Raw genomic sequence first — 57,671 nt, 5'->3', positions numbered from 1 at the left:
CTGGACGTGTCGCCGCCCGAGCTGACCGCGCACGCGGACGCGGAACGGCTGCACCAGGTGGTGGCCAATCTGGTCGACAACGCTGTCAAGCACAGCCCGCCGCACGGCCGGGTCACGGTGCTGGCCCGGCGGGGCGCCGGGCCGGAGTCCTTGGCGCTGGAGGTACTGGACGAGGGTCCGGGCATCCCGGAGTCCGAGCGGCACCGGGTCTTCGAGCGTTTCAACCGCGGCCAGGTGCCGTCCCCGCACGGCCCCGGCAGCGACGGCGGTACGGGTCTGGGCCTGGCGATCGCCCGCTGGGCGGTGGATCTGCACGGCGGACGGATCGGTGTGGCCGAATCCGCTCGCGGGTGTCGCATCCAGGTCACTCTTCCGGGGATCCCACAACCGCGAGGTTGACATAGGGTTCGAACCGGAAGGGCACGTTCTACGCGTTCTCTTCCATGGGTACGGTCCAAGGGGTCGTAGCCGCGGCCCCGCGTACCCGGAGCGAGGCGGAACCATGCTTGTTTCCCGCCATTTCCTGCGCCGAAACCCGCCTTCCGATGTGACTTGCGCGACGAAGGGCGGCCCGGCCTGCATGGAACGGCTGGGGAGGCGTAGCCTTGATTTCCGCTGTCCATCACCTTGTGAAGCGGAAGAGGGCGGTTGCCGCCGTGTCGTCTCAGTCCCCCAGTAACTCGAGCATCTCGACCGACCAAGCCGGCCCGGGTACCGACCCGGCCGCGGCTTTCGGCCCCAATGAGTGGCTCGTCGACGAGATCTACCAGCAGTACCTCCAGGATCCCAACTCGGTCGACCGTGCCTGGTGGGACTTCTTCGCCGACTACAAGCCGGGTACGTCCGGCACGGCGGACAAGCCCGTTCCCGGCGCCGCAGCCGCGGGGGCTGCGGTGACCCCGGCCGCCGCCGCACCGGCAGCCGCACCCCAGGCCACCCCGGCGCAGGTCCCGGCCCCGGCCACGAAGGCCCCCGCACCCGCGGCTCCGGCGCCCGCACAGGCCGCTCCCGCCGCCGCTGCTCCGGCAGCCCCGGCGAAGGCCGCGCCGGCCCCGGTCGCGAAGGCCGCCGAGACCCCGGCCAAGCCCGCGGCGGCACCGGCCGGCGAGGCCCCGGCCGGCCCCGAGTACGTGACGCTGCGCGGCCCGTCGGCCGCCGTCGCGAAGAACATGAACGCCTCGCTGGAGCTGCCGACGGCCACGTCCGTCCGCGCCGTTCCGGTGAAGCTGCTCTTCGACAACCGCATCGTCATCAACAACCACCTCAAGCGCGCCCGGGGCGGGAAGATCTCCTTCACGCACCTCATCGGGTACGCGATGGTGCAGGCCCTCAAGGCCATGCCGACGATGAACCACTCCTTCGCGCTGAAGGACGGCAAGCCGACCCTGGTCAAGCCGGAGCACGTCAACCTCGGTCTGGCCATCGACCTGGTGAAGCCGAACGGCGACCGTCAGCTGGTCGTCGCGGCCATCAAGAAGGCCGAGACGCTCAACTTCTTCGAGTTCTGGCAGGCGTACGAGGACATCGTCCGCCGCGCCCGCAACGGCAAGCTCGGCATGGACGACTTCACCGGCGTCACCGCCTCGCTGACCAACCCCGGCGGCATCGGCACCGTGCACTCGGTGCCCCGCCTGATGCCCGGACAGGGCCTCATCATGGGCGTCGGCGCGATGGACTACCCGGCCGAGTTCCAGGGCACCTCCCAGGACACCCTGAACAAGCTGGGCATCTCCAAGGTCATGACGCTGACCTCGACGTACGACCACCGGGTGATCCAGGGCGCCGCCTCCGGCGAGTTCCTGCGGATCGTCGCCCAACTCCTGCTCGGCGAGAACGAGTTCTACGACGAGATCTTCAAGTCGCTGCGCATCCCGTACGAGCCGGTCCGCTGGCTCACGGACATCGACGCCTCGCACGACAACGACGTGACCAAGGCCGCGCGGGTCTTCGAGCTGATCCACTCCTACCGGGTCCGCGGCCACGTCATGGCCGACACCGACCCGCTGGAGTACCGCCAGCGCAAGCACCCCGACCTGGACATCACCGAGCACGGCCTCACCCTGTGGGACCTGGAGCGGGACTTCGCGGTCGGCGGTTTCGCCGGCAAGTCGATGATGAAGCTCCGCGACATCCTCGGTGTGCTGCGCGAGTCGTACTGCCGCACCACCGGCATCGAGTTCATGCACATCCAGGACCCGAAGCAGCGCAAGTGGCTCCAGGACCGGGTGGAGCGCCCGCGCGCCCAGCAGCCCGAGCGCGAGGAGCAGCTGCGCATCCTGCGCCGCCTCAACGCCGCCGAGGCGTTCGAGACGTTCCTGCAGACCAAGTACGTCGGCCAGAAGCGGTTCTCGCTGGAGGGCGGCGAGTCCGTCATCCCGCTGCTCGACGCGGTCATCGACTCCGCGGCGGAGGCCCGCCTCGACGAGGTCGTCATCGGCATGGCCCACCGCGGCCGGCTGAACGTGCTGGCGAACATCGTCGGCAAGTCGTACGCGCAGATCTTCCGCGAGTTCGAGGGGAACCTCGACCCCCGGTCGATGCACGGCTCCGGCGACGTGAAGTACCACTTGGGTGCCGAGGGCACCTTCACCGGTCTGGACGGCGAGCAGATCAAGGTCTCGCTGGCCGCCAACCCCTCGCACCTGGAGGCGGTCGACCCGGTCCTGGAGGGCATCGCCCGCGCCAAGCAGGACATCATCAACAAGGGCGGCACGGACTTCACGGTCCTGCCGGTCGCGCTCCACGGCGACGCGGCCTTCGCGGGCCAGGGCGTCGTCGCCGAGACGCTCAACATGTCGCAGCTGCGCGGCTACCGCACCGGCGGCACCGTGCACGTGGTGATCAACAACCAGGTCGGCTTCACCGCCGCCCCGGAGTCCTCGCGCTCCTCGATGTACGCCACCGACGTGGCGCGCATGATCGAGGCGCCGATCATCCACGTCAACGGCGACGACCCCGAGGCCGTCGTCCGGGTCGCACGGCTGGCCTTCGAGTTCCGGCAGGCGTTCAACAAGGACGTCGTGATCGACCTCATCTGCTACCGCCGCCGCGGTCACAACGAGGGCGACAACCCGGAGTTCACCAACCCGCAGATGTACACCCTGATCGACAAGAAGCGCTCGGTGCGCAAGCTCTACACCGAGTCCCTCATCGGTCGCGGCGACATCACGCTGGAAGAGGCCGAGCAGGCGCTCCAGGACTTCCAGGGCCAGCTGGAGAAGGTCTTCGCGGAGGTCCGCGAGGCCACCTCGCTGCCGGCTCCGGCGCACACCCCCGAGGTCCAGCCCGAGTTCCCGGTCGCCGTGACCACCGCGGTCTCCCAGGAGGTCGTGAAGGTCATCGCGGAGTCGCAGGTCAACATCCCCGAGCGGATCACCGTCCACCCCCGTCTGATGCCGCAGATGCAGCGTCGCGCGGCCTCGGTGGAGAACGGCACGATCGACTGGGGCATGGGCGAGACCCTGGCCATCGGTTCGCTGCTGATGGAGGGCACCCCGGTCCGGCTCGCCGGCCAGGACACCCGCCGCGGCACCTTCGGCCAGCGCCACGCGGTCCTCGTCGACCAGGTGACCGGCGAGGACTACACCCCGCTGCTCTACCTCTCCGACGACCAGGCCCGTTACAACGTCTACGACTCGCTGCTCAGCGAGTACGCGGCGATGGGCTTCGAGTACGGCTACTCGCTGGCCCGTCCGGAGTCGCTGGTCATCTGGGAGGCCCAGTTCGGTGACTTCGTCAACGGCGCGCAGACCGTCGTCGACGAGTTCATCTCCTCGGCCGAGCAGAAGTGGGGTCAGACCTCCGGCGTCACGCTGCTGCTGCCGCACGGTTACGAGGGCCAGGGCCCGGACCACTCGTCCGCCCGCCCGGAGCGCTTCCTCACGCTGTGCGCGCAGAACAACATGACGGTCGCCATGCCGACCCTGCCGTCGAACTACTTCCACCTCCTGCGGTGGCAGGTGCACAACCCGCACCACAAGCCGCTGATCGTCTTCACCCCGAAGTCGATGCTCCGCCTCAAGGCGGCCGCGTCGAAGGTGGAGGAGTTCACCACCGGCGGCTTCCGCCCGGTGATCGGCGACGACTCGGTGAACGCGGACGACGTCCGCAAGGTCGTCTTCTGCGCCGGCAAGGTCTACTACGACCTGGAGGCCGAGCGCACGAAGCGTGGCGTCACGGACACCGCGATCATCCGTCTGGAGCGCCTGTACCCGCTGCCGGGTGCCGAGCTGCAGGCCGAGATCGCCAAGTACCCGAACGCCGAGAAGTACCTCTGGACCCAGGAGGAGCCGGCCAACCAGGGCGCCTGGCCGTTCATCGCCCTGAACCTGATCGACCACCTGGACCTGGCCGTCGGCGCCGACGTCCCGCACGATGAGCGTCTGCGCCGCATCTCGCGGCCGCACAGCTCGTCCCCGGCGGTGGGCTCCGCCAAGCGCCACCAGGCCGAGCAGGCCCAGCTGGTCGCCGAGGTCTTCGACGCCTGACCCGCTGCTGCACGAACCAGGGCCCGGTCCCGCGAACTGCTCGCGGGGCCGGGCCCTTCGGTGTGCGGCAGGCGCTGTACGGACGCCATCCGATCCGAGGCCGCCAGGCTCTCAGACGATCGGGGGCTCGAAGTCCCAGTACGGGCGGTTGCGCGAGCGGGCCGAGACCGTATGGACATGCTGGGCGCCGAGGGTGGCCGCCAGGTCGCCCAGCGCCTCGTTCTCGACCTTCTCGGCCCGCTGCCGCTCCCGGACGCCGCGCAGGTCCGCGGCGTGGGCGATCCGGGCGGAGAGGGTCAACGGGTGGGTCCGGCCGAGGGTCTCGGTGGCCCGGGTGATGACCGCGTCCGTCAGCGTGGCCGCGGATTCCGGGTCCCCCACCAGGTTGCGCAGCGCCGAGGCGTTGATGGCACACCCCAGGGTCCAGGGGTGATACTCACCTACGGCCTGCGTCAACGCGGCCAGGGCCCCTTCCAGCAGTGCGTGGGCGTGGTCGCGCTCGCCCACGTTGCGCAGGATCAGGGCGTGGTTGGCCCGCGTTCCCGCCACGAAGGGGTGGTCCTCGCCGAGCATGTTCACATAGCCGTCGACGACCTTCTCGCTTATGCCCCTGGCCTGGTCGATGTCCGCGTGCTCGCGGGCGAAGCAGCTCTGGCCGGCCGCGAACATCATGGTCAGCGGGGCGCCGTCGCCCAGCACCCGTTCGCATCGCTCCAGCACCCGGGTGAACAGGGCCGAGGCCGTGGCGCGCTCCCCCGAACGGTAGTGGCACAGCGCGAGGTTGTATTCGGCTCCCAGCGTCTGCGGATTGTCGTGGCCCATAACCAGCCGGTGCACCCGGACGCTCTGGTTCTGGAGCGACAGCGCGTCGCCGTAGCGGCCGAGCAGGCGCAGGTCGATGGCGTAGCTGGTCTGGGACGACAGGGTCCAGTTGTGACGTTGGCCCAGGAACTGCCGACGGGCTTCCAGAGTCCGCTGGTTGAGCTCCAGCGACTCCTCGTACCGGCCGAGCAGCCGCAGCGAAACGGCCAGGTTGTTCTGGGCGTTGAGCGTGCGTGAGTCCTGGTCGCCCAGCAGTTCACGGTAGGCGGCGAGGACCCAGCCCGACATCTCCAGCGCCTCGTCGTACCGGCCGAGGCCCCGCAGATCGGCGGCGAGGCCTCCGGCGGCACGCAGGTGCTCCAGATCCTGTACGCCGCGCTCGGTACGCAGATGGTCCACGGCGGCACGCTCGATCGCTTCCGTGCCGGCGTAGTCACCGACGGCCCGCAGCAGGTTGGCGTAGTGGTAGCTGAGGTCCCAGATCCTTGGGTGGTCCTCGCCGAGCAGCTCCCGCCAGGCCTTCATGGCGCGTTCGCCCAGCTTGATGCCGGCCCGGTACTCCCCGGAGAGGTACATGTAGCGCAGACAGTTGAGCACCAGGGTCTGCACCGCCGGGTCGGTGCTCCTGAGCACGTCGGCCCACTTCAGGTGCGGGGTGATCTCGGCGTAGGCGGGCCACAGCCGGGTGTCGGTGGGCCTGCCGGGATCCGCGGCCGCGAGAGCCCGGCGGACCACGTCGATGAACTCCCGGCGGTCCCGTTCCGTCATGTCGTGACCGACGATCTGGTGGACCATGCGGTGCATGTAGAGCGACTCGCCGGACGACGCCTCCTCGACGGCCGACTCGTGGGACTCCAGCCGGACCACGGAGTACTGGCGGAGCTGGCTGATCGCCTTGTTCCACAGCAGCGGGTCGTTCATCAGGCCGGAGACCTGTTCCGGCAGTTCACCGGCGGGCATCTCCTTCAGCAGCCGCACGGGGATGGAGCCGGGTGCGAAGAAACTGCACAGGCGGAGCAGGTCGACGGACTCGGGGACGGTGTCCTTGAGCTTGTTCAGCAGTATCGACCAGGCGGTCTGGAAGGCGAGCGGGAAGTCAGCGGAGACCTTGACGACGTCCTGGTCGATGCCGCCTTCGAGGAGTTCGATGTACTCCTCGACCGACAGGTCGGAGTCGTTCAGCCAGCCCGCGGTCTGGTCGAGGAGCAGCGGGAGGTCTTCGAGCGCGTCGGCGAGCCGGTCGGCCTCGGCCGGGGTCAGGCGCGGGGCGCGGCGCCGGATGAAGGCGACCGACTCGTCCCGGCTGTAGACGGGTACCTCGACGAGGTTGCTGTTGTGCTCGCCCCACTCCGGGTTGCGCGAGGTGATGAGGACGTGTCCGGGACCGGTCGGCACGAGGTCCCAGATGTGTTCGGGCTCGTCGGCACCGTCGAGGACGAGGAGCCAGTGGGAGTGCGGCTCGCCGCGGCGCAGCGCGTCCCGTACCGCGCGCAGCCGCTCGCCGTACTCGACGCCGGTGGACAGGCCCAGTTCGGGGGCGAGTTCGGCGAGCCTCTGGCGGTAGAGCGCACGCCGGTCGGCGGGCACCCACCAGACCACGTCGTACTCGGAACCGAAGCGGTAGACGTACTCCGCGGCGAGTTGGGTCTTGCCGACGCCGGACATGCCGTACAGGGTCACGACCCCGGCGCCGGTTCCGGCGTCCTGGAGGGCCTGGTACGCCTTGTTGAGCAGTTCCTCACGCCCGGTGAACCGGGTGTTGCGGCGCGGTACCCCGCCCCACACCTCGGGGGTGTCGGCCGGATAGCGGGGGCCCGGCCGGGTCTCGGCGGAGGCGGGCAGCGGGTCCGTGGGCAGGCCCAGGCGGGTCAGCAGCCGCCGCTCGGCCTCGTCGGCACCGACGTTGGTCAGGTCGGCCGCGCCGAGGACGGAGGTGGCCCCGGGCAACGCCGAGGTGGTGACGGAGACGGCGGCGAAGCGGTCGGGGTCAGGGGCGACGACCTCGCGCAGCGCCCTGTTCCACTCGTCGTGGCCACGGGGTCCGAGCTGGAAGTACCAGTCGCTGAGGATCACCAGGACCTGGCCTCGGGACAGGGTCAGGTCCCGCAGGGACTCCTCCAGCGGGATCTCCACCGGGGGGTCCCAGCGCTGCTGGACCACCGTCACGCCACGCCGTTCCAGACGGTCCGCGATCCACGCCGCCCAGGCGCGGTTGAAACCGGCGGAACTGATGGTGACGGTCTGCGCCCCGGTTGCTCCAACTTGCTTACGCGTTCCGGGCATTCAACCGTCTCCCTGCCTCGATGCGAGCCTTTTCAACATACACCGGAGCATGGTCGCTCCGACCGGTGTCGCGGGGCTGTTCACTGTGTTCGCGAGCCGTTCCTCTGCTGCCATATCACCCTGGTGGTGGCCACGTACGCCTGCGCCCGCGCGAGATGACCCGTCGGGGGCGGACAATCGTCCAGACGGTGGTAGAGCGTGATCATCTCGTTGACCAGCAACCGGCCTTCACGGGTCAGTGCCGCCGATCCCGCCAGCACGGGCAGCACGGCACCGACCTGCTCGCGGCAGCGGGCGTGCTCGGCCCACGCCAGGTCGCGGTGGGTGACACGCCGCGCGGCGAGCGCGAACCGCTGCCAGTAGTCGGCGAGCGCGAGGTGCGAATAGGCGCCCTGGAGAAGGCCGTCGAAGGGCCGCGAGTCCGAGCGCCAGGGCGCGAAGTGACGTGGTGTCGGGTCCTCGTGGTGCAGCGGTACGAGGGAGCCGAGGGCGGCCAGTTTCGTGTGCTGGAGTTCATGGACGAGGGTCGAGACGAAATAGGCGGGGGTGGCCGGTCTGCTGCTGAGGACGGCGCCGAACGCCTCGCGCCTGGTGCCGCTGCAGTGCGCCGCGCCCTCGCCGACGGGCCCGGAGCCGGGGGGCGGGCCGAGCGGCACCACGCAGCGCAGCAGGACGGCCGCTTCGGTGAGGCGGTGTGCGCCGCCGATGCGGAGCAGGGGCCCCACCCCGGACCAGGACTCGGCCCAGGCCTTGCGTTCGTGGTCGTCGATGTGGGTGGCGGCGCTCAGTCCGTGACGCCGGAGCCCGTCCCCGTCGGTGCGGTACGGATCGACGTCGTCCAGGGGCACGGGTCCGATGCCGCCGGGCACGGCGGGCAGGGCGGACACGGGCAGCCAGCGCGGGTCGGCCGAGGAGGTCGTTCCGTCCGGTTGCGCGTGTGCGGTCAGGGGTGGCCCGCCCGCGAACGCGCGCATCGTCAGGTCGCCGTCGGAGAAGGCGATGTCGACCGGGCCGGAGGCCGTCCGCAGGGCGCCCAGGGTGGGCAGGGACAGCAGTCCGCCGTGAGCGGCGAGGCGGGCCGTGAACGCGGTTCCCGCGCGGATCGCCGCCGCGGCGGCCAGAGCGCTCAAGTGGTCCAGGTCCGCGTGGAGTTCGGCTCGGGAACCGGCACCGGCGAGGCCGCGCAGGCAGCGCTGCGCCCAGGGGCCGGCGAGGGGGTGGAGCAGAACGGTGCGCACGGCGGCCCGGTCGGCGCGTTCCGCCGTCTCCAGCAGAGCCCAGTCCTGACGGAGCCGGTCGAGCAGCCGGGGCGGGCAGACGGTCGTGGGGGCCGCCCCGGCCGCGTCGAGCACGGCCCGCAGGAGGAGGAGCCGTCGGGTGTCCTGGTCGCGTACGAGCAGGCGGAGGGTGTCGGCCCCGCCCTCGGTGCGGCCGAGTTCATGGAGCGCGTGGTCCGGGAGTGGGGGGATCATCGGTGTTCTCCTGCGGTCGCTTCGGACAACCGGCCCGCGATGTGGCGTACCAGCCGTTCGAGATCGGCGCAGTAGACCGACGGGTTGGTGAAGCCATGGGCCGCGTGGTAGCGGTGTGCGTAGTGGCCGCCCCCGCAGACGTTCAGCAGTGGGCAGGCGCGGCAGGCGTCGGCGAGCGCGGCGGCGCCTGCCTGACGGGCGGCGACACCGGGGTGGCGCAGGGCGTCGTCGAAGGTGTGGCGGAAGATGTCGAGCCCGGTGGCGGCGGCCATGTCATAGGCGGACTTGAGGGAGTCCACCTGTTCGATCGTCCCGTCGGTCTCGACGACGACGGCGTTGACGGGGTCGAGGCCGAGCGATTCGGTGGCGGCGGGCAGACCCAGCAGCAGGGCGAGGCACTCCTCGAAGAGCCGCACCCGGGTCTCGCGCCGCCCGGCCCGCCACCAGCGGTCGAAGACGGCTGTGAGCCAGTCGCCGTACGGGGTCGGGCGGCCCGATCCCGGCCCTGCGGGCGTCCCCACGACGGGCAGTCCCGGTGGGGGGTTCGACCAGTTGCCGTGCGGCAGCAGCAGGTCCAGGGCAGGCGGACGCAGGGCGAGCAGCGACTCGTACGTCTCGATCGGGTCGGTTCGGGGGTCGACGACGGTGAGGATGCCGGCGTACGCGCCGGGGTACCGGTCGGCCAGGAGCCGGGCGCCGCGCGAGGCGGCGGGCCAGGAGGGGCGTCCGGCGCGGTCGGTGCGCCGGGTGTTGTGGGCGGCCAGACCGCCGTCGAGGCTGATGCCGACGCGTATGCCGTGCCGGGCGAGCGCGGCGACGCGCGCATCGGTGAGCAGGGTGGCGTTGGTCTGCACGGTGGCGTGGACGGTGCAGCCCGCGGGCACCAGGTCACGGACCCGGTCGGACAGGGCGGTCAGCCGGTCGACGCCGGCGAGGAGGGGTTCGCCGCCGTGCAGGACGAGGGCCGCGCCGCTCAGTCGGTGGGCCGCCGCGTGTTCGGCGATCCGCTCCGCCGCGCGGTCGAGAACGGCGGGTGCCGCGGCGGCCGGGCGATCACGCCAGGTCCGGTCCGGGCCCTCGTAGAGATAGCAGTAGCGGCAGGCCAGATTGCAGTGGCCATGCACCTTGACGATGAACTGGCCGAAGGGCAGCGGGATCCGGCCGTCTGCGTGGAGCCCCGGGCGCCGGGGCGCGGGCGGCGTCGCCTGTCGAGACACTCCGGCACCCCCGTGCTGCACGTCCCCGGGACCGGCCCCCGTTGCCGGCCCGGAGCGAGTATCCCTGGCCTGCTGTGCGGGCAAACCGGTCCCGGACCACGATGTCCTGTTCAACCGGGCTCCGGACCGAAATCGTGCGGCCTCTCCCGGCGAGGCGGCCCGGCGACCCGGTTCAGAAGGCGTTGGTGAATCCCCACAGCATCTCCTGCGGTTGCTCGGCCCGGCCGCGCAGGTCCGCGACCACTTCAACGAGCACCGGGTGGTTCAGGGTCCGCAAAGCCTCCAGGTCGAGCTCCAGCAGATCCGGCAGCGCATCCGGCCCCTTGGAGGATCCGTCGTCCGGCCCGCCGTCACGTATCGACTCGCTCATCATGTCTCCCCGTACTGCCGCATCGAGCCGCCGGTGATGTGCTCGCCCTTGAGCGCATCCCGTCGAGCCCGCGTCCCTGACCCGCATGTCCCTGCCGGCACGGCACCGGCACCCGTACCGCCGACGCCCGCACCCCGTTCACCCCTGCCGCGTTCACGAAGGGTGCCCGCGCCCGTCCATGGCGTCGGTGCGGGCCGTGGGCACCCGTCGCTCCTGTACCGATGCCCCGCGCAGCGGGGCATACGCCTGGCCGCGGGCGTCGCCGACCGGCGTCGGTCGTACGCCGGTCGCACACGGCGCGCATCACCCCGGCATCGGATCGCCCGGGCCTCTCGTTCGGATCATGCCGGGCTCGCGTGCCCCGGCACCGTGCCGCGCCGGTCCGGCCCGACCGGACGAGAGACTCCGGTGCTCTCCGTCGAGCAGTCAGCGCTCCAGCTCCGCCAGCCGCTCGGCGGTCGACTCGCCCGCCGCGCCGCCGCCGTCCGGCAGTTTGCGCCATTCCTGGCGGGCCGCCCGGTACGCCTCGCGTGCGGCCCGGGGGCGTCCCGCCCTTTCGTAGGTCATACCCCGCCAATGGTTGGCTGTAGCGCCCAACTCGACTGCTTCTCGGCGCTGTTGCGGACTCTCCAGCTCCGCTTCTGCCGTGCCGGCCGCCTCGGCAGCGTCCCGGAACGCCTCGGCCGCCTCGTCGAGCCGGGCCGGACGTCGCAGGACCCGGGAGGCGTCCAGGTGGGACAGGCCCAGTTCCAGCCAGCAGCGCGCCGCGGTCAGCGGATCGGTGGCCTCCTGGGCGGCGAGCCCGAAGAGATGCTCGGCCTCCCGCAGGTCAACCCGGTCCTCGGTGGCCCGATGCCGCAGCATCAGCGCCCGGCCCAGCATCAGCAGACGCTCGGCCTGGCGTGTACCCCCCGTCGCCGTCTCCGTACGGCAGTCCCGCAACACTCGTACCGCGGCACCGATGTACGCACGTCCGTCGGGCAGTCGGGCGCGGCGCAGCAGCGTGCCGCCCCACTCGGCGAGCAGATCGGCGTGGGCCTTCGAGTCGCGCGGGACACCGCGCGCGGCGCGGGCGAACCAGTCGGCCGCTTCGACGAGGGCGTCCGGGTCGCCGGTGTGTTCGTAACGCGCGACGCGGACCCGGCCCGCCCGGGTCTGGAGCAGGGCGCGCTGCCGCTGCTCCCGCACGGTCTCCAGGGCCTGCTCGATCAGCGTCGCGGCCTCGTCCGGTTCCTCGCCGGAGCCGAGCAGGGCGTCCACGAGGTCCAGCAGGATGCGCACCTCGGTTCCCATGGTGTGCCGGCCGCCGCCCTGTTCGAACGCCATCCGCAAGGAGCGTGCCGCCTGTGCGGCGTACACCCGGGACTGTTCGGCGTCGACGGTGGCCCCGGCCAGCTTCAGCAGGGTGCGGCCGTGCGCCAGCGGCAGGGCGCTGGGCCGGTTCTCCTGGTCGGGCCAGACATCGGCGAACGCCTCCAGCATCCCGTACGCGGCCTGCAGCAGAGCGGTGTCGCCGTCGAGCCTCCACTGTGCCTCCAGGGCCCGGACCCGCTCCAGGGTGAGCCGGAGCGCCTCGGCGGGTTCCAGACCGGGGTCCGAGCAGGCTGCCGTGTACTCGCGGTCGGCGCGGCGCAGCAGTTCCAGTGCGCCGCGCCGGTCACCGCGCCGCCGCCGGTCGTCCGCCGCGGCATGCAGCACCTTGGCCAGCACGGCTCGTTCGCGCACGGCTCCGGGGTGCGCGGCGGCCCGTTCGGCGGCGTACTCCGCCTCGCGGAGCAGCTCGGCGTCCCCCTGCACCTCCCACAGCCTCAGGACGCAGCGCGAGTACTCCGCCCACAGCTCGGGATCGGTCCCGGGCTGCTCCTCGCGCTCCGTGGCGCCCCTCAGCAGCTGCACGGCGTCGATCAGGTACTGCACCATGCTGTCCGATTCGAAATGCCGTACCAGGACGCGGGCGCTCTCCACCGCCGCGTTCGGTGTCTGGACGGCGCCGCGGTGGGCGACCCGGCCGGTCTCCCTCACGAACTGCTCGGGCAGGGGCATGAATCGCTCCAGTACGCGGACCGCGACCTCGGCGAAGGGGTGGGGGACGCGCGACCCGCCGCTTGTGCCGCCCTCCCCGTTCTCGTCACCCTCTTCGAACTCCCCGTCGGACGCGCCGCTCCCCATGCCGTCCGTGGTGCGGGCGGCCCGCGAGGAGCCGTACCGCCCCTCGCCGAGCTGGGCGAAGGCCAGGGCCGGGAAGTTCGGCCCGCCCTTCCCGAAGCGCTGCTCGATGTACTGCGAGCAGTGCTTGAGCACGAGCAGCGCCTCGTCCCGCCCCAGCGGGCCGAGCAGCGCCTCGCGGACGCCGGGCGCGAACTCGTACCACTGGCCGCCGTCCTCGGCCCCGTCCTCGCTGCGGCTCCGTGACAGCAGCCCGCTCAGCAGCACCTCGGCGAGTTCGGACGGCCCCGAGTGGGGCAGCATCGTGCGCTGCACCAACTGCATCACCGGCAGGTACAGCGGGGCCGCCGCGAGGTAGACGGCCAGCTGTCCGGCGACCGGAGAGGCCGCCGAGCGGAAGCGGCTGACCAACTGGAGCGAGGACAGCCCGTCACCGGGACGCTGTGCGGCCGCCGCGGGCTGATCGGCCCGCACCCAGCCGACGGCTCCGGAGATCTGCCCCGCGCCGGTACCGGACAGCAGCCTCGCCCAGGCCGCCAACGCGCCCTCCACCGGCGGGAGTACGGGAATCGCCAGGGCGCCCGGATGCACGGCGGGCCCCGTACCGGCATGCTCCGTGACCTTCAGGACGGCGGCTCCGCCCGGCCCCTCGCCGCGGGACAGCGAACCGTAGGTGACCGGCAGCCTGGTCCGGTTCCACATCCGCTGCGGCAGGGGCTGGAGCACGGCCGTCGGCGCCTGTCGGGCCAGCTGGTGCAGCAGGCGGTGGGCCCGGCCGCTGTGCCAGAGCGGACCTGCGCAGTCGCTGACCAGTACGGTGACACGGCGGCCGGTCGGATCGCTCAGCCGGTCCGCGGAGTTCAGCGGTGCGGCGGCCGGATCGGGGCTGCGGCTCACCGCGGCCGCGCCGTCGGGACCTTGGTGCAGATAGCGCACCTGAACGTCCCGGAAGGCGCCCAACTGGCCGAATATCTGCTGGATTTCTCCGAACATCCGGTCCCACACCAGCATCGACGACGAGGCGTCCATGACGCACTGCACCAACGCCTCACCTCGGGACGCGCCGCGGAAGACCGGCACGATCATGCCGCCGGACCGGGCGCTGAGCTCCGCGGTCGCCGTCTCGTCGAGGGTGCGGCGCAGCGGGGGCGCCGCCGGACGGTATCGCTGCAACGGGCGCAGGGCCCGCTGGAGTTCGAGCGGCGCGGGCAGGGCAGGGGCGGCGGGCACCCCGAGGGAGAGCGCCCTCGCCCGCCCTCCCCCGGCGACACCACGTCCGCGCCCTCCCGAGCCGTCCGGACGGGGACCGGCGGGCGGCCGCGTGCGGGGTACGGGGTAGAGGTGGATCCGCCGGTCGTCGCCCCCGAGGCCCTGCTCCTCCACCGGCTCGTCGTCGTCCGCCACGGTGACCGGGGCCTCGTCGCGGCCGGTCACCGGCGACGTGGGGCGCTCGGCCTCCCGGCTCTCCGGTGCCCGCTCGAAGCGGAGCGGCGGCCCCACCTCGTCGTCCTCGTCGTCCGGCGCGTCGGGATGGCGGGTCCAGCGGGCCAGCCAGAGGGCGTCGCAGAGCTGTTCGGCATCGGGGTCGAGCCCGGCCTCGCGCAGCCGGGCCACGAACACGGGCAGCAGGCCGCCGTCGTACGGCAGGGAGTCCGAGTGCCGTACCGGTCCCGACGCCGCCTCCCGTCCCGACGCCGCTTCCGGCATCGATCCCGGCGCCCGTGACGAGGCCGGTCCCGGAACCTGGGTCTCCCGATCCCCCGCGGCCTCGTCCGGCACCTCGCCGTGAAAACCCACGCCCTCGCCCGGACCGCCGTCGGGACCGGACCCGCTCTCCGGTCCGTGCCGTGCCGTGCCGCCGGCCATCAGCCCATCACCTCGGCCGGTCGAGTCGCTGGATGAGCAGATCGGCGAGACGGTCGCGGCCGGCCGACGCGGCGGCGTCGGTGAGGTAGATCGCGTTCAACAGCTGGTCGGTGGCCAGGAGTTCACTGCGGGAGCGTTCCAGGAAGTGGGCGATGAGATCGTCCCCGGAGCGTGCCGCCTCGTCGCCGAGGTGGGCACGGACGAAGGTCGCGAGCCGCTGGTGGTCGGGGCGACCGAGCTCCAGGTGGATACAGCGGCGCATCAGGGGCGCCGGGAAGTCCCGCTCACCATTGCTGGTGAGCACCACGAACGGGAAGGACCGGCACTGCACCCGGCCGCCCCTCACCTTCACCTTGTTGCCGTCGTCGTCGAGGACCTCCGCCTCGCCGCCGGGCAGCCGGTCGGTGATCCGTTCCAGTTCGGGGATGGCGAACTCGCCCTCCTCCAGCACGTTGAGCAGGTCGTTGGGCAGATCGATGTCGCTCTTGTCGAGCTCGTCGATGAGCAGTACGCGCGGCCGGTCCGAGGGCAGCAGCGCGGTGCCCAGCGGCCCGAGCCGGATGTAACTGCCGACACCCTGAGCCGATTCGACGCCGGCCGCCCCGGCCGCCGCGCTGTGCGCGGCGATCTGTACGTCCTGGAGCCGGGCGATCGCGTCGTAGTGGTAGAGGCCGTCCTGGAGCGTCGATCGGCTGACGACGGGCCAGCGCAGGACCCGGCCGAGCCCCAGCTCGTGGGCGACGGAGTGGGCCAGCGTGCTCTTACCGGCCCCCGGGCTGCCGGTGACCAGCAGCGGACGGCGCAGATAGAGCGCGGCATTGATCATTTCGAGCTCTTCGGCACCCGGCCGATGGAGTTCGGCGAGGTGCCGGTGCCCCCCGAGGCGACGGTCGGCCGATCCGTCCCCGCCGTGCTCGTCGGGCTCCGACGCACCACGGCCCGCGAAGTCCCGCCACGGCGGCGGGGGCGGCAACTGCTCGATGCCTTCGTGCGGTTCGCCGGCCCCTCGGTAGATGAGCCACTCGCCTGGTTCACTCATAGCGTGTTCCTCGTCGTCACTCGTCCGCCGGGGGAAGCAGTCGAACGTGCATCACGGTAGCGATCCGAGGTGCGCCCCGTAAGAGTCCGGTCGGCGCGGTCGCCCCTCATGGCGCCTCCAGGAACTGGTCGGTGCCGGGCAGCGGGTGGTGCGGATCGTCCCAGTAGAGGGCGACGCCGTCCGACCAGTACGTCTCCGTACGGCCCGCGCGTACCCCCCGTCTCAATTCGTGGACCTTCTTCGGCAGTTGATCGGCCGTGCGGGCCCCGGAGACCGACTCGGCGGCGCGCCGGTGGAAATCCGCGCAGACGGCGGCGGGCTCGGCCGCCCGGCGCCGCCACAGGGCCACCCCGAAACCCCCATCGAGCACCCGTCCGAGACCGGCCGCGGTCTCCGGGTCGGGCCGGTGCCCGTACCTGCAGAGCACCGGAACGGTCTCGTACGCCAGTCCGCGCAGCTCCTCCACCACGGCTACGGGTACCCGCATTCCGTCCTCGCAGTCGACGACGGCGGCCTGCATCGGGGCCGTCATGGTCCGGTTCCAGCGCGCCTCGCGCTCGTCGGGCCCCTCGTCGGCCGGCCGCGGGCGGTGGTCCAGGCGGCGGATGACCACGGGGCGCAGCACTCCGAGCGGCCGCCCGTCGGGCGGCACGTGCCATCCGTCGACCTCCAGGTCCATGAGGGACTGCGGTACGGCGACCTGGAGCACTGCGGGGTCGTCGGGTGCGTCGCACCGCCGGAACGCCTCCGCCAGCGGCCCGGCGAGGCGGGCCGGGAGAGCCTCCGGTGCGGTGCCCCGGCTGTCCTCGGCGACGGGCAGGACGTCCCCGGTGTGCTGGACGACGCCGATCCGCCAGTCGTAGCGGTCCCGTTCCCAGCCGCGCGGTTCCAGCTGCAGCAGGACGCACGGAGCACCGTGGGTCCTGGTGGGTTCGAGTACCGGCGCCGGGGTGCGCAGATGCTCACGGTCGAGGGTGAGGCGGCCGTTGTGCCGGAGCCCGGCGAGCTCGTGGCGGAACTTGCGGGAGAGCCGGTCCTCGGCCATCCGCTTCACCCAGTCCCACAGGGAGGCCTCGGCGAGCTGGGTGGACGGCAGGACGTAGGGGCGTTCGGCGGAGAGGGCGCTCATGCAGTAGCGCAGGATCAGTTCCAGCGCGCTGTCGCCGCCGGGGGCGTCGTACAGCGTCCCCAGTCCGTCGCGCCAGCCGCGCGGCGCCGCGTGGTGCTCGGTCGGGTGGGTGTCGGGCAGCCGGTCCAGGAGGTCGAGGAGGCTGCGGGTGCTGAGCGGCGGCGGGAGTTCGGCGAGCCGGCCGAGCAGGTCGACGCGCTGCTGGGGGCTGAGTGCGAGCCCGGCTCCGGCGCCCAGTTCGCGCTGGAGGTCGGCCCACGTCCGGTCGGTGCCGACCGGGCTGCCGTGCCGGTCGGCGTGGTAGCGGTCGTGGGCGTGGAACACCGCCTGGTAGGGGTCGTCGGACTCGGTGGCGACGGCCCCGGGCGGCACGGGCAGCGTACGCAGCCGTTCGACGCCGATCGAGGTGCCGCCGGTCGTGCCGTCCGACCGCGACTTGAGCACGCCGACGACCTCGCCGCGGGCCAGGTCCACCACGGGTCCGCCGGACAGGCCCGGGTACATCCGGTCGCCGTCGAGCCGCATCTGTTCGTCGTCCTCGGCCCAGTCGCCGAAGGTGCCCATCACCTGGCAGCGCCCGCTGAACCGGGTCAGCTGCCCCGATCCGCCGCCGGTCCAGCCGGTGTAGAGGACCGAGCCGCCGCCGAACATGCCCGCCGGGCGTTCGCTGACGTACACACAGGGGTGCTCGACGGGTCTCAGCAGCCGGATGAGCGCGAGGTCGGGAGCCGGCCAGCCGCCCGAGGCCGTCGGGACCCGCACCTCGCCCGGCCCGGCCGGGCCGTGACGGCCCTCGGGCAGGGCGGCGACCACGGTTCCCTCGACCGCGGTCTCGGCGCTGCCCGGGTCCGGCTTGAACACCACGTTCACCTGACGCCCCTCCCCCTCCATCGCCACGTGCGCGCACGTGAGGGCCCAGCTCGGGGCGATGAAGAAGCCGCTCCCCAGGAAGCCGCGGTCGGATCCGTCAGGGGCATACCCGGGCTCCGGGCGATGGATGCGTACGGTCGCGGCCATCACGAGGCCTGCCAGCGCACGGTACGTGCTCTCCGAGCCGCCCCCTGCGCCCCTGCCCGGCGGCTGCGTCATGAGTGGCTTCCGGTGTCCGGCCCGGCCCCGTCGGGGTGCGCCGGTGCGCCGGTGGATGCACCGGCGCCCGGGGTCCCCGCGAGGGCGTCCGGATCCGGCGTCCCCGCGGATGCGCCGTCGTCCGGCGTCGCCGCGGGCACGCCTGCGTCCGGGGTCGCGCCCGGGTCCGGGGACGCCGCCGGGGGCGCCGTCGGCACGGGCGGGTGTCCGGGTGGCGAGGAGGGCGGGGGCGGCATGGGCGGGACGGGTTGTGGCCGCGGCGGGCCGTACGGCGCGGCCTGCGCGCCGGGAGCCGGGTGCGGCGCGGCCTGCCGGGGCGGGGGCGCCGTGGTCTGCCCCGTTGCCCGCGCCCCGCTCTGCGCCGGGATCGGCGGATCGACGGGCGGTCCTCCGCCGTTCCACGTCAGCGTGACCTTGATGCCGCCCTTGGCCTCGCCGTCCGCGAGGAGGCCGACGACCTTGCCTGCCTTCGCGGTGAGTTCGATGCCGAATTCGACGCTGACCTCGTCGGGCCGCACCGCTCGCAGCGGCTCGGCGAGCGAACGCGCGACGCTGGTCACGACCGCCTGCAGGCTCTCGACCCGGGCCTGCACGCGCTCGGCGAAGTCCTCGTACCCGATGTCCGTGAATGCCGGTCCCCGGACGGGTTCGGCCAGTTCCTCCGCCCCGGAGATCCGCGCCCAGACCGGTGTGCCGTCCGGCATCTCGATGCGCGTGATTCGGGCCTCGCTGTCACCCATGAAACCCCCCGTTCCCCCAACTACCCGCAGGCTAACGGCAGTACGCGGCCGATGCGAGGCTCATGGACCATGACGCCGGAACGCCGCCGACCGGTTCTCGGCGGGTTCGCCGTGGTTCCGTGCGGCCGTCGCGGAACGCGCCAGGGGGTGCGCTCCCGGCCGTCGCGGGGCTGTCACCAGGCATTAGGCTTGCCGCATGTACTTCACCGACCGCGGTATCGAGGAGCTGGAGAAGCGGCGAGGCGAGGAAGAGGTCACTTTCGAGTGGCTCGCCGAGCAGCTGCGTACGTTCGTCGATCTCAATCCCGACTTCGAGGTGCCGGTCGAGCGCCTCGCCACCTGGCTGGCCCGCCTCGACGACGAGGACGAGGACGAGTAATCGATCCGTTCCAGCCGCGGATCGATTCGGCTTCGGCCCTTGATCGATCCGCTCCGATCCCCGATCGGCGCTCTTTGATCCCTGATCGGACCGCTCCGGCCCCTGATCGATTCCACTCCGACCGCTGATCAGCCCGCTGCGGCGATCCCGGTCCTCTCGGCCCTGAAGCGGTCGTACGCGAGGCCGAGCGCCCCGTGCGCCATCAGCAGCGCCCCGGCGAAGGCCCAGCCGCCGCTGCGGCGCCCGATCCCCCAGACGGCGAGCGGGAGTCCGGCCGCCACCTGGGCGCCGCCCAGCGCGCGGGCCCCGGGGCCGCGCATCCAGGGCCCGAGGCGGCTGTTATCGACCGCGCCGAGTTGGGCCCGCACCGCCTCGCGCCGACCGGTCCAGCGGATCGCCTCGGTCTCCGGCCGGCCGTCGGCCGCCGCGTACAGCCGGTCGCCGGGCGTGTCCGGGTCCAGGCCGGGCGGGAGGTGCAGCCCGATCCGGGTGAGGACGGCGAGCAGCCCGCGCAGCCGGATGCGGGCATCGGCGTCCGGGTCCGGGCGGATCAGCTCTTCGAGCGCCTGGACGTCCAGCACGGGGTCCAGGCCCAAGCGCTCGGCGAACGTACGCATCGCCTCGTCCTCCCCGACCGGGGTGCCGTCCGCCAGCCAGACGTAACCGACCGGGCGGCGGAATCCGTACGCCAGTGTGTGGCCGGCCCGGTCGCCGTCCCACCACAGCGCAAGGACGGGCCAGGTCGAGCCGACGGCGAGCGCGGCGGCCCAGCCCGCCACGACCCGGTCGACCGGCTCCGCGTCCGCACCCCCCTCGCCACCGTCCCGCCAGGGCCTTCCCTCGGGGACGAGGACGGACCACCCGTCTCCGGCGGGCGCGAGCAGCATCCGCTCGCGCAGCAGGTGGGCCACCGTCCGCACGTTCTCGGGTTCGGTACGGCACAGCAGCAGCGCCCCCACGGGGGATGTCGCGTTCATGCCTCACACGCTAGGGTAATTCGCCCCTGTTTGGCCTATTCGGCACGCCTGGGACGACCGACGCCGTCACGACTCCCCTTGACTTCCCCGATCCGCGATATATCGTGTTCTGCAAGAGACGCGATATGTTGCGTCATACGGCGTCCCAGGAGGTCAGATCCATGCCTGTGTCGACATGGGCCATCGACGAGCCCCAGAAGCTGACCTTCGACGACCCCGTGACCTCGCTCAATGTCCGCATCGTCGGGGGCGCCGTCAATGTCGTCGGCACCGAGGAGCGGACCGCCCGGCTGGAGATCTCCTCGATCGAGGGCCCGCCACTGGTCGTGACCCAGGAGGGCGGCGCCCTCACAGTCGCGTACGAGGGTCTGCCGTGGAACGACTTCCTCAATTGGTTCGACCGCAAGGGCTGGCACCGCAGCGCGGTCGTCTCGCTCGCCGTGCCGGCCGGGGCGACGGTGGCGGTCGGCGTGGTCGGCGCCGGGGCCGTGGTCTCCGGAATCCGTGGACGTACCGACGTCCGGGGCGTCACCGGCGACACCACGCTCGTCGGGCTCGCCGGCCAGGTCCGGGCCGAGACGGTCTCCGGCAGCGTGGAGGCCCAGTCGGTCACCGGTGAGCTGCACTTCCAGACGGTCTCGGGCGACCTGACGGTCGTCGAGGGCGCGGGCACCTCGGTACGGGCGGAATCCGTCAGCGGCAACATGGTGCTGGACCTGGACCCCTCCGGGAAGCCCACGGACGTCCGGCTGACCACTGTGTCCGGCGAGGTCGCCATCCGACTGCCGCACCCGGCGGACGCGACGGTCGAGGCGAACACCGCGAGCGGCGCCGTCTCCAACGGCTTCGAGGATCTGCGGGTCAGCGGACAGTGGGGGGCGAAGAAGATCACCGGCACGCTCGGCGCCGGGACCGGCAAGCTGCGGGCGACGACCGTCTCGGGATCGATCGCCCTGCTGCGCCGCCCGCCGGCCGAGGACGATCCGTACGCTGCCGCGCCGACCGGAAAGGTGCTCTGACATGCCTCCCGTATTCGCCCACGGGCGTCTCCGCCTCTATCTGCTGAAGCTGCTCGACGAGGCCCCGCGCCACGGCTACGAGGTGATCCGGCTCCTGGAGGAGCGCTTCCAGGGCCTGTACGCGCCCTCGGCGGGCACGGTCTATCCGCGCCTCGCCAAACTGGAGGCCGAGGGCCTCGTCACGCACGCCACCGAGGGCGGCCGCAAGGTCTACTCGATCACCGACGCGGGCCGCGCCGAACTGGCCGGCCGCACGGGCGAACTGGCCGATCTGGAAATGGAGATCCGCGACTCCGTCTCCGAACTGGCCGCCGAGATACGGGACGACGTACGCGGCGCCGCGGGCAAGCTGCGCAGCGAGATGCGGGCCGCGGCGCACGAGACCCGGCACACCTCCGACTCCACCGGCACCGGCCGCACGGGCGACCGGGAGTCCGTCTTCGGCGACCTCGGGGATCTCGGCGACAAGGAGGCGTGGCGCGCCGCGAAGGAGGAGCTGCGCAAGGCCAAGCAGGAATGGAAGGAGCAGGCCCGCCGGGCGAAGGACGAGTCCCGTCGCGCCCGCGAGGACGCCCAGCAGGCCCGCCGTCAGGCCAAGGAGGCCCAGGACAGGGCGCGCGAGCAGATGCAGAACGCCGCCCGCCAGGTCCAGGAGCACTTCGCGCGGGGCGACTGGCCCTCCGGCGTACGCGAGGGGCTGGCCGAGATCACCGGCCAGCTGGGCAGCTTCGCCAGGGCGGGCAGCCGGCCCCCGTACAGCAAGCCGGAACCCGCCGGTGCCGACCCGGAGTGGGGCAAGGACACCGCCACCACCGGCGACCCCGCCCGCGATCTGGACCGCCTGCTCGACCGCTTCCGCGACGACATCCGCGACGCGGCCCGCGACCGGGGCGTCACCGAGGAGCAGCTCGCCCAGGCCCGCCGCCATCTGTCGACGGCTGCGGCCCGAATCGGAGCGCTGCTGCGGAAGGAGACCGACGGCGCGGAGTAGGGGGCGGCACGGAGCCCGGGGCATTCCCCGGGCTCCGCCGTACCGCCCGCCGCTCCAACCCCTCCGACCCTCCCGGCCCCTTCCGCCCCGTCCTCCCCGTGGTCTCTCAGCCCGCCTTCCGCTCGCGACCCGCGCCGCCGTCCCCGTACAACGCGCGGTCCACCGTCTCGTAGGTCGCACCGTGCTCGGCGAGGACATCGGCGACCACGCCGGGTCCGACGGTCATGGCCAGCAGGAGATGCTCCTCGCCGATGAACCGGTCGCCGCGGCGCAGCGCGATCCGCAGCGCCTTCTCCAGGACCCCCTTGGCCTCCCGGGTGAACGGGCGTCTGCCTGCCCGCCGGCGCCGGTCCTTGCCGTCGCCCCGCAGGGCTCCTTCGCCGTGCGCCTCCTCGACCCGGGCGACGATCGCGGTGAGGTCGATGCCGATACCGGCGAGTGCGTCGGCGTCGGCCCTGGTCATACCGCCGCGTCTGCGCGCATCGGCCAGCGCCGCCTCCACCGACGCCCTGCGGTCCACGAGCCCCAGCGCCGTGACGGCGAACGACGCCCGGCCGCCCTCCTGGTCCAGCAGGGCGAGCAGCAGGTGCTCCTCGGTGATCGATCCGGCGTCGGCGCGTTCCGCGTGGGTCACCGCGCCGGTCACGGTCGCCCGAGCACTCCTGGTGAATCGTTCGAACATCAATGCCTCCCGTACTTCTTGTGCGCGGCCTGTCGGCTGACACCCAGCTCGCCCGCGATCTCCTGCCACGACCAGCCCTTCGCGCGGGCGCTTGCGACTTGTACGGCTTCGAGTTGCTCCAGTAGCCGTCGCAGTGCGGCGACCGCCTGCAGTCCCACCCGGGGGTCGTGGTCACCGGCGCGCGCGGCGAGATCCGTTGCTTCGGTCATGATGTCAACTTACGTTGACATCATGGACTTCGTCAACCTTCGTTGACAAGCATGCTGCCGAGGCCGGTTCGGCCGTGCGGCGTCCGGGTGACCGTGACCGTGACGCGCACCCCCTCACGGGCCCGGATCCACACCTCTCCCCCGTGCCTGCGGACCTGGGCCCGGCCGCCCACCGCGACCCGCCAGTTCCCGGCGGTCGGCGGCAGGGAGACCTCCGTGGTGCCGCGTCGGCCCGCCGTGTAGGAGAGCCGGTAGACGCCGGAGGCGCCGTCGTACGTGTCGGAGTGGACGGTTCCGGCGACGGCGGGCGCGTACGGCGTGGCGGTCTGCTCCTTGTTCGCCGCGAAGGCGCCGTCCTTGTCGAGTGCGCAGTACCCGCCGCCGTAGCACCACACATAGCCGGCCCAGCCCGAGGTGTAGCGGCTCAGGGAGGCCATCGCGTCCCGGTAGAAGCGGCCCATCCCGGGGAGCGTGTTGTTCAGCGGGCCCCATTCGCCGACGACGACCGGGATGTGCCACCGCTCCGGGTACGCGGTGACGGCCGCCTCGTACGACTCGATCCAGCCCGCCGACGGGTCGTAGTCGGCGCCCGCCTCCATCGCCGTGTTGTAGAAGTGCGGTGCGTAGACGGTCCGGTGGTCCCTGACCGCCCCCAGTCCGGTGGTCACGCCCTCGCCGACGGCGGGGGTGGGTTCGACGAACAGCCAGTTGGCCCGGTCCACCGAGCGGACCGCGCGGGCGAGCCGGTTGTACATCGGGGTGAGCTGCCGGGACTCGATGCGACGGGCGGCCGTCGCCAGGTCCTCCCCGTCCTCGATCTCCCCCATCGGCTCGTTGATCAGGTCGTAGCCGAGGACGGCCGGGTGGTGCGCGTAACGGTCGGCGACGACCTTCCACATCCGCGCTTGGGCCCGCTGGAGATCGGGGTCCTCGTAGAGATGGGTGAAGGCCCGCTGCACGGCGGGCTCGAAGTACTCGGCGAACCAGTCGTCGGGGTGCGGGGTGAAGGGCAGACCGTCGGTACGGGTGGCCCAGGCCGGGATACCGCGATGGCCGAACGCCGGGCCGAAGACGTCCTGGTGGGCGTCGAGCACCACTTGGACGCGGTACTTCCGCGCCCAGCCCAGCACCCGGTCGATCCGGCGCAGGTACGCGACGCTGTACTGACCCCGGCGGGGCTCCAGGTCGTCCCAGAAGATGAGCAGCCGGGCGAATCCGAAGCCCTTGGCGCGCAGATCCCGGAAGTGCTTCTCGGTGATGGCGGTCAGCGCCTGGTCACCGCGGTTCGCCTTGTCCTCGACGTTCCAGCCGCGCAGCGTGAGGGTGCGCCCCTCGTCGTCGGTGAGGCGGGGGACGCCGGTCCGGTCGGGTGGCACGGGACGCGCGTCGGCGGCGGGGGCGAGTGCCCCCGCCGCGAGCACGAGCGAGGTGACGACCGAGGTGAGTACGCTGCCCATCCGCATCCGCGTCCGCTTTCGCATGGCGCAGATGAGAACAGCTCACCCCGCACACCTCAAGAGCAGGTGAGCACAATCTTTCCGAACTGGCCGCCCGTTTCCAGCCGTTCGAAGCCCTCCCGGGCCCGGTCCAGGGGCAGCACCTCGTCGATGACGGGCCGCACGCCGGTGGTCGCGCAGAACGCCAGCAGGTCCTCCAGTTCGTCCTTCGACCCCATGGTCGAGCCGACGACCTTCAGCTCCAGGAAGAAGATCCGGGTCAGCTCGGCGTGCGAGGGCCGGTCGCCGCTGGTCGCACCCGAGATGACGAGCGTGCCGCCGGGCCGCAGCGACTTCACCGAGTGGGACCAGGTGGCGGCGCCGACCGTCTCGATGACCGCGTCGACGCGCTCCGGCAGCCGTGCGCCGGGCTCGTACGCCTCGATCGCGCCGAGTTCGACGGCGCGCTTGCGCTTGGCCTCGTCGCGGCTGGTGGCGTGGACCCGCAGCCCGGCCGCCCGGCCGAGCACGATCGCGGCGGTGGCGACGCCGCCGCCCGCACCCTGGACGAGGACGGAATCGCCGGGACGCACCCCGGCGTTGGTGAAGAGCATCCGGTACGCGGTGAGCCAGGCGGTCGGCAGACATGCGGCCTCCTCGAAGGTGAGTTCCTTCGGCTTGGGCAGTACGTTCCAGCTGGGGACGGTGACTTGCTCGGCGAAGGTGCCCTGGTAGCGCTCGGTGAGGATCGACCGGGGTTCCTTCGGGCCGACGCCGTGACCCGTCTGCCCGATGACGGAGTGCAGGACGACCTCGTTGCCGTCCTCGTCGATCCCGGCGGCGTCACAGCCGAGGATCATCGGCAGCTTGTCCTCGGCGAGACCGACGCCGCGCAGGGACCAGAGGTCGTGATGGTTGAGGGAGGCGGCCCGGACGTCGACGGTGGTCCAGCCCGGTCGTGCCCCGGGAGCGGGGCGCTCGCCCAGCTCAAGGCCGTTGAGGGGCTGGTCGCGGTCGATGCGGGATGCGTAGGCGGCGAACATGGCCTCGACGATAGGCCGGGGCACGGGCCGGCGTAACCGGCCACGGGTGTGACGCACACCGCGCGCGGGAGCCGCCCGGGTGTTCCCCCGCGCCGGGCGGCAACGGGGCGCTTCGGCGACGGGGCGCGGGGGCCGGGTACGGCCCCCCGGTTGTGGGAAGGAGCGGGGCGGGGCGCGGGCGTACCCCGCACCCCGCCCCCGGACCTCAGCGCCGGGCCACGCCCTCCGCACGGGCCGCCGCGGCCACCGCGGCCGTCACGGCCGGTGCCACCCGCTCGTCGAACGGCGACGGAATCACGTAGTCCGCCGCGAGCTCGTCGCCCACGACGTCCGCCAGCGCGTTCGCCGCGGCGATCTTCATGCCCTCGGTGATCCGGGAGGCCCGGACCTGGAGGGCGCCCGCGAAGATGCCGGGGAAGGCGAGCACGTTGTTGATCTGGTTCGGGAAGTCCGAACGCCCGGTCGCCACGACGGACGCGTACTTGTGCGCGATGTCGGGGTGGACCTCGGGGTTCGGGTTGGCCATGGCGAAGACGAACGCGCCGGGCGCCATCGACGCAACGGCCGCCTCGGGCACCGTGCCGCCGGAGACGCCGATGAAGACGTCCGCACCGGCGAGCGCGCTCTCCAGTGTCCCGGAGATCCCGGCCCGGTTGGTGATCTCGGCCAGCTCGCGCTTGACGTCGGTCAGGTCCTCGCGGTCCCGGCTGACGACGCCCTTGCGGTCGGCCACGGCGACATCGCCGAGCCCCGCCTCCAGCAGGAACTTGGCGATGGCCACTCCGGCCGCACCGGCGCCGGAGATGACGGCGCGCAGTTCGCCGAGGTTCCGGCCGGACAACTTCGCGGCGTTGCGCAGGGCCGCGAGCGTCACGACCGCGGTGCCGTGCTGGTCGTCGTGGAAGACCGGGATGTCGAGCCGCTCCTGGAGCCTGCGCTCGATCTCGAAGCAGCGCGGCGCCGAGATGTCCTCCAGGTTCACGCCGCCGAAGGAGGGCGCGAGGCGGACGACCGTCTCGACGATCTCGTCCGCGTCGGTGGTCGCGAGCGCGATCGGCACCGCGTCGACACCGCCGAACTGCTTGAAGAGAATCGCCTTGCCCTCCATCACCGGGAGGGAGGCCTCGGGGCCGATGTCTCCGAGACCGAGCACCGCGGTGCCGTCCGTCACGACGGCGACGACCTGCGATTTCCAGGTGTAGTCGTGGACCAGCTCGGGATTCTCGGCGATGGCGCTGCACACCTTGGCGACGCCGGGTGTGTACGCGAGGGACAGGTCGTCCTTGTCGCGGACGGGAACGGTGGCCTGCACGGCCATCTTGCCGCCGCGGTGCAGCGCGAAGGCCGGATCGAACGGCTCGTCGGTGGCGCTGTCGGTGGTGCTGTCGCTGCGAGGATTGACGATCTCCGCTGCCATGGTGTTGACCCCTTAAGTCTTCATCGTTTGAGGGTGGCCACTCCTGGTTGAGGAGGGGTGGGCGGGCACCGCGTACGTTCCCCGCGTCGGCGGTTGGCCCGCCCCGGCAGGGAGAGATACATACGCGCGGACGCGCCGCACACGCGTCCTGAGCCCCGGATGAGGGGTGTAAAGGTCTTTTTTACCCGACGGACCACGTGACCGACGAGTCCATCTCGGCGCGGTGATGTGACTCATAGTCGAATATCTGGACAAGTCGGCCTACCGCCGAAATGGCGTCCACCAGTCGAGACGCGCCGCAGATCCTGCGGCGTAAAGAGTAAATCCCCACAGATGGTCCGGCCTTGGTGTACCGGCCGCTTGAGGTTCGGAATCGCCCGTTACCCGATTTTGACATGACTGGCCCACTGTTTGGGCAAATCCGAATGGCAAGATGCCGTAATCGCACAGGGCGGCGGCACCCGATGACGCGTGTCATTCACCGCCCGGCAACACAGCCCTCACCTGCCGGAGGAACCTGATCATGACCGCAAGCACCACCCGTCGTACGACCGCGAAGTCCCGGATTGCAGCGGTCTGCGCCATCGCGGTCGCCGGCACCTTGCTGCTGACCGCCTGCGGCGACCAGACGAAGAACGGCTCCGGCCCTGCCAAGACCACGGGCTCCGCGGCCGCGGATCTGCTGCCGCAGGAGATCAAGGCCAAGGGTGTCATCAAGGTCGGCTCGGACATCGCGTATCCGCCGGTCGAGTTCAAGGACAAGTCCGGCAAGACGGTCGGCATCGACCCCGACATCGGTGCCGCGCTCGGCAAGGAGCTCGGGGTGACGTTCCAGTTCGAGAACGGCACGTTCGACACGCTGATCACCGGGCTGCGCTCCAAGCGCTACGACCTGGCGATGTCGTCGATGACCGACACCAAGGACCGCCAGGAGGGTGTCGACCCCGATACGAAGAAGAAGGTCGGCGAGGGCGTCGACTTCGTCGACTACTTCAAGGCCGGTGTCTCGATCTACACCAGGAAGGGCGACGACCAGTCCATCAAGACCTGGGCCGACCTCTGTGGCAAGAAGATCGCCGTGCAGCGCGGCACCGTCTCGCACAACCTCGCCAAGTCCGAGTCGAAGAAGTGTACGGGCGGCAAGAAGATCGCCATCGAGACCTTCGACAACGACCTGGAGGCCCAGACCCGGCTGCGCAGCGGTGGCGCCGACGCCGGCTCCTCCGACTTTCCGGTGGCCGCGTACGCGGTGAAGACCTCGGGCGGCGGCAAGGACTTCGAGCTCGTCGGCGAGCAGGTCGAGGCCGCCCCGTACGGCATCGCCGTCGCCAAGGGCAACGACCAACTGACCAAGGCCGTTCAGGCGGCCCTGGACGCGATCATCAAGAACGGCGAGTACGGGAAGATCATCGCCAAGTGGGGCGTGGAGGCCGGCGCGGTCACCGCGGCCGAGCTGAACGGCGGATCCTGAAAAGGTCGCGGCGCTGAAAGGGTCGTTCTGTGACTGACATCAAGAAGACGGGCCCGGCCGACCAGCCGCCCATATCACCCACTCCGCCGGCAGGTCCGGAGGCGATCAGGGCCATTCCGGTCCGGCACTACGGCCGGTACGTCTCGGCCGTCATCGCCATCGCCGCGCTCGTCGCGATCGTCTACGCGTTCAGCCAGGGCAAGATCAACTGGGGTGCGGTCCCCGACTACTTCTTCGACGACCGCATCCTCAAGGGTGTCACCCAGACCCTGCTGCTGACCGCCCTGTCCATGGTCATCGGCATCGTCGGCGGCGTTCTGCTGGCCGTGATGCGGCTGTCGAGGAACCCGGTGACCTCGTCGATCGCCTGGTTCTACATCTGGTTCTTCCGCGGCACCCCGGTGCTGGTCCAGCTGTTCGTCTGGTTCAACCTGGGCCTGGTATTCGAGTACATCAACCTCATGCCCATCTACAAGGACTACTGGTCGAGCTTCATGACGCCGTTGCTGACGGCGCTGCTCGGCCTGGGTCTCAACGAGGCCGCCTACATGGCCGAGATCTGCCGTGCGGGTCTGCTCTCGGTCGACGAGGGCCAGACGGAGGCGTCGCACGCGCTGGGCATGAGCCACGGCAAAACCCTGCGCCGCGTGGTGATCCCGCAGGCGATGCGGGTGATCGTGCCGCCGACGGGCAACGAAGTGATCAACATGCTCAAGACGACGTCGCTGGTGGCGGCTGTGCAGTTCTACGAACTGTTCAAGTACGCCCAGGACATCGGGCAGGGTTCCGGAGCCCCGGTCGAGATGTACTTCCTGGCCGCGGCCTGGTACTTGATCATGACCTCGGTGCTGAGCATCGGCCAGTTCTACCTGGAGCGGTACTACGCACGCGGGTCGAGCCGCAATCTGCCGCCCACTCCACTGCAGAAGATCAGGGCCAATCTGCTGTCCCTGGGCCGCCCGAAGGGAGGCATGGCATGACCGCCGCCATGGTGAAGGCCGAGGGCGTCCACAAGTCCTTCGGCGCCGCGCACATCCTCAAGGGCATCGACCTGGAGGTCGCCCCGCGCGAGGTCTTCTGTCTGATCGGCCCGTCCGGTTCCGGCAAGTCGACCTTCCTGCGATGCATCAACCACCTGGAGCAGATCAACGCCGGACGGCTCTACGTCGACGGCGATCTGGTGGGCTACCGCCAGAAGGGCGCCAAGCTCTACGAGCTCAAGGACAGCGAGGTCGCCCTGAAGCGCCGGGACATCGGCATGGTCTTCCAGCGCTTCAACCTCTTCCCCCACATGACGGCGATCGAGAACGTCATGGAGGCCCCGGTCCAGGTCAAGCGCGAGTCCAAGGCCGTCGCGCGGGCGCGGGCCGAACGGCTGCTGGACCGGGTGGGCCTGGCCGACAAGGCGAAGAACTACCCCTCCCAGCTCTCCGGCGGCCAGCAGCAGCGGGTGGCCATCGCCCGCGCCCTGGCCATGGAGCCGAAGCTGATGCTCTTCGACGAGCCGACGTCGGCGCTCGACCCGGAGCTGGTGGGCGACGTACTGGACGTCATGCGCGGGCTCGCGGAGGACGGCATGACGATGATCGTCGTGACCCATGAGATGGGCTTCGCCCGTGAGGTCGGCGACGCGCTGGTCTTCATGGACGACGGCGTGGTGGTCGAGTCGGGCCACCCGCGCGACGTGCTGACCAACCCTCAGCACGACCGGACGAAGTCCTTCCTGTCGAAGGTCCTCTAGGGCGTGTTTCGAAAGCAGCGTCGTCCGCCCGCAGGGCGGGCCAGGCGGCGTCCGGTGCGTGCGATCGCAAGGCGGAGGGTCGCCCCGATACCGGTCGTATCGGGGCGGGCCCGACAACGCAGCGAGCATGCGGGCCGGACGCCGCCTGGCAGGCGGGACTTTCGAAACACGTTCCAGGGTCCTCCGGGAACGCGCGAGGAGGGCGGTACGGACCGGGTCCGTACCGCCCTCCTCGTGTGCGTCACCCCTTCTTCGGCAGCAGCTCCTGGCTGAGCAGCAGGCTCCGCAGCTGGGCACGGGTCAGTGGCGGACTCTTGAGCAGCGGCCCCTGCGCCCGTTCGCTCGTGAACCCGGTGCTGTCCCGCACGGCCAGCACCCCACCGTCCTTCAGGGTGAGACGCCCCACGAATTCAGGTCCCCACTTGGGGGTGCCCGAGTAGTTCATGGGGTCTTTCCAGGTCGTCAGCACGCGTCCGCCCGGGAGTTCCTCGCGTACGCAGTCGTCCGGACGCGGCTCCCCGTTGACCGGCCGGCACACATCGGCGGCCGGGTCCTGCCCGCCGAACTTCCTGCCGGCCTTCCGGCCGTCCAGGAAGCCGATGACGAGGTAGCCGACGCCGCCGTCCCGTCGTACGGAGTACTGCCCGTCCAGCGGTCCGTCCAGGTGGTCCCTGGCCTGCTCGGGGGTGGCGCCCTTGATGATGACGGCCAGCGAGACCCGTTCGACCTTCCCCACGCCCTCGGGGAGCAGTTCGGCCAGCCGCTGCGCCCGGCCGTCGCCTCCCGTGAGCTCGGCCGGGGCCGCCACCGGGGCGTCCTGCTTGTTCTCGCCCGAGGCCAGTCCCGGTACGGCCGCCGCTCCCGCCGCGACCACGGCGAGCGCCGCGGCCGAGACGGTGAGCCGGCGCCGCAGACGTACCCGGGCGGCCCCGGCGTACACCGCCTGGGTGGAGATGACCGGCCGTCCCGCTTCCTCGGCGACCCGCCCCAGCAGCTCACGCACGTCGTTCATACGAATTCCTCCGCCATCTCGGCGCGCAGCGCCGCCAACCCCCGAGCCGCATGGCTCTTGACCGTGTTCTCCCGCATACCGAGCAGTCCGGCCGTGGCCTCGACGCTCAGGTCTTCCCAGTAGCGCAGCACCAGTACGGCCCGCTGCTTGTCCGTGAGCCGGGCGAGGGCCGCCCGCACCGCGAGGCCGGTGTCCGTGTCGGGCGCGTGGTCCGCACGGTCGGGCAGTTCGCCGTACGCGTGTTCGCGCCGCCAGAACCGGCGGCGGGTCGCGATGAAGGTGTTGACCAGGGTCTTGCGCGCGTACGCCTCGATGTTGTCGAGCCGTCCGTGCCGCCGCCCGCCCAGCACCACTTTGACCAGCGCGGCCTGTACCAGGTCCTCGGCCTCGTGCCGGTCTCCGCACAGCAGGTACGCGCTGCGGAACAGTGCGGTACGCCTGCCCTCGACGAAGGCGTGCAGCGCGGCATCGTCATCGATCCGCATCGTCGGCGCCCCTCTCCGGGTCCGCGGGTGCGGACCGTCTCACCCTTCCAGTGCTGTGGGACACGTGGTGGGTTGCAGCAGAGCGGAGAAAAAGAAGGGGTGGTACGGGTCCCGGCCCGTACCACCCCTTCCCGTGCGTGCTGCCGCTACTTCACGGCGAGCACCAGGGAGTCCGACGGGGAGGCCCAGACGGTCCGCGCCTCACCGAACCCCGCCTCGCGCAGGGTGTCGGCGTGCCAGCGCACGGACGGCATGTCGCCGTCCGCGTGCTCGCCGTAGATCCTGTACCGCTCGGCGGTCGGCCCGGCGAGGACCGGGTCCTTGGCCGCGAGAGCCCACCAGTCCGCCCAGTCGAGGGCGCCTTCGGCCTTCGCCCGGTCCATGGCCGCGTGCCGGTGGGCACGTTCCGCCGCGTTGATCCTGGGCGTCTGCGTGTCGATCATGTGGTCGGCGTTCATGAACACCCCGCCGTCCCTGACCAGCCCGCCGATCCGCCGGTAGAGCGCGGTGAGGGGTTCGGTGTGCAGCCAGTGCAGGGCGGTGGCGGTGAGGACGGCGTCGTACGAGTCGTACGGCAACTCCCCCGCCCAGTCGGGGTCCTTGAGGTCGGCGGTGACGAAGGTGACGCGCTCGTCGCCGTCGAAGTGCCCGCGGGCGATGGCGAGCAGGGCCGGGTCGAGGTCGACGCCCGTGCTGGTGGCGTCCGGGAACCGCTTGAGGAGCCGGTCCGTAATACTTCCCGTACCGCATGCGAGATCGAGCACTCTCGGCCGGGGCCCCACCACGGCCTCGACCATGTCCAGCATCACCCGGAACCGTTCCTCGCGGTCGGGCATGTACCACTCCTGCTGGCGGTCCCAGCTCTCCTGCCAGGCCGCCCAGTCAGTACCTGTTGTCGTCTCCGTCACGAGGAACCTCCATGTAATACCCTGGTACCGAGAAAGCCCATTACATCGCTCGCTGCATCGACTTTAGACCGACGCCGTAAGGACTACAAGTGGAACTGGCCTATTACTCGGACTATGCCGTGCGTCTGGTCAACACCGAGGAGCCCGTCCGCAACAAGGACTCCCTCACCTCCGTCGAGGCGGTCCGCGACCTGTTCGGGGTCAACCGGCAGGCCGCCCGGCGGGCGACGGACGCCGATGTGACCCGCTTCCGGTCCGTACGGGCGCGGCTGCGCGCGGTCTTCGAAGCGGCCGACGGCGGTGACGAGACGCTCGCCGTCGACCTGCTCAATTCGCTACTGCTGGAGTTCCCCGTCAGCCCGCAGATCTCCGGGCACGACCTGCGCGACGAGGACGGCAAGCCGGACTGGCACATGCACCTGGCCGACCACCCGTCGAACGCGACGGCCGGATATGCCGCCATCGCCGCGATGGGCCTGGCGTTCCATCTCACCTCCTACGGCGTGGACCGGCTCGGCCTGTGCGAGGCGGCGCCCTGCCGCAATGCCTACCTCGACACCTCGACCAACCGCTCCCGCCGCTACTGCTCGGACCGCTGCGCGACCCGCGCCAACGTGGCCGCCTACCGGGCCCGCAAACGCCTGGAGACCGAACGCGCCGCCGACACCGGCCGCAGCGCGGAGACCGCCCAGGTCAGCACGGACCGCACCGACCGCTGATCCTTCTTCAACGGCCGGTAGCGCGCCCGGACCCTGGCCAGCACGAACTCGTCGGGCACCGTCCCGTAATCCGTGCTGTCGCCGCCCGCGAAGGTGTTGTCGGCCAGCACCCACCAGCCGCCCCGTCGGCGCTCGGCGGCCCGTTTCACGACCAGCAGGTCCTGCTGGAACGGATGGCGCAGAATCACCACGTCCCCGGGGCGCACCGGCGCCCCGTACTGCACGAGCAGCCAGTCCCCGTGATGCAGCGTGGGCACCATCGACGGCCCGGTCACCTCCACCACCTGGAACGGCACACGCCCGGCCAGCCCTCGTGCGGGCTGCTCCCGCGTCACCTCCGGCACCTCCGGCACCTCCCGCATCTCTCCGGCACCTCCCGGTCCATCCAGTACACCGTCCAGTACAGCGTTCCGTACATTCGGCCACTGGGCCCATTCCCACCCTGGACTTTTGGCCTAAGCCCATGGGGGCACCCACGAAAACCCGTCTCTCACGGAGTAATGTCCCACCTGAGAAGACGATCACGAGGAAGGACAGCTCAATGCTTTCCCGCCTGTTTGCCCCCAAGGTGAAGGTCAGCGCCCACTGCGACCTGCCCTGCGGCGTGTACGACCCGGCCCAGGCCCGCATCGAGGCGGAGTCGGTCAAGGCCGTCCAGGAGAAGTACCAGGCCAACGAGGACCCGCACTTCCGGGCCCGCGCGGTGGTCATCAAGGAGCAGCGCGCCGAGCTCGCCAAGCACCACGTCTCGGTGCTGTGGAGCGACTACTTCAAGCCCCCGCACTTCGAGAAGTACCCGGAGCTGCACCAGCTGGTCAACGACGCCCTGAAGGCGCTGTCGGCGGCGAAGGCCTCCACGGACCCGGCGACGGGCCAGAAGGCGCTGGACTACATCGCCGAGATCGACAAGATTTTCTGGGAGACCAAGAAGGCCTGATCTCCCTCTAGGCCGCTTGACCTGCACTTTCGCGGGTCGCGCGGCTTAGCTGTCCGCACCCGGTCCGCAGTCCGCCGAGCACGGCGTCCATGACGGCCCGGGTGCGGTCTTCTTCCCCCGGCCACAGGTGCGCGTAAATCCGCAGCATGATGACGGCGGACGCGTGCCCGAGGACCAACTGCACCTGCTTGACGCTCGCGCCGCCGGCGATGAGCGCGGAGGCGTAGAAGTGCCGCAGGTCGTGGGTGACCATGTGCGGCAGCTCGACGGGCTTGCGGCCCTCACGTCCGGCCGCCTTGTCCTCCTCCGCCTGGAGCGCCTTGCGGGCCCCGTTCCACTCGGTCTTCCATCGCCGATAGTTGAGCGGCTCCCCCTCCTCCATGGCGAACAGCCACTCCCTGGACGGACGAGCGGCAAGGTGCGCGAGGAGTGCGTCGGTGACGACCTCGCCGACTGGAACCGTGCGCCGGGACTTGGCGGTCTTCGGCGGACCGACCTTCCCCGACTGGAGCCGCTGCCGCTCCACGCGAATGCTGCCGGCCTTGAAGTCGATGTCCGACAGCTTCAGGCCCAGCAACTCACCTATGCGCAAACCTGACCCGGCGAGCATGACGACGGCCGCCCGGATGTACGGCGGCATCACACGGGCCATGGCCTCGACCTGAGCGACGGTGGGCGGGGTAACCTCCTCGTCCGGAATGACCGGAAGGGTGATCCGGCGGCACGGGCTGGAGGCGATGACCTTGTCGTCCACGGCCGCCGTCATGACGCGCACAAGGACGTCGTGGACGTTCCGGACACTGCCCGGACCGAGCTGGTCGGACAGGTGCTTGAACAGCACTTGTATGTCGTTGCGGCGTATCGCCGCCAGGGAGCGGGCACCCAGCGCCGGTACGAGGTGGAGCCGGAGCGCGTTGTCGGTGATGCGCTCACCCGCCTCGCTCGCGATGAGCGAGCCCTGCCACCTCTCGGCGTATTTCGCGAAGGTGATGCGACCGGCGCGCGGGTCGACGTACTGACCGGTGACCACGCTGGCTGTGACCTCGTCGAGCCAGCGCTGGGCGTCGAGCTTCCGGTCGAAGTGGCGAGCGTGCTCCTTGCCGTCGAGATCACGGTAGCGGGCGCGCCATTTGCCGTTGGGGCGCTTCTGTACGTTCGCCAAGTGGCTTCTCCTCTGTGCTGGTTGTCAGTAGTGGCCCCCGTCCTCGATGTCGCCGGTGAGGACGCGGGCGTCCCGCTCGTCCCCCATGAGGCGGAGGCATTGCTCGTGGATCGCCCGCGAGCTGTCCGGATGGGCCTTGATGTGGTCGGCGACGGCGACCACGGCGCGGTGCAGGCGGTCGCGGGCGTCGCGGGTCTCGTAGAACGCCTCGACGGCTTCCTGGACAAGCCGCCGACTGTCGATGTCGAGCCCTTCGAGGGGCGGGGACATCAGCTCTTCGAGGGGGAGCTCGAAGACCCGGGAGAAGGCGAGCGCCTCATCGAGGTTGATCCGCCTGCGGGGTGATCCGTTCTCGATACGCCAGACAGCCGTCTGGTTCATCTTCACGCCGGCTCTGGTCACGCGCTCTGCCAACTCGGTCGTGCTCCACCCTCTGACCTCGCGCTCCAGGGCAACGCGGCCGGCCACGTTGCCTTCGCTGTAGAGCAGCGGCACCTCGCCACCCTCGGCCTTCTCGCCTGCCATCGAACCTCCATCATGACCATCACTATCCAAATTGAAACACGCTCTTCCCGATTTGGCTAACCGCCGATCGTCGGGTACGAATATGCATACCGAATCAGCGCCTAGCCGAATAGGAAAGCATGCGATACCTGACCACCGCCGAGGTCGCCGAGCGCTACCGCACCGCAGAGAGCACCATCCGCTACTGGCGCCAGCTCAAGAAGGGGCCGCGCGGCATCAAGGTCGGCAAGCGGGTGCTCTACCCCGAGACCGAACTGCTGCGCTACGAGCGCGCGCTGGCCGACGGCGGAGACGAGTGGGGCCTGGCCTCATGAGCCGCAGGCAGTCCCGGACACAGCAACGGCCCCCGGCGCGCCAACGCCGAGGGCCGGAGATTCCCCTGCACATCGCCCATCCCTGAACGAACGAACCGGTGAGGGGCGGGACCTTGCCCGTCCCGTCCCTCACCCGAGAGGAACGTCGATGGAGGACTCTACGTCCCCCGCCACCTCGAACACATCCGAAGTCGTCTGGCCCACTGTCGCGGTCCCCGGCCAGGGCGTCCCCCAGCGCGACGGGGACCGAACGGAGTCACGGTCCCCGGCTGTACCCATCAGCAGCGATGCTTCGACGGGTGTTCCGTCCGGGGACCGAGACATCCCCGGCACGGCAACCGTGCAGGTCAGCGCACTGGGGACCGGTCCCGCAGATGCGGGGACCGGGGACCGAACCGACAGTTTCGGTCCCCCGGTCCCCAAGCTCGGTCCCCAAAACGCGGGTGAGTACGTAACCCTCCGAGCCGATAGCGAGGGGCACGGTCCCCACGCGTCTGCGGGGACCGTGGTCCCCGACGGCGGACCGGGGGCCGGGGACCGCGCTGGTACGAGCGGCGAGACGGCCGACGAGGGAGCCGCGCTGCTGGACGACCTGCGGGCGGCGATCGGCCGGTACGTGGTGCTGCCGAGCGACGAGGCACTGTCGGCCGTCACGTTGTGGGTGGCGGCCTCCCATATTCAGCCCGCTCTCCAGCATGCGCCGCGTCTGGCGGTGGTGGGGCCGACCAAGGGATGCGGCAAGTCCCGCGTCCTGGACGTGCTTCACGAGACCGTTCATCAGCCGATGATGACGGTGAACACCTCGCCTGCGGTGGTCTTCCGCTCATCGGCAAGAACCCGCCGACGCTGCTCGTGGACGAGGCCGACACCATCTTCGACCCCAAGGCTGGCGACAAGGAGGATCTGCGCGGTCTGCTGAACGCCGGGCACCAGCGCAACCGCCCGGCCTGGCGGATCTCCGGTCCGGAGCACAAGCCGACGGCGTTTCCCACCTTCGCCATGGCAGCGCTCGCCGGGATCGGTGACCTGCCGGACACGATCATGGACCGCGCAGTCGTGCTCCGCATGCAGAAGCGCAAGCCTGGCGAGCGCATCGCCCCGTTCCGCTCGCGGTACTCCGTTCCGGAACTGAACGCGCTGCGGGACCGGCTGACCGCCTGGCTGGCCCCGCTGCGGAGCACCGCAGAGGGCTTGGTTCCCCAGATGCCGGTCGAGGACCGCGCTGCCGATACGTGGGAGCCGCTGGTGATCGTCGCCGACCTGGCCGGCAGGGACTGGCCCTCGCGGGCCCGTGCCGCCTGCCTGGCAATGACCAGGAACGAGGTGGTGCAGGACGAGCAGACGACGCTGCAGACCCGGTTGCTCCGGGATATCCGCCGCGTGTTCGAGCAGCAGGGCGACACAGGGGCAATGCGCAGCCACGACCTGCTCGCCGCCCTCATCCAGGACACCGAGGCGCCGTGGGCCGAGTACGGCACCAAGGGGTTGAACGCCTATCACCTGGCGAACCTGTTGCGCGACTTCGGCATCAGCCCGGCCAACCACCGCTTCGAGAATGGCAGGCAGGCGAAGGCGTACGCCCGCAACCAGTTCCTCGACGCCTGGGCCCGCTACTGCCCCGCCCCCGCCCCACCGGCCCCCGCAGCCAGCGAGAGCGCCCTCGCGCGTCGAATCCAGGGCAAGCCACCGACCCCACCGACCGGCACGCCGCCCGTTGGCCCGCCCGGCGGGCCTTCCGGCCCCCGGCGCACTCGCTGACACCAGCTCCGTATCAATCCGTCGCATCCATCCCCGCGCAGGTCAGCGCGGGGACGGAGTTCCTTGCCGATACGGATCACTCCGTACCTGCGACCGCCTCCGTACCTGTCCTGACCAGCAACGGGACGGATGCAACGGACGTGACGAAGCCCCACCGCACACGACCACCGGAGCACCACCATGCCCGAAACGAGCACCGACAACTCCCCCACCCGTCGCCGCAAGGGATTCTTCGGCCTGACCCGCCGATCAGCAGCAAGCTGGAGCGAACGAGCCTCTAACGAGGCTTCGTCCGCGCTTGCCCCCGCCCCAGGGGTGGCGGAGGAGAAGGCCGGGCGCCAGGGGGCGCCCGAGCCGGAGGAGGCAGGAGCCGAGACCAACTGCCCGACGTCGCCCTACTCCGTCGCTCACCCGTCAGTCGAGCAGCCCTCCTGGCGGGATCTCGATGCCCCCGTCCTGCCTGCGCTGATGAACCGCAAGCGCACGGTGGAGAAACGCGACCAGGAAAAGACCATCCGCTTCACGCGGACAGCGGTCGGTGTGATCAGCGCCGCCGCTCACCAGCGCGGTCAGAAGTTCGCCGGATTCGTCGGCGACGCCGCCCTCGCCGTCGCCCAGGGCAAGGCCGGGCTGGTCGGCAGCCCGGAGGACGATCCCCTCCGCCCGCTGATCGAGGCCGTCGAGGCACACACCGTCGCGCTCGACCGCATCGGCAGGAACCTCAACCAGATCACCACGGCCATCCACCGAGGAACAGTGCCCGAGCGCGCCGAGGCCGTGCTCGACCACGTCGAGCAAGCAGCCGAGAACGGCTACCGACTGATCGACCAGCTCCTGGCAGAAGGCACCACGCATGGTTCCTGACGTCTCCACCGGCTCCGACACCCGCGGACTGATCGCCTACCTCTTCGGCCCCGGCCGCCGAGACGAACACACCGACCCTCACATCGTCGCCGCCTGGGACATGGCCGGCGCCCCGGACCCCGGCCGCAACCCGACAGCCACCTACTCCCAGCTCGCCAAGCGCCTCAACCACCACGTCGACCTGCGCACCCGCGAACTGGGCGGCAAGAAACCATCCCAGCACGTCTGGCACTGCCCGGTCCGCACCGCGCCCGGCGACCGCTACCTCACCGACGCCGAGTGGGCCGAGGTCGCCCGCCGCATCGTCCACGTCACCGGCGTCGCCCCCGAGGGCGACGAGAAGGCATGCCGGTGGATCGCCGTGCGCCACGCGGACGACCACATCCACATCATGGCCACCACCATCCGCGCCGACGGGCGCCGCCCGCGCACCCACCGCGACGGCCAGCGGGCCCAAGCCGAGTGCCGCAAGATCGAAGCCGAGTTCGGCCTGCGCCGCCTGAAGACCGGTGACCTCACCGCGCCCCGCACCCCCACCGGCGCCGAACGCGCCAAGGCCGAACGCCAGGGCCAGACGGTCACCGCACGGCACTGGCTGCGCGAGCAGGCGTACGCGGTCGCCGCCGCCGTACACAACGAGGCCGACTACTTCACCGTGCTCCAGTCCCTCGGCATCAAGGTCAAAACACGCCTCGGCCCCGAAACCGGCGACGTGATCGGCTACAGCCTCGCCGCCCCCGGCGACACCAACACGGCCGGCGAACCCGTCTGGTACGGCGGCTCGAAACTCGCCCCCGACCTCTCCATCAACCGCCTACGCGAACGCCTCCCCCACCAGGAGGCGGCCGACCGCCCCCAGTACGTGGCGAACCCTGCCGACCCGTGGCGGCACACCACCGCTGCCGTACACACCGCGCGCACGCTCCTCGACTCCGATGACGATGCCGCCGCCCAGGGCCACCTGGCCGCCTTCGGCGACGCCCTCTACAACATCACCAGCGCCACAACCGGCCCGCACCGGGCGGAACTGCGGGCGGCGGCGATGGCGTTCAACCGCGCCCGCCGCTCCGCCACCCACGCCGACCACCAAGCCGCCACCGCCCTGCGCAAGGCCGCCAAGGAACTTGCCTACGCCTCGAACCAACCAGGCGGGCTCGCCATCGCCCTACTCTTCGCCACCGTGCACCTGGCCCGCGCCGCCGCCAAATGGCACGAACAGTGCGGCCACGAACAACAGGCGGCAGCAGCCGAGGAAGCCTTCCGCCACCTCCAGACGGCTTACCAGCAGGCCGCCACACCCGTCCTAGCGGACTTGGCCCGCCGCGCACCACGAGCCGCAACCGCCCGCCGCTACGAGCAAGACGTGCGCGCGGCCCTCCCCGACCACGCCGACCGGCTCCTCACCGACCCCAACTGGACCGCCCTGACCACCACCCTCGCCCACGCCGAAACCGCCGGCCACAACCTCCGACGCCTCCTGGCCGAGGTAGGAACCCAGCGGGAACTCGACAGCGCCGAGCACCCCGCCGAGGTCCTCAACTGGCGCATCACAGCTCAGCCGAACCGGCGAGCACAAGCGGCTCGTAAGCGAAGCACGGTCAGCGGCACGTCCTTCGTCTCCGCCACGGCAAACCCGCCAGCCACACCGGTGGCCGATCGCTCCCAGCCGCAATCCCTGCAAAGGGGACGGTGACGCGGAGGTTGGCAAGCCCGCTTAAGGAACCGTGCCTCCGCTCGATATCGCGCGGAGGCACGGACACGATCCCAGCCACTGGGCCGTTTTGTGCCCACGGACTTTACCCGGATCGAGCACCATGGTCTCGGCTTTGACCGCACTCTGGGAGCCGTCATCTGCCTGCGACCTTTCCATCAAATCAGCTACCCTACGTGCTGCGGGTAGGACTGGGGGTGATGAGGTTGGTGGGGGCGTTGACTTCTCCTGTTGCAAGGGCCTGCCCGTCGACCATGAGATAGGGCTCTGCCCCACCCCTGCAACATCGCGGCTGGGACCCCAACCCTAGAACCAGGACACAAGCAGGAACGGTTTAGTGGTGGACGAGCAGTTTGAGCTGGAGGCAGTGGCGGCCGAGCAGGCCGTTGTTTCTGTGTTCAAGCAGATAGTTGCCGTCCTTGCGCGCCAGGCGAACGCGGCGATCGATGACGCGGCTCTGTTCCGACTGGCGGACACGCTGTTCGCTGCGTTTGCCCGCGCGGGTGAGGACGGGCTGACAACTGAGCAGATCCGGGCGGCATGTTCCGCCTTCCCGCAAGACGTGATCGACAACCGGCTGGTTGTCCTGCGGAAGCTTGGAGCGATCCAGCCCGCGTTCGATAAGCCCTACCAGCGCGAGTACCGGGCCTCGTTCACCAGCTATGTGTCGATGCTGTTCGTTCAGCGGATGCTGGCCCGCGGAGGCCAGTCGGAGTTGCACCAACTTCTGACGATGGAGAAGATCAGGCTGGAGGGTGGGGAGAGTACAGCCGAGGACGCCCTTGAGGTTGCCGTCGAAATCACCACCGCGCTTCGGCTCCTTGTCGCCGAGCTCGTAGCGTTGACCGTCAACGGCACGGTGGAAACTCTGCGGGAGCGTGCGCCGCTGCTGTGGAACGCGAAGTCGCTGATTGACCAGGCGTCCGCGGTGCACGAGATCCTTCTGGAGTTCTGGCCAGAGCTCAGCCGCATGTGCGGCGCGCTGCGATCGGCGATCGCAGCCTATGAAGATGCCTCGACAAATGCGTCGGCACGCCTGATGGCCGCAGCGGGGACCTCTCGTGCACTAAACCTGCTACCGCCCGAGATGTGGAAGCGCTTCGCGAAGCGGGCATCTGTAGATGAGCTCGCGGCGGTCCTGGCTGATCAGGTCTTCGACGCGCCGTCCCCATGGCACGATGCCGCTGACCTGGCGGAGGCCATTGCGTGCAGGCCGCAGTCAACCGGCAACCGTTCAACGCCACCGCGTTCCCGGGTCCCCGACGACAAGGAGCCGCCCTACCAGGAATGGGGGGACGCGGAGGCGGAGCGGCTGGCGGCAGTTGCCGAAGAAGTGCTCAGCGGCGAGGACTCTGTTGCGGTCGAACACCTTCTGTCAGACATGGACTGGTTGACAGCGCGCCGCCTGCTGGCCGACCTGATTGCCGCGAGCAACAACGACCGGCTCGGCTACCGGCTGGCATGGTCCGGCCCGGTCCAGGTAAGGGTAGGTAGCGTGCCGTCTTGGCTTACCTCTGGCGTGTTCGAACGAGTACGGAGGCCCGTGTGAGTGATGCTGACGCGGCGCTGTGGTGGGCGAGGGTGCGAGCGGAAGGCCCGTTACGGATGCCGGCAGCTACGAGAACACCAGCGGGCATGCTGCGAATGGTGGAGCAGGGTGGTGAGCGCTGCTGGCTGCTGCCCTGTCCACCCGACGACGTGACGCCGGCCGTGCTGCGCGAACTGCGGATGTCTGCGATCCCAGTGGAGTTCCCGAACGAGACCAGCCGGGTCCTTGCTGCGGCGCTGCGGTGCTGCTGGGCCGATGTCCAGGCAGGCCCGTGGCCGGGGCAGTCGGCGACGATGCACGAGGTACTGGACGTGGTGGACCAGCTCATCCCCGGACGCGAAAGAGAAGTGCTGCACCGCTTCGGAATGGGAGCGTTCCGCCGTCTGCAATCCAGCCGATGGTTGGACATCGACGACGGGGCACAGACAGTCCGCCTCGGCCCCCGAGCGGCTACGTGGCCCGACCAGGACCTCCCCGTGCTGCGGGACCTGTGGCGGGAGCTTCCTCCTCCTCGATCTAGTGGGAAGTCGGAGCGATGAGCGGCCTGTTCGATGACTTGCTCCAGCCGCTCGGCGACAAGCAGCGTGACGCATTGGTTTCGGCCTGGGCCGCACTTGAGTACGGCAGCGAGCCAGCCAGCGAGGCGGCGCTGCCCGCCCTTCGGGACGCGGCGCTGCGTCACCTGCTTGACCAAATGCTGCACAGGACCGGCCGCACGCTTGTCCCCGCGGGCGCCTACCTCTGGACATCGGGGTACCGGGACGACATCGCCGCGGAACTCGTGGCGAGCGGCTGGGGGATATTGCCGCCGCTAGAAAGGGCCACGCTGATTCTGGTGCTGATCCACTCAGTTGCGATCCCTCGGGCAGAAGGACACCTGACCGGGGACGAGTGGCAGTCGAACCACCCGACGACACCGACCCGACTGCGGAAGCTTTCGCAGATTCACGGGCAGCGGCGTCTGTCCGATGCCCTGCAATGGCTGCGTGCGGCCGGACTGGTCCGCGTGGCGCGCGCCGCTGACCGCGAGACAGCAGGGGCCTCCTACGTCCCTGGGCCTGCGCTACGCCGACTCACTCCGGCCGCGCGCCAGCGACTGCAGGAGAACCTGATCCTGGCCGTGGGCCCGGATACCGCGCTCGCTACGGCGATCACGGTCCGCCGGAACCTCGGCCACCCCAAGAAGTGACGATTTCTCCGAGGAGCGGTGCATGAGCGACAAAGAGCCGCCAGAAGACATTGTCGGTGAACGTGTCCTGGTTGGCCTTCAGAGCGTGCGAATCTCCAGGCTTTCCACGCATCCCATCCCGGTTGCAGCTGGCACTCTCATCGCCGTGGCAGGGCAAGGGCCGAAGGACTCCAACGGGGCAGGGAAGTCGTCACTCCTGGCTCAAATCAGCTTGCTGCATGCTGATGAACAGTGGCGATTTGGCTCCGGCGCGTCCACCGCAGTCGACCTGCTGTTCAATTCCGAGGACGCGGGCGGGGAAGACCGCTGGGGCAACGCCGACTACGGGTACCTCATCGGCGTGTTCGCGCCCGCCGTCGGAGACCTCGATCAGCTACAGGCCGGCGCCCTGACCGTGTGGATCCGGATCGACCGCAGCCGCCAGAAAGGGCCCCGGCTGAAACTACGTTGGCAGGACGGTCTGCTTCTACCCGCTGGAGACAGTGAGGCCGGACGGGAGCAGGCCGCCGACTCGGTCTGGCAGGCCCTGCCCCCGCGGGCTGGACGGAATGACGTGGTAGCCCGTGACCTTCCGCGCACCCTCTACGGGGAGCATGTGCGGTGCGTGTCGTTCCTATCGACATCAGTGCGGGCCAGCGCCGCCCCCAACCTCCTCGCCCAACCGCTCAACGAGATCTCCGAGCGACGGATCTTCGAGGCAATCGCTGCGCTCACCGGCATCGACCACGAACTACAGCAGGAACGCCAGGCACGCCGCAACGAGTACGACCGCCTCCAGGAAGCCAGCAATGCCGAGTCCGACCTAGCCACCTGGGAAGAGCGCACCCAGGTTATTGAGGATGGTATCGACGCGCGCGACCAAGCGCGCCAGCACGTCGTCGAAGCTGCTGACCGCTGGCGGTCACACATAGCACGACGGCTGTACGACACCCTCCAGCGCGACGCCGACATCCAAGCCGAGATCGCTGGAATCGACACCGAGATCGAGCAGGACAGCCGTACGGTTCAAGAGCTGGTCAGACAAGCGAGGGAGCTGGCCGACAACGATGCATTCACACAACGGCAGCAAGTCGCAATGAGCACATTCGGCAGGCTCCACACCGTCGACCGCGACCTGGACAGACAGGTTGCAATGCTGCAACAGAAGATCGAAGAAGCCGACGGCCTGCTGCGCGAGGCCAAGCGAAAGGCCCGTGACGCCGACGGACGCGACGAGCCAACCGCTAACCAAGAACGCGCTGACGCAGACGCTCACTTAGAAAAGATGGTCAAGGAAGTCGGAGTGGCGGAGAAGGCGCTATCCGACACCAAAGCAATCCTGGAGGACGCGGAGAGCGGCAGAGACCTGGCCCGGCAGCAGATCGACGTCCTTGCGGCCGAGAGGATCAGCGCCATCTGTCTGCTCGACGCCATTGTCCTCACCGACCAGCAGAGGTCAAAGTGGGAGCCGACCCTTTGGCCGTACCGTGAGGCCGCCGTCGTGGACTCCGACGATCTCGACAGGGCCAGTGCACTCCTCGCGGACCTACCCGGCTCGACCCTGATCGCGGCCAACCTGACCGCAAGAGCGGGGCACGTTGATCTCCCAGGCAATGCCCACCCTCAATACGACCTGAGTGGCTTCCTCGCGGCCCTGGACACGCGAGTCGCCGCCCGCACCAACCCTGACCGCATCCAAGACGAAGCGGGCATCGTGACTATCGGTGGCTTTCCCAGACCCGTCACCGACCGCGCCGCCCGCATTGCCGCAGCACGAGAGCGAGTCCATCGGCAATCCGGCATTCACCAGGAGGCCGAGAGGAAGCGGAAGACTGCCGTACAGCAGGTCGCCGTGGCTGAGCGTCGACAGAAGGGCGTAAGAGCCGCGGCCGAGGCTGTTGAGCTGGACAGAAAGATCAGCAATCTGCAGGTGAAAGATCAGGCCGCTCAGGATGAGCGCGCGAAACTGATCCCTGAGCTCGCCGCTGCAGCCGCCGAACGGGACGAGGTGCTCCTCCTGGCGGCAGTCCGCGAAAACCAAGTCAAGTCTCTGCACGAGCAGAAGGCCGCCCTCGACAAATCAAACAAGGGTCGGCGAGAAAGAATCGGAAACCTCAAGACGGAGCAAGCGCAGCTAGACCTTGACGGACTGAAATCCCACTGGGACGGCACCCTCGAATCCTCCAGCGAGTACCTGCTCGCCTTGCCGGATATCCAACAGTCCTGGACGGCGGAAGACTGGTGGGAAGAAGCTAAGGATCTGATTAGCACCGCAATATCCAAGTGCTTCCCTCTCACCGCCTCTGAAACTATGCCGACGGAAATCACTGGCCTGTTGGCAGAGTTCAGTCAGCGTGGACCCGGCAGCAGCACAAGGGCACAGGCCGTCTTCACCCCGCTGCGCCACGCACTCCATGTCTACCTGCGCCAGCACGAAGACACCGACCAGTACGAGCGCCAGCAGATCGCCACTCAGCGCAACGAGCGCCGCGATAGCCTGGACGCCGCACGGATTGGCCACGAGGAGGCTGTTCAGGCCAGCCGGGCCCATCGCGGGGCGCTCACCTCTGCCATCAAGCAGAAGCTGGTCGACGTCGCAGCGGCGTTCGACCGGCTCGATATGGCCCACGGCGGATACGGGGCCCGGCTCGACTACGCCGAACCTCCACCGCCGGCCGACCCTACCGAGGACTGGGACTGGAAGGTCACGCCGATGTGGCGGCGCGCCCGCGGAAGCCGGCACATCCCCTACAACCGACGGGCCAACACCGCACAGATCGATGATCGGGCGATCAAGCTCGTGTGCGCCGCAGCAGCCGCTAGCGGTACGGGCCGGCCACTCGTCCTTGTTCTCGACGAACTCGGCCGCAACCTCGGCAAGCAGCACCGCCGCGAGGCGGTCGCCCTGCTTGGCCAGATCGGTAGGGAGAGCGGCATTACCGTCGTCGGCGCACTGCAAGACGACATGGAATCCTACGCCATTGACGCCTGCGGCGAGTACGTCAAGCTGCGCCGCAGCTCAGACTCCAGCCCGTACAACGAACAGCCCGTCGTCGTTGGCTACGACGAGCACGCCCCACGTGTCGAACTGCTCAGGGCCTGGCTGACAGGCAACGAGTACCAGGAGCCGGTATGACCTCCCGCTCCCGCCCGCGCGGCTTCGCCATGCGGCACATCAGCGTCTACCCCGGCCTCACCACGTACGCAGTCCCCCTCCCCGATGGTGACTACAGCACCGACCGCCATGGAAATCCCAAGATCACGCGCGTCACTTTGGAGCCCGAAGGTTTTCCTACACCCCGCCGCCCGCACGGCCTAACCGACAGCCAGTGGGCCTTCGCCACCAACAGCCCCCGCCGATGGCAATCCGCCGTGACCATATTCGGCGTCCGCGCCGAGGCCATAGCCACAGAGCTCGCGCGCAACGGGTGCATCGTCCTCGAATGCGACTTCCGCGGCGCCCGTGTGGTCCTGCCACCCCGCGGCTGGGTTCCTCATCCTGACCTGCACGCGGCTCGGCAAGAGCACACCAGCCAGCGCGCCGCCCGAAGGTCCGCTCAGGGCGACGAGGCACGCCGTCTTGCCATCGAGCTTGCTCCCTTCCCGGCTGCCGGTCCACTGGTGGCCATCCTCCTAGCGCAACGGGACGGGGCCTATCGTGACCACGTCATCGAGGCCGCCCGTGCCCTTCTCACCGACGAAACAATGACCAGCACGGACGAGGCCGCGCCGTGGGCAGCTGTGGGGTGGCTTAAGCGAGGAACGAAGACGGACTACGAGAGGGACCAGGAGCCGCTCGCTGAGGGCGGTCAGGGAGCGGTCTACGGCGGCGTGCACAGGCACACCCGCATCCCCGTCGCTATGAAGCAGCTCCGCTACGGTGATGAGGACTCTATACACCGCATGGGCCGCGAGATCTCCATCGGGCACCTCTACGGAGAGCACCCGAACGTCATGCCAGTGATTGACTCTGACCCAGACGGGCGGTGGTTCGTCATGCCGCTTGCGAACGGCAGTGCCGCCAGCCACGCAGAACGTTTGCAGCGGGAGACAGAAGCCCTCCGGGATCTCGTCACGGCGATCTGCGAAGGACTGCGCCGTCCACATGCCGATGACCGGATCCACCGGGACATCAAGCCAGCAAACGTTCTGCTCCTCAACGGCAATTGGGTCGTGGCAGATTGGGGGCTTGGTCGTCAGCCCCGAGGGGAAACTAGCGTTCCGCGCCGAACTCGGACGGGCACCGGTTTCGGGTCCGAGGGATTCGCCGCGCCGGAGCTGTCGTCTGGGAATCCTCATAACGTGACTGCGGCTGCCGACATCTACAGCATTGGACGGCTCATCGCGGCCATCCTGACCAGGGAGCGTCCGGAACAGAACCTCCCACTGCTGCCCGCACGCGGACCCTGGCGAGCAGTAGTAGCAGAGGCGACTCGCCACAAGCCTGCCGACCGACCGCAGGACGTGGACGAGTTCCTTGGCCTGCTCAAGGACATCCCGTGACCGTTACCACGCCGTCCCAGCTTTACCAGGCGCTGAGCCTGGTCCGCCCAGCCAAAAGGATCACGTTTCCGATGACGCGCATCGCGCTAGAGCCGTACTTCCTGCACCAGGATCAGGTTCAGTCTCTCCTTGGCGAGCAGCGGACAAAATCCGCACGGGCACGGGCTGCCCGCAGGAACGAGCCAGATTCAGCGTTGCCCTATGCCCTCGCCGCAGAACTGGCCGAGGCGCATTCCTCCCTGGGAGTAGGCGAGTTGGCGAGGTCCGTCCTGGAGCAGGACCTGCGCACGGGGCAGGTCGTCGGAGCTGAGTTGGATTTTGCCTTCCAGCGGGACCGGGAACAGGACATCCCAGGCTTCAAGCCGATCAACTTTACAGCGATACTCGACGCGGGTGAGCAGGTGCGCGTCACTGGCACGTTCAACTCGGCGAGAACCGCCAGCTCGTCTGCGGCCGGCAGCCTCGCCGGGACCAGGCGGGCCTACCTGATCGGAACGGTCACCAATCTCAGTGCAGCACAAATTGAGCTCAGGCCGGTCTTCATCGGAATCAGGTCATTCGTCGATGACGATCTCACCGTCGGGGGGCTGGCGCCGGGAGCGCGCGTGTATCCCAGCGATATCAGCCAATTCAGCGGGATCGACTTCACATCGCCCTTTACTGAGGCTGAGAGTGAAGCGGTCCTGCACGTGCCGGAGGATGTGGTGAAACACGCCTTCGCGGAACTGATCGGCGAGTCGTATGTCCCAAAGGACTGGGGCGGAGAACGCTCGGACCTCTACACATCACGAGTGTTTGCCCGCGGACACCAGGTTTCGGCTGCCTGGCTGTTCAAGGGGCCCGGCTATCCTCGCGCCATGGACGTCAGAGCCCTGGGCAAAAACGGCGACCAAATCGATCGGTTGTTCACCGAGCCCGCGGAGCTACTCGTTCTGCAGCACTGTCATCAGATCAAACCGAGCGTGGTTGGCATGATGGACGCCTACGCCCACGATGCTCGACGCCCGCGCTACTACATGATCATCGACGGGACTGACACCGGACGCATCCTGAGGTCGCTAGGCATGCTCCCAGCAACTCTGCCTCAGCAGCACCAGCGAGCGGGATTCCCAAGGCAAGGTGAGCTCTTTCAACGCGACCACTGATTGAATGACGAGCTCGATACCCACAACGTACAAGGCTCCTGTGCTGTTGGCAGAGAGCTCGAAGTCTCAACTGGCAAGCTCAGGCGTCATGTCGGTCGGTACACAGTCGACCTCCCGCACATCTTGGTCGAGTGGGGCACCATGCTCATCAGGCTTATGCCCTCGCTACTCATGGCAGCGAGGGCATAAGTCGTCAGGCGGCATGGGCTGCGGTCAACTGCGAGGCCCACGTCGTGACCTCGGTCAGGTGCTCGGGCTGCAGGCCGAAATGTGGGTCGGGCTGAACGAGAAGGGTCGGCGTTCCCTTGGCAGTGCGCTCCGCCGCCCAGGCGTGGTCGAGGCCGGTGAAGTCGTCGTCGATCCAGACGGCGGGGGCGTCTGCCAGCCAGATGTCAACGTGGTCGCGTTTCCAGAGGTAGCCGTCGGGGTGACTCGTGGTGATCTGGGGGCGGGGCAGGTCGAGGTAAGGGAAGTCGGGCAGCCCCAGGAGAGGGCCGACGATCGTGGTGGCGTCCTTGCGCCAGCTCGTGCACCACACGGGGGTGACGAGCCCGCTGGTCAGGAGGTCGGTGAGAATGCCGCCCTGACTCGGGTCGAGCCAGACGAGCACGGGATCGTCAGGGTGCCGGCCGGTGGGCAGGACGGTATGGCGGACGTGGGTGGGCGGGGTGCTGCCGTCGGCGGCCGGGAACGGTATGAGGACGCCGTCGATGTCGAGAAGCAGGTAGGGCAGGGGCATCGTTGCCTCCGTCGGTCAGCGTTTGCGGGCGGTGATCAGGAGGGTGGTAGCCCATGGGTCGCGGCGCGGATGCCGCAGCTCCACCATCGAGGTGACGCGCAGGCCCGCCCGGGAGAGGTGGGCTCCCCAGCGGCGGGCGTCGAACTCCCATCGAGCGAGGGGCAGTCGGGTGCGGTCAGGCATGGTGACGTAGTCCTCGCGCGGACAGTCGTCCGTGGATGGATGTCTTCCGGCCCGTGCCGGGTGGGGAACGGAGAAGGCCAGCACACCGCCCGGTTTCAGGCGTCGTGAAATGGCGGCAAGGAGGAGCTCGGGGGCGACGAGGCCGACGGCGCCGAAGACGGAGTAGATCGCGTCGAAGGTCTGACTGGTGGCCTGCAGGTGGTGCAGTGCGTGGCCGGCAGCGAACGTGGCGCCGTCGATGTGGCCGTAGTGGGAGCGGGCCCGGCGTACCTGGAGGCCGACCAGGTCCACGCCGGTGACGCGGGCCTGGTGGTGCTTCGCGAGGTGGGCCACGTTGTGGCCGGGGCCGCAGCCCAGCTCCAGGACACGTTTGCCACACAGGTTCCGTCCCAGGATCTCGGCGCCGGGACCGATGCCCGCGTGGGTGCTCCATTCCATCCGGGCCGGTGCGGTGAGGGCCTGCGCGGGGGCGGCGGCTGCGCGCTGGGCTGCGTGGGCGTACCAGGGGGAGACCTGGGCGAGCACCTAGACCTCCAGGAGTTGGACCACGTCGTTCAGATGGCGGCGGACGACGGCGATGTACGCGGGGTCCTTGGCCGGGTCGTCGATCCAGCGGATGGCCTGCTCCATGAACCACTCCACGGCCCACATACGGTGCCAGCCCAGGGCCCATGCCTCGGCGGCCAGGCCGCCCCGGGCAGCGAGGGCGTCCTCATGGCCGCCTGCGGTGACGTACTGCTCCAAGAACACCCGCGTGCGGAAAGGGCTCGGTACGTCGGTGGTGCCGTGGTAAGAGGCGAGGTCGATCAGGCCGGGGCCGGTGAAGGCGCGCGCGAAGTCGAGGAGGTGCCAGCCGTTCTCCCCGATGTGGACGCTCGTGGGGTGGAACTCGGAGTGGACCCAGCCGAACGGGTCGAGCGTCGCACCCTGGACACGGGCCTCGGCTGCGGCGGAGATCTCCCCCAGCGCGGTCTCGACGTCATCGCAGTCCGCCCAGCGGTCAGCTTTCCGTAGCCGCTGGAGGTGATCGAGGGCTCGGCCGGGCAGAGCTGCGAGGCCGGCCCCGTCGAGGAGGGGCAGTCCGCCCGCCGGGCGGGCGGCATGGAGCATCACGGCGGCGGCGACACCGTCGAGGTCGTCGGCATCCCGTACGGGAGTGCCGAGGTCGTCCATGAGCATCCCGAGCCATTTGTCCTGCATGGCAGTGGCGTGGAGGGTGGGGACAGGGAGCCCGCGCTGGTGGGCCATCCGCAGGGCCTGGGCCTCGCGGTCGAAAGGTTCCTTGGCGTACTTGAAAACGGCTGTGGTGCCGTCGGGGAAGGTGACGCGTTCGACGCCGGACATGCCCCAGACACGAATCTCGGCACGTTCGGGGAGGGGCTTGCCGACAAGGGTGCACAGGTCGTCCAGCAGGGTGGCGGACAGGCTCTGGTCCATGGGGTCTCCAGGAGACTGGTGGGCTCCGGGGCGGGCGCGCGAGCTGGCCCGCCCCGGAGCCGTACTGGGGGCGGGGTTACTTGGCTGCGGTCACGCGGTGGGCGTAGACCTGTTCGATCCAGCCCGCCTTGAACTCGGCCAGGTCGTCACGGAAGTTGGCCATCGAGGCACCGTAGGGTGCGACGACGCCGCCAGACTGGTCCGGTACGGACTGGCAGCCGTGCACGAGCCGGCCGCCGAGCGCGGCGTGGGCCTTGATGGACTCGATCCGTCGGTGCTCGTTGAACCAGCCGCCGTGGTAGACCTCGTCCAGCATTCCGCCCGTCGCCTCGTCCAGGTCGAAGACGACGCACGTGGCGGCGGGGAAGAACCAGCACGGGCCTACGTTGGAGATGTGCCCGTCCAGCTCGACCTTGTTGAGCGCCATCAGCGTGGCCGCTTCGCGCAGCATGTGCAGGTGGTCGGCGGTGACCTGCGGGAGGCCGAGACCGGCCAGGTGCTCCTCGCGGAAGAGGTACGAGTACACCCCGTACGCCGTTGCCAGGACGCGGGCCGCGTCGGAGGTGGACTCGCCGTGGTTCTTGATGAAGTCGAGCGCGAGCTGCTCGACCGCGCTCTCGCTGGTCTCCTCCACGTCGAGGAGCTGGGCCTTCACCAAATCCCAGTCGGCGACGAGCCAGGTGCTGGACTCGAAGCGGAAGAAGTGCTCGGCCGGGTCGATGGTGATGCGCCGGCCGTCCACCTGGATGCCGGGCAGGCGGTTCCAGCGCGGGTCGAAGGCGTCGGGCAGCTCGACCGTGATGGTCGCGGTGTCGATGGTGGTCACCGTGTCTCCGTCTCTGATCGTCCGGGCCGGGGCACAGAAATGCCCGAACCCGTTAGGGCGTACGGAACTTGGGGGCCGCCCGGCCCGAGAGTGGGGCGGCTGTCGATAAGTGAACCGCCCGCTACGCAGAGTGGGTACGGTGTGAGCGAGGCCAAGCGGTATACACGGTTTACGGATCCGTAGCGGAGGCGATCGTGCCGGCACCGACCAGCGCCAACTCCCGCCTGCGCGACACGATCAACGCCGCCGGGTGCACGTATGACGCGCTCGCCAAGGACGTACGCCGCATCGCCGCCGAGAACGGCGAAATGCTCCAGACCAACAAGTCGGCCATCTCCCACTGGGTGGGCGGTGCCCGCGCGCCGTCCGGCCGAACAGGGCAGTACCTTGCCGAGGCCCTCTCCCGACGGCTGGGCCGCGTCGTCACCCGAACCGAGCTCGGTCTCCACTCACCCGATACGGAGTCGCCACCGGACGCCGACCCCGTTACCGCGGTCACCGACCTCGGCCGCGCGGACGTCGAACGCCGCCGCTTCCTCGCCATCGCCGCCTTCACCACGGCTGGCGTGGCCATGCCGCTCCTGCACGACCACGAAGCCACCTCGCGGATGCTCCGTGCCCGCACTGCCCGCTCCCTCGTCGGCAGCGACGACATCGACGTCGTACGACAGATCACGTCAGCCTTCAGCGCCGCCGACGAACGGCTCGGCGGCGGGCACGGCCTGACCACTGTTACTGCCTACCTCGCCGACACCGCCGCCCCTATGCTGCGCGGACGGTTCCCCTCGGAACCCTTACGCCAGGCCGCCTTCGGTGCTGTCGCTGAACTCGCTTACCTCGCAGGGTGGAAGCACCACGACCTCGGCCACGAAGGCGCCGCCCAGCGCTACTACCAAGTCGGCTACCAACTTGCCTGCGAAGCCGGCCCCCACGGCCACGCCGCCTGGATGATGCGCGCCCTCGCCCATCAATCCCTCAGCCTCAAGCAACCCCACCACTGCGTGGACCTCGTCAAAGGCGCCCTCACCCGCGGCCTCGGCCACGTCGACGGCCAGACAGAAGCGCTCCTCCACATCACGCACGCCCGCGCCTACGCAGCGGTCGGCGAGAACCCATTGGCCGCCCGCGCTCTCCTCGCCGCCGAAGACGCACTCCTGCGCGAGGACGGTCCCCAGCCCAGTTTCTCCCGCGTCAGCGGCCCCGCCGCCGGCACCGTGGCCAGCCACACCGCCCGTACCCTGACCGACCTCGCCGACCACATCGGCACGGAACAGCAGCACCGCGACGCGCTCACCCGCTGGGACCCGGAGAAGTACAAGCGCGTCCACGCCCTCACCCACGCCGACCTCGGCGACAGCCTCGCCGCCCAGGCCCGCGCCGACGAAGCGGTCGCGGCCTGGACACAGGCCCTCGTGCTCATGGAGGGCATGACCTCCGACCGCACCCGCAAGGCGATCACCTCGATCCGTTCCACGCTCGCGATCTACCAGCGCCGCCGTGTTCCCGGCGCCGCTGATCTCGCCCGCCGCGCCCGCGAGGCCCTCGCTTAACATGCCCAACAACCCGCCCGACGAAGGGAACCCCCGTGGTTCAGCAGACCGACGACCGCTCCCAAGCCCTCAAGCCGGCGCTCGAATCGATGACCCTGCTGGTCGCGGCCGTCATCGTCCACGACAAGGCCACCAACCGCGTCGTCCTCCTCCAGCGCAGCGAGAACGCCAAGTTCGCCCAGGGCCTGTGGGACCTCCCCGTCGGCAAGAGCGAACCGGGCGAGCCCATCACCGAGACCGCCGTCCGCGAGCTTTACGAGGAGACCGGCCTCACCGTGAAGCCCGAGTCCCTCAAGGTCGCCCACATCATCCACGGCGCCTGGGGCGTTGAAGCCCCCAACGGCTTCCTCACGGTCGTGTTCGCCGCCCACGACTGGACGGGCGAACCCGAAAACCGCGAACCCCGCAAGCACGCCCGGGTCAGCTGGGTCGACGCCGATGCAATTCCTAAGGAGTTTGTGGACACCACCTCAAGCGCCCTCCACCGATATCTCGGTGGCGGGCCAGAGGTCTCACTTGACGGCTGGCGATAGAGCACGATTGCCGCGCGGCTGGTTGCCGGATCGCTTCCATCCGGCAACCAAGATCGGCCGTATGTGGGCGACCACGCCAGCGCCCAGGAGCGTACCCACTGTCATGGTGGCGCCACCGCCCGCATCCGCAAGCTCAACCTGTGCCACAGCGGCCTGAGCCAGCAGATCTGCGCCCCGCCGTCCGCACTCAGTCCTTGTCCTCGGCGCGAGACTCAGCATCTCGTTGTCAGTGTCGTGCCTCATCATGCTCGCCATGACTGACTACGCTCTCACCGGCCTTGGGCCGAACCGGTTCGAGGAAATGTCCCAGGCTCTGGCCCTCAAGACACTCGGACCGTCCGTAGAAATCTTCGGAGACGGCCCTGACGGCGGTCGCGAAGCCTCCTTTCAGAGCCTGAATCACTTTCCTACGCGCGATGCGCCCTGGACTGGCTACGGGGTGTTGCAAGCCAAGTTCCGCAAGCGTCCAGAAGGCACTGCCAAGGACGCCGAGTGGCTGATTGGTCACATCAACTCCGAGCTACGTGCGTGGGCCGATCCGCACTCAAACCGCGTCCGAAAGGGACGCCTGCCTGAATACCTGCTCATCACAAGCAACGTCGTTCTCTCATCAGTGCCGGGCAGCGGGGGCATCGACCGCGTCCAGCAGGCGCTGAGGGAGCGTGTGCACGAGCTGCAGCTCCCGCTCAAGGGATGGGAGGTCTGGCACTACGACAAGATCTGCCGACTGCTGGACAATAACGAGGACGTCCGCCACGCCTACGCTGACGCAGTGTTGTCGGGTGATGTGCTGGCGCGGCTACATGACCACGTGCAGCGGCTGGAGGCCAACCACTCTCCTCCAGGCATTCGCGCAAGCCCCAGTCTTCCGAGAGAGCTCCGCCGTCTGTTCGGACGTGAGGCGGAGATCGACGAGGGGCGAAGGTTTCTTGAGAGCCCCCATCGTGACAGCAGAGCGGCTGTGGTAGTGACCGGCCCACCTGGGATCGGCAAGAGCGCCGTCGCACTGCGTCTCTCCCGGCTCGTTGCAGACGTCTACCCAGATGGGCAGTTCCACGTCGACCTCTCCTTTGCCGCGGGCGAAGGGGACCCCGTAGATCTGGTGCTGGCACTGTTGGCGACAATGTGCCCCGGCGATCCGCTTCCCGAGGGCCGCGCACAGCAACTCGCTGCGCTTCGCGCGACGCTGTCCGACAGTAGGGTCCTGCTACTCATCGACGACATCGCCTCTGAGGAGGCGCTCCGTGAGGTGCTCCAGGTAGACGGACCTTTCGGCTTGGTTTGTACCAGCCGGGCAAAGCTAAGCGGGCTGACCGCGCTGGTGACTCTCATCGAGATCGGGCCGTTGCCCGACCGCCACAGTGAAGAGCTGGTCAGGGCGGTGGCCGGGCCTACTCGGCTGACCGACCGACAGGTGTGCATGCTGGCCGAGGCGTGCGCCGGGCATCCCCTGGCCCTACATGTGGCAGCCGCTCACCTGGCACGCCGGCCCAAAGTCAACGTCGACCGGTTCCTCGACGAGATCACAAGTCCTGATCGCGGCCTGCGAGCCCTACGGGCGGGGCAGACCGCGCTGGAGCCCGTGCTCGAGCGAAGTTACAGCGCGCTCAGCCCAGAGCAGGCAGATCTCTTCACCACTCTTGGGGTCCTGCCGCATATGTCCGTCACCCCGGACGTGGTTGCTGCTGCTATCTCACCTCAGACTGACCTCGATGACGCCCAAATCGATGCCGCAACAGAGTTGCTGGACTCGTTGTTCGAGCTCAGCCTCATCGAGCAGATCGACGAGGACCGGTTTGTATTCCACGATATTCTGCACCGCTTCGCCCGCCTGAAAGCAGCCTCGGTCGAGGCGGAACACAGGGAATCCGTTATCAGGCAGACCTGCCTCGTGCTTGCCGTTCGGATTCAGGCGGCAACCGAATCGATCGGCTTCGTGGACAGAGAAGCAAAGGTGCCAGCGCAGGGTAATGCAGACTCCCTGCGCGTACTGAACGCGGATCGTCCCGGTGCTGTTGCCATGACCGAACTGGCTGGGCAACATCAAGTGTGGGGACCACTCGTCGCTCTCGCCTCCGACCTCACCGCGTCACTGTGGCACGGCAGTCACTGGAGGGATCTGGGCCGGGTCTATGAGTGCGTACTCGAAGCTGGCACACACTCCGGGAAACCTGAGTGGGCGGCATCAGCCCTATACAACCTGGGCATGGTGGCTGGCCACCTTGGAGACACAGAGCGAGCTGCCGATCTGTATCAACGAAGCGCAGAGACGGCACACGAGGCCGACAATCTGTACCAGATGCACATGGCGCAGATCGCTTCGGGAACTCTACTCATCAACCTCGGGCGAGCCCGTGACGCCATCCCCTTTCTACGCAACGGGTTGCCTTTCTGGCGAATCATCGGGGACAAGAGAATGCTGGCCCATGCCCTGGGGCATCTAGGCCAGGCCCACCTGGCCATTGGCCAGTTTCGCCGGGCTGACCAATACCTGCACAACAGCAGGAACTTGTCCCGCATGGACAGCCATACGGAGCTGTGGAACCGCGGGGCACTTGCGGCGCTGTTGCGCAGGACAGGACGACTGACTGAGGCGGCCCGGGATGCCTCACTCGACATCGAGCGGGCACGAGCCGTCGGGAGCCGGGAGTGGGAGGCAAAGGCACTGATGGAACTCGCCGAGACTCCCTCAGAGGAACGGCCGATCTCAGCCCCCGTTCAGCCCTTGCAGGCCGCGCTTGCTATCTATCGAGACACCGGTGACATCCAGGGACAAATCAGAGCTCTGTTTCGAATCGGCAGTAAGGCCGCAGAGCAAGCAGATATCCACCAGGCGGCGGAACACCTCAGTGAATGCGCCGATCTGGCCGCCGGGATAGGAGACTACGAGCACGCGGCTCGAGCGTTGGCCTACTTGGCTTCTTACCATGGTGGCGTCGGCCATCTCGATGAGGCGGAAACCTACTTCGCCGATGCCCGTGACATGGCCAAGCACCTGGGGAACCCGATCGTAATCGCCCAGACTCTGCAGAAGAACGCCGAGTACCTGTGGCACCGGGGTCAAATTGGCGAGACCGTCGCCTATCTGACGGAAGCGGTTCAGCTACTGGACGGGACCGATGAGAAACGCGGCTTGGCTCAGGCCAAAGCTGCGCTCGGGGAGGCACTTCTCGTCGCGGGCAGATGGCAGGAGGGCGCCCAGGCCCTGGATTCGGTGATCTCGGTGATGTCGGACGAAGTGTCCCCCGCCACGCGGGCGCAGGCGTCCCGTGCCCTCGCCGTCCTCTACTCGCGCCGGGGCCTCTACAAGGAGGCCATGTCGACGGTCACCAAGGCGCTCGACCAGTGTGAGCGGGCCGGTGACAAGTCGGCCGTCCTGCACTGCAGGATGGCCCTGGCCAATGTGCAAGCCCGAAACGACAAGTGGACCGAAGCACTCGATCAGTACGACACAGTCGCCGAACTTGCCGCAGAACAGAAGGATCTTCATGTGCTCCTCACGGCCCGTGGCATGGCCGCCGTATGCCGACTTCACGGCGAGGAGAAAGAGCAAGCCGTCGCTGAGATCTTCAAGCTGATCCCCGTGGCCGAGCAGTTG

The 57,671-nt window shown here is 69.6% G+C and carries 46 protein-coding genes and 1 pseudogene (2 of these 47 only partly in view); 23 read left to right on the top strand and 24 right to left on the bottom strand.

Features of this window, described 5'->3' with window-relative positions; all coding sequences use genetic code 11:
* Both ACIQCZ_RS05780 and ACIQCZ_RS05775 read left to right on the top strand, forming a co-directional pair.
* On the top strand, nt 1-399 hold the final stretch of the coding sequence (locus ACIQCZ_RS05780; RefSeq protein WP_402279972.1) for an ATP-binding protein. Its footprint begins 678 nt before the window's first position; the window shows 399 of its 1,077 coding nt (coding positions 679-1,077); the start codon falls outside the window, past its left edge; it ends in the stop codon at nt 397-399.
* 257 nt (nt 400-656) lie between these two features.
* Nucleotides 657-4,487 carry a multifunctional oxoglutarate decarboxylase/oxoglutarate dehydrogenase thiamine pyrophosphate-binding subunit/dihydrolipoyllysine-residue succinyltransferase subunit gene (locus ACIQCZ_RS05775; protein WP_402279970.1) on the top strand — a complete coding sequence of 1,277 codons (3,831 nt, stop codon included), beginning with the start codon at nt 657-659 and terminating at the stop codon, nt 4,485-4,487.
* Between the two features lie 111 nt (nt 4,488-4,598).
* Here ACIQCZ_RS05775 and fxsT read toward each other — a convergent pair whose 3' ends face one another.
* The 8 genes from fxsT to ACIQCZ_RS05735 all read right to left on the bottom strand — a co-directional run bounded on the left by fxsT (nt 4,599) and on the right by ACIQCZ_RS05735 (nt 18,680).
* The gene (fxsT, locus tag ACIQCZ_RS05770; protein ID WP_402279968.1) at nt 4,599-7,592 is read right to left on the bottom strand and encodes an FxSxx-COOH system tetratricopeptide repeat protein; all 2,994 of its coding nucleotides are present in this window, start codon (nt 7,590-7,592) and stop codon (nt 4,599-4,601) included.
* A gap of 80 nt (nt 7,593-7,672) precedes the next feature.
* Nucleotides 7,673-9,064: an aKG-HExxH-type peptide beta-hydroxylase gene (locus tag ACIQCZ_RS05765; protein WP_402279966.1), complete on the bottom strand. Its 1,392-nt coding sequence runs from the start codon at nt 9,062-9,064 to the stop codon at nt 7,673-7,675.
* Entirely contained in the window at nt 9,061-10,281 is a 1,221-nt protein-coding gene (locus ACIQCZ_RS05760) for an FxsB family cyclophane-forming radical SAM/SPASM peptide maturase (protein ID WP_402279965.1), read from the bottom strand. The genes ACIQCZ_RS05765 and ACIQCZ_RS05760 overlap by 4 nt, the downstream gene beginning before the upstream one ends.
* Before the next feature lie 172 nt (nt 10,282-10,453).
* Nucleotides 10,454-10,651 (bottom strand): FxSxx-COOH cyclophane-containing RiPP peptide, encoded by a 198-nt coding sequence (gene fxsA, locus ACIQCZ_RS05755; RefSeq protein WP_402279963.1) that lies wholly within the window; start codon nt 10,649-10,651, stop codon nt 10,454-10,456.
* Between the two features lie 426 nt (nt 10,652-11,077).
* Nucleotides 11,078-14,524, bottom strand: coding sequence for an SAV_2336 N-terminal domain-related protein (locus ACIQCZ_RS05750; protein WP_402280240.1), 3,447 nt, complete (start codon nt 14,522-14,524; stop codon nt 11,078-11,080).
* A 166-nt stretch (nt 14,525-14,690) separates the two neighbouring features.
* Entirely contained in the window at nt 14,691-15,722 is a 1,032-nt protein-coding gene (locus tag ACIQCZ_RS05745; RefSeq protein ID WP_402279961.1) for an AAA family ATPase, read from the bottom strand.
* A gap of 106 nt (nt 15,723-15,828) precedes the next feature.
* Nucleotides 15,829-17,940, bottom strand: a complete 2,112-nt coding sequence (locus ACIQCZ_RS05740) for a trypsin-like peptidase domain-containing protein (RefSeq protein WP_402279960.1) — start codon at nt 17,938-17,940, stop codon at nt 15,829-15,831.
* Nucleotides 17,937-18,680 carry a CU044_2847 family protein gene (locus ACIQCZ_RS05735; RefSeq protein ID WP_402279959.1) on the bottom strand — a complete coding sequence of 248 codons (744 nt, stop codon included), beginning with the start codon at nt 18,678-18,680 and terminating at the stop codon, nt 17,937-17,939. Before ACIQCZ_RS05735 ends, ACIQCZ_RS05740 begins: the two co-directional genes overlap by 4 nt.
* Nucleotides 18,681-18,876: 196 nt before the next feature.
* Here ACIQCZ_RS05735 and ACIQCZ_RS05730 point away from each other — a divergent pair, with 196 nt between their 5' ends.
* Nucleotides 18,877-19,059, top strand: a complete 183-nt coding sequence (locus ACIQCZ_RS05730; protein WP_003961784.1) for a DUF6104 family protein — start codon at nt 18,877-18,879, stop codon at nt 19,057-19,059.
* 128 nt (nt 19,060-19,187) lie between these two features.
* Here the strand turns inward: ACIQCZ_RS05730 and ACIQCZ_RS05725 are convergent, their stop codons facing one another.
* Nucleotides 19,188-20,036: a hypothetical protein gene (locus ACIQCZ_RS05725; protein WP_402279958.1), complete on the bottom strand. Its 849-nt coding sequence runs from the start codon at nt 20,034-20,036 to the stop codon at nt 19,188-19,190.
* A 161-nt stretch (nt 20,037-20,197) separates the two neighbouring features.
* Between ACIQCZ_RS05725 and ACIQCZ_RS05720 the strand changes: the two genes are divergently transcribed.
* Both ACIQCZ_RS05720 and ACIQCZ_RS05715 read left to right on the top strand, forming a co-directional pair.
* Entirely contained in the window at nt 20,198-21,055 is an 858-nt protein-coding gene (locus ACIQCZ_RS05720; protein WP_402279956.1) for a DUF4097 family beta strand repeat-containing protein, read from the top strand.
* A 1-nt stretch (nt 21,056) separates the two neighbouring features.
* Nucleotides 21,057-22,046, top strand: a complete 990-nt coding sequence (locus tag ACIQCZ_RS05715) for a helix-turn-helix transcriptional regulator (RefSeq protein WP_402279954.1) — start codon at nt 21,057-21,059, stop codon at nt 22,044-22,046.
* Nucleotides 22,047-22,152: 106 nt separating this feature from the next.
* Here the strand turns inward: ACIQCZ_RS05715 and ACIQCZ_RS05710 are convergent, their stop codons facing one another.
* The 5 genes from ACIQCZ_RS05710 to ACIQCZ_RS05690 form a co-directional block, all read right to left on the bottom strand.
* Nucleotides 22,153-22,728 (bottom strand): Clp protease N-terminal domain-containing protein, encoded by a 576-nt coding sequence (locus ACIQCZ_RS05710; protein WP_402279952.1) that lies wholly within the window; start codon nt 22,726-22,728, stop codon nt 22,153-22,155.
* Complete coding sequence (locus tag ACIQCZ_RS05705; RefSeq protein WP_402279950.1) at nt 22,728-22,937, bottom strand: helix-turn-helix domain-containing protein; 210 nt, start codon at nt 22,935-22,937, stop codon at nt 22,728-22,730. The genes ACIQCZ_RS05710 and ACIQCZ_RS05705 overlap by 1 nt, the downstream gene beginning before the upstream one ends.
* 32 nt (nt 22,938-22,969) lie before the next feature.
* Nucleotides 22,970-24,418: a cellulase family glycosylhydrolase gene (locus ACIQCZ_RS05700; RefSeq protein WP_402279948.1), complete on the bottom strand. Its 1,449-nt coding sequence runs from the start codon at nt 24,416-24,418 to the stop codon at nt 22,970-22,972.
* Between the two features lie 32 nt (nt 24,419-24,450).
* Complete coding sequence (locus tag ACIQCZ_RS05695; protein ID WP_402279946.1) at nt 24,451-25,416, bottom strand: zinc-binding dehydrogenase; 966 nt, start codon at nt 25,414-25,416, stop codon at nt 24,451-24,453.
* A gap of 205 nt (nt 25,417-25,621) precedes the next feature.
* A complete protein-coding gene (locus ACIQCZ_RS05690) occupies nt 25,622-26,833 on the bottom strand; it encodes an NADP-dependent malic enzyme (protein ID WP_402279944.1) in 1,212 nt (403 codons plus the stop codon).
* Between the two features lie 523 nt (nt 26,834-27,356).
* Here ACIQCZ_RS05690 and ACIQCZ_RS05685 point away from each other — a divergent pair.
* Genes ACIQCZ_RS05685 through ACIQCZ_RS05675 form a run of 3 tightly spaced genes read left to right on the top strand, consistent with a single transcriptional unit; the run spans nt 27,357 to nt 30,045 of the window.
* Entirely contained in the window at nt 27,357-28,304 is a 948-nt protein-coding gene (locus ACIQCZ_RS05685; protein ID WP_402279942.1) for an ABC transporter substrate-binding protein, read from the top strand.
* Nucleotides 28,305-28,333: 29 nt separating this feature from the next.
* Complete coding sequence (locus ACIQCZ_RS05680; RefSeq protein WP_402279941.1) at nt 28,334-29,284, top strand: amino acid ABC transporter permease; 951 nt, start codon at nt 28,334-28,336, stop codon at nt 29,282-29,284.
* Nucleotides 29,281-30,045: an amino acid ABC transporter ATP-binding protein gene (locus ACIQCZ_RS05675; RefSeq protein ID WP_402279939.1), complete on the top strand. Its 765-nt coding sequence runs from the start codon at nt 29,281-29,283 to the stop codon at nt 30,043-30,045. The genes ACIQCZ_RS05680 and ACIQCZ_RS05675 overlap by 4 nt, the downstream gene beginning before the upstream one ends.
* A gap of 241 nt (nt 30,046-30,286) precedes the next feature.
* On the opposite strand, the gene ACIQCZ_RS05670 is transcribed toward ACIQCZ_RS05675, so the two are convergent.
* The 3 genes from ACIQCZ_RS05670 to ACIQCZ_RS05660 form a co-directional block, all read right to left on the bottom strand.
* Nucleotides 30,287-31,057, bottom strand: coding sequence for a hypothetical protein (locus tag ACIQCZ_RS05670; RefSeq protein WP_402279938.1), 771 nt, complete (start codon nt 31,055-31,057; stop codon nt 30,287-30,289).
* Entirely contained in the window at nt 31,054-31,542 is a 489-nt protein-coding gene (locus ACIQCZ_RS05665) for a SigE family RNA polymerase sigma factor (RefSeq protein ID WP_402279936.1), read from the bottom strand. The genes ACIQCZ_RS05670 and ACIQCZ_RS05665 overlap by 4 nt, the downstream gene beginning before the upstream one ends.
* 146 nt (nt 31,543-31,688) lie before the next feature.
* A complete protein-coding gene (locus ACIQCZ_RS05660) occupies nt 31,689-32,450 on the bottom strand; it encodes a class I SAM-dependent methyltransferase (RefSeq protein WP_402279934.1) in 762 nt (253 codons plus the stop codon).
* Nucleotides 32,451-32,539: 89 nt separating this feature from the next.
* Between ACIQCZ_RS05660 and ACIQCZ_RS05655 the strand changes: the two genes are divergently transcribed.
* Complete coding sequence (locus ACIQCZ_RS05655) at nt 32,540-33,169, top strand: CGNR zinc finger domain-containing protein (RefSeq protein WP_402279933.1); 630 nt, start codon at nt 32,540-32,542, stop codon at nt 33,167-33,169.
* Here the strand turns inward: ACIQCZ_RS05655 and sodX are convergent.
* Nucleotides 33,073-33,531 carry a nickel-type superoxide dismutase maturation protease gene (gene sodX, locus ACIQCZ_RS05650; protein WP_402279932.1) on the bottom strand — a complete coding sequence of 153 codons (459 nt, stop codon included), beginning with the start codon at nt 33,529-33,531 and terminating at the stop codon, nt 33,073-33,075. The genes ACIQCZ_RS05655 and sodX overlap by 97 nt on opposite strands.
* Before the next feature lie 179 nt (nt 33,532-33,710).
* Between sodX and sodN the strand changes: the two genes are divergently transcribed.
* On the top strand, nt 33,711-34,106 hold the full coding sequence (gene sodN / locus ACIQCZ_RS05645) for a superoxide dismutase, Ni (protein ID WP_327369805.1): 396 nt from the start codon (nt 33,711-33,713) through the stop codon (nt 34,104-34,106).
* A gap of 7 nt (nt 34,107-34,113) precedes the next feature.
* On the opposite strand, the gene ACIQCZ_RS05640 is transcribed toward sodN, so the two are convergent.
* Both ACIQCZ_RS05640 and ACIQCZ_RS05635 read right to left on the bottom strand, forming a co-directional pair.
* Complete coding sequence (locus ACIQCZ_RS05640) at nt 34,114-35,268, bottom strand: tyrosine-type recombinase/integrase (RefSeq protein ID WP_402279931.1); 1,155 nt, start codon at nt 35,266-35,268, stop codon at nt 34,114-34,116.
* Nucleotides 35,269-35,292: 24 nt separating this feature from the next.
* Nucleotides 35,293-35,793: a helix-turn-helix transcriptional regulator gene (locus ACIQCZ_RS05635; RefSeq protein WP_402279929.1), complete on the bottom strand. Its 501-nt coding sequence runs from the start codon at nt 35,791-35,793 to the stop codon at nt 35,293-35,295.
* 119 nt (nt 35,794-35,912) lie between these two features.
* Between ACIQCZ_RS05635 and ACIQCZ_RS05630 the strand changes: the two genes are divergently transcribed.
* The 10 genes and pseudogenes from ACIQCZ_RS05630 to ACIQCZ_RS05585 all read left to right on the top strand — a co-directional run bounded on the left by ACIQCZ_RS05630 (nt 35,913) and on the right by ACIQCZ_RS05585 (nt 48,805).
* Nucleotides 35,913-36,107: a helix-turn-helix transcriptional regulator gene (locus tag ACIQCZ_RS05630; RefSeq protein WP_402279928.1), complete on the top strand. Its 195-nt coding sequence runs from the start codon at nt 35,913-35,915 to the stop codon at nt 36,105-36,107.
* 505 nt (nt 36,108-36,612) lie between these two features.
* Nucleotides 36,613-37,865, top strand: a pseudogene (locus ACIQCZ_RS05625) (DUF3631 domain-containing protein).
* Nucleotides 37,866-38,180: 315 nt separating this feature from the next.
* Complete coding sequence (locus ACIQCZ_RS05620) at nt 38,181-38,729, top strand: hypothetical protein (RefSeq protein WP_402280238.1); 549 nt, start codon at nt 38,181-38,183, stop codon at nt 38,727-38,729.
* Nucleotides 38,719-40,422, top strand: coding sequence for a relaxase/mobilization nuclease domain-containing protein (locus tag ACIQCZ_RS05615; RefSeq protein ID WP_402279927.1), 1,704 nt, complete (start codon nt 38,719-38,721; stop codon nt 40,420-40,422). The genes ACIQCZ_RS05620 and ACIQCZ_RS05615 overlap by 11 nt, the downstream gene beginning before the upstream one ends.
* Before the next feature lie 358 nt (nt 40,423-40,780).
* The gene (locus tag ACIQCZ_RS05610) at nt 40,781-41,989 is read left to right on the top strand and encodes a hypothetical protein (RefSeq protein ID WP_402279925.1); all 1,209 of its coding nucleotides are present in this window, start codon (nt 40,781-40,783) and stop codon (nt 41,987-41,989) included.
* 86 nt (nt 41,990-42,075) lie between these two features.
* Entirely contained in the window at nt 42,076-42,528 is a 453-nt protein-coding gene (locus tag ACIQCZ_RS05605) for a hypothetical protein (protein WP_402279924.1), read from the top strand.
* Nucleotides 42,525-43,178 carry a hypothetical protein gene (locus ACIQCZ_RS05600; RefSeq protein WP_402279923.1) on the top strand — a complete coding sequence of 218 codons (654 nt, stop codon included), beginning with the start codon at nt 42,525-42,527 and terminating at the stop codon, nt 43,176-43,178. Before ACIQCZ_RS05605 ends, ACIQCZ_RS05600 begins: the two co-directional genes overlap by 4 nt.
* 22 nt (nt 43,179-43,200) lie before the next feature.
* Entirely contained in the window at nt 43,201-46,293 is a 3,093-nt protein-coding gene (locus tag ACIQCZ_RS05595; protein ID WP_402279922.1) for a hypothetical protein, read from the top strand.
* The gene (locus ACIQCZ_RS05590) at nt 46,290-47,660 is read left to right on the top strand and encodes a serine/threonine-protein kinase (RefSeq protein WP_402279920.1); all 1,371 of its coding nucleotides are present in this window, start codon (nt 46,290-46,292) and stop codon (nt 47,658-47,660) included. The genes ACIQCZ_RS05595 and ACIQCZ_RS05590 overlap by 4 nt, the downstream gene beginning before the upstream one ends.
* The gene (locus ACIQCZ_RS05585; protein ID WP_402279918.1) at nt 47,657-48,805 is read left to right on the top strand and encodes a hypothetical protein; all 1,149 of its coding nucleotides are present in this window, start codon (nt 47,657-47,659) and stop codon (nt 48,803-48,805) included. Before ACIQCZ_RS05590 ends, ACIQCZ_RS05585 begins: the two co-directional genes overlap by 4 nt.
* Nucleotides 48,806-48,998: 193 nt before the next feature.
* Here the strand turns inward: ACIQCZ_RS05585 and ACIQCZ_RS05580 are convergent, their stop codons facing one another.
* The 4 genes from ACIQCZ_RS05580 to ACIQCZ_RS05565 all read right to left on the bottom strand — a co-directional run bounded on the left by ACIQCZ_RS05580 (nt 48,999) and on the right by ACIQCZ_RS05565 (nt 51,990).
* A complete protein-coding gene (locus ACIQCZ_RS05580) occupies nt 48,999-49,544 on the bottom strand; it encodes an HAD domain-containing protein (protein WP_402279917.1) in 546 nt (181 codons plus the stop codon).
* Between the two features lie 15 nt (nt 49,545-49,559).
* Entirely contained in the window at nt 49,560-50,252 is a 693-nt protein-coding gene (locus ACIQCZ_RS05575; RefSeq protein WP_402279915.1) for an SAM-dependent methyltransferase, read from the bottom strand.
* Nucleotides 50,253-51,164 (bottom strand): aminoglycoside phosphotransferase family protein, encoded by a 912-nt coding sequence (locus ACIQCZ_RS05570; protein ID WP_402279914.1) that lies wholly within the window; start codon nt 51,162-51,164, stop codon nt 50,253-50,255. It lies immediately after the preceding gene.
* Between the two features lie 76 nt (nt 51,165-51,240).
* Entirely contained in the window at nt 51,241-51,990 is a 750-nt protein-coding gene (locus ACIQCZ_RS05565) for a hypothetical protein (protein ID WP_402279912.1), read from the bottom strand.
* A 194-nt stretch (nt 51,991-52,184) separates the two neighbouring features.
* On the opposite strand from ACIQCZ_RS05565, the gene ACIQCZ_RS05560 reads away from it, so the two are divergent.
* The 3 genes from ACIQCZ_RS05560 to ACIQCZ_RS05550 all read left to right on the top strand — a co-directional run.
* Nucleotides 52,185-53,540: a tetratricopeptide repeat protein gene (locus tag ACIQCZ_RS05560; protein ID WP_402279911.1), complete on the top strand. Its 1,356-nt coding sequence runs from the start codon at nt 52,185-52,187 to the stop codon at nt 53,538-53,540.
* Nucleotides 53,541-53,575: 35 nt separating this feature from the next.
* Nucleotides 53,576-54,073: an NUDIX domain-containing protein gene (locus tag ACIQCZ_RS05555; protein ID WP_402279909.1), complete on the top strand. Its 498-nt coding sequence runs from the start codon at nt 53,576-53,578 to the stop codon at nt 54,071-54,073.
* Nucleotides 54,074-54,326: 253 nt separating this feature from the next.
* Nucleotides 54,327-57,671: the 5' portion of a tetratricopeptide repeat protein gene (locus ACIQCZ_RS05550; protein ID WP_402279907.1), read on the top strand. The gene runs 1,266 nt beyond the window's last position; the window shows 3,345 of its 4,611 coding nt (coding positions 1-3,345); its start codon is at nt 54,327-54,329; its stop codon lies off the right edge, out of view.

The organism is Streptomyces sp. NPDC093149, assembly GCF_044754145.1.
Taxonomy (GTDB): domain Bacteria; phylum Actinomycetota; class Actinomycetes; order Streptomycetales; family Streptomycetaceae; genus Streptomyces.
Note: the sequence above shows the minus strand (reverse complement) of the source record. Positions and strands in the feature narration are given on the sequence as shown.

Excerpts from the sequence above, each read along its gene's own strand:
- ACIQCZ_RS05595 (WP_402279922.1), top strand. The coding sequence starts at position 43,201 with ATGAGCGACAAAGAGCCGCCAGAAGACATTGTCGGTGAACGTGTCCTG.
- ACIQCZ_RS05730 (WP_003961784.1), top strand. The coding sequence starts at position 18,877 with ATGTACTTCACCGACCGCGGTATCGAGGAGCTGGAGAAGCGGCGAGGC.
- ACIQCZ_RS05580 (WP_402279917.1), bottom strand. The coding sequence starts at position 49,544 with ATGCCCCTGCCCTACCTGCTTCTCGACATCGACGGCGTCCTCATACCG.
- ACIQCZ_RS05665 (WP_402279936.1), bottom strand. The coding sequence starts at position 31,542 with ATGCGGATCGATGACGATGCCGCGCTGCACGCCTTCGTCGAGGGCAGG.
- ACIQCZ_RS05725 (WP_402279958.1), bottom strand. The coding sequence starts at position 20,036 with ATGAACGCGACATCCCCCGTGGGGGCGCTGCTGCTGTGCCGTACCGAA.
- ACIQCZ_RS05605 (WP_402279924.1), top strand. The coding sequence starts at position 42,076 with ATGCTGCGAATGGTGGAGCAGGGTGGTGAGCGCTGCTGGCTGCTGCCC.
- ACIQCZ_RS05700 (WP_402279948.1), bottom strand. The coding sequence starts at position 24,418 with ATGCGAAAGCGGACGCGGATGCGGATGGGCAGCGTACTCACCTCGGTC.
- sodN (WP_327369805.1), top strand. The coding sequence starts at position 33,711 with ATGCTTTCCCGCCTGTTTGCCCCCAAGGTGAAGGTCAGCGCCCACTGC.
- ACIQCZ_RS05675 (WP_402279939.1), top strand. The coding sequence starts at position 29,281 with ATGACCGCCGCCATGGTGAAGGCCGAGGGCGTCCACAAGTCCTTCGGC.
- ACIQCZ_RS05690 (WP_402279944.1), bottom strand. The coding sequence starts at position 26,833 with ATGGCAGCGGAGATCGTCAATCCTCGCAGCGACAGCACCACCGACAGC.
- ACIQCZ_RS05685 (WP_402279942.1), top strand. The coding sequence starts at position 27,357 with ATGACCGCAAGCACCACCCGTCGTACGACCGCGAAGTCCCGGATTGCA.
- ACIQCZ_RS05570 (WP_402279914.1), bottom strand. The coding sequence starts at position 51,164 with ATGGACCAGAGCCTGTCCGCCACCCTGCTGGACGACCTGTGCACCCTT.
- ACIQCZ_RS05745 (WP_402279961.1), bottom strand. The coding sequence starts at position 15,722 with ATGAGTGAACCAGGCGAGTGGCTCATCTACCGAGGGGCCGGCGAACCG.
- ACIQCZ_RS05750 (WP_402280240.1), bottom strand. The coding sequence starts at position 14,524 with ATGCCGGAAGCGGCGTCGGGACGGGAGGCGGCGTCGGGACCGGTACGG.
- fxsA (WP_402279963.1), bottom strand. The coding sequence starts at position 10,651 with ATGAGCGAGTCGATACGTGACGGCGGGCCGGACGACGGATCCTCCAAG.
- ACIQCZ_RS05630 (WP_402279928.1), top strand. The coding sequence starts at position 35,913 with ATGCGATACCTGACCACCGCCGAGGTCGCCGAGCGCTACCGCACCGCA.
- ACIQCZ_RS05590 (WP_402279920.1), top strand. The coding sequence starts at position 46,290 with ATGACCTCCCGCTCCCGCCCGCGCGGCTTCGCCATGCGGCACATCAGC.
- ACIQCZ_RS05600 (WP_402279923.1), top strand. The coding sequence starts at position 42,525 with ATGAGCGGCCTGTTCGATGACTTGCTCCAGCCGCTCGGCGACAAGCAG.
- ACIQCZ_RS05715 (WP_402279954.1), top strand. The coding sequence starts at position 21,057 with ATGCCTCCCGTATTCGCCCACGGGCGTCTCCGCCTCTATCTGCTGAAG.
- ACIQCZ_RS05765 (WP_402279966.1), bottom strand. The coding sequence starts at position 9,064 with ATGATCCCCCCACTCCCGGACCACGCGCTCCATGAACTCGGCCGCACC.
- ACIQCZ_RS05705 (WP_402279950.1), bottom strand. The coding sequence starts at position 22,937 with ATGACCGAAGCAACGGATCTCGCCGCGCGCGCCGGTGACCACGACCCC.
- sodX (WP_402279932.1), bottom strand. The coding sequence starts at position 33,531 with ATGCGGGAGGTGCCGGAGGTGCCGGAGGTGACGCGGGAGCAGCCCGCA.
- ACIQCZ_RS05635 (WP_402279929.1), bottom strand. The coding sequence starts at position 35,793 with ATGGCAGGCGAGAAGGCCGAGGGTGGCGAGGTGCCGCTGCTCTACAGC.
- ACIQCZ_RS05670 (WP_402279938.1), bottom strand. The coding sequence starts at position 31,057 with ATGAACGACGTGCGTGAGCTGCTGGGGCGGGTCGCCGAGGAAGCGGGA.
- fxsT (WP_402279968.1), bottom strand. The coding sequence starts at position 7,592 with ATGCCCGGAACGCGTAAGCAAGTTGGAGCAACCGGGGCGCAGACCGTC.
- ACIQCZ_RS05710 (WP_402279952.1), bottom strand. The coding sequence starts at position 22,728 with ATGTTCGAACGATTCACCAGGAGTGCTCGGGCGACCGTGACCGGCGCG.
- ACIQCZ_RS05720 (WP_402279956.1), top strand. The coding sequence starts at position 20,198 with ATGCCTGTGTCGACATGGGCCATCGACGAGCCCCAGAAGCTGACCTTC.
- ACIQCZ_RS05615 (WP_402279927.1), top strand. The coding sequence starts at position 38,719 with ATGGTTCCTGACGTCTCCACCGGCTCCGACACCCGCGGACTGATCGCC.
- ACIQCZ_RS05735 (WP_402279959.1), bottom strand. The coding sequence starts at position 18,680 with ATGGGTGACAGCGAGGCCCGAATCACGCGCATCGAGATGCCGGACGGC.
- ACIQCZ_RS05740 (WP_402279960.1), bottom strand. The coding sequence starts at position 17,940 with ATGACGCAGCCGCCGGGCAGGGGCGCAGGGGGCGGCTCGGAGAGCACG.
- ACIQCZ_RS05695 (WP_402279946.1), bottom strand. The coding sequence starts at position 25,416 with ATGTTCGCCGCCTACGCATCCCGCATCGACCGCGACCAGCCCCTCAAC.